53 protein-coding genes and 1 tRNA gene (2 of these 54 cut by a window edge) are annotated in these 57,671 nt (G+C 53.0%); 15 read left to right on the top strand and 39 right to left on the bottom strand.

Annotation, left to right across the window (positions count from 1 at the left end):
- The 3 genes in view from JR346_RS08145 to JR346_RS08155 are tightly spaced (at most 4 nt apart) and all read left to right on the top strand, a layout consistent with a single transcriptional unit that may run on beyond the window.
- Positions 1-1,183, top strand: partial view of an ABC-F family ATP-binding cassette domain-containing protein gene (locus JR346_RS08145; protein WP_205482199.1) — the 3' portion only. 647 nt of this gene lie to the left of the window's left edge; 1,183 of the gene's 1,830 nt are visible here — the last part of the coding sequence; its start codon lies off the left edge, out of view; it ends in the stop codon at positions 1,181-1,183.
- Between the two features lie 3 nt (positions 1,184-1,186).
- On the top strand, positions 1,187-2,233 hold the full coding sequence (locus JR346_RS08150) for a glycosyltransferase (RefSeq protein ID WP_205482200.1): 1,047 nt from the start codon (positions 1,187-1,189) through the stop codon (positions 2,231-2,233).
- A gap of 4 nt (positions 2,234-2,237) precedes the next feature.
- Complete coding sequence (locus tag JR346_RS08155; RefSeq protein WP_205482201.1) at positions 2,238-3,374, top strand: glycosyltransferase family 4 protein; 1,137 nt, start codon at positions 2,238-2,240, stop codon at positions 3,372-3,374.
- Between the two features lie 719 nt (positions 3,375-4,093).
- Here JR346_RS08155 and JR346_RS08160 read toward each other — a convergent pair.
- The 7 genes from JR346_RS08160 to rsmI all read right to left on the bottom strand — a co-directional run bounded on the left by JR346_RS08160 (position 4,094) and on the right by rsmI (position 10,029).
- The gene (locus JR346_RS08160) at positions 4,094-4,744 is read right to left on the bottom strand and encodes a hypothetical protein (protein ID WP_205482202.1); all 651 of its coding nucleotides are present in this window, start codon (positions 4,742-4,744) and stop codon (positions 4,094-4,096) included.
- 188 nt (positions 4,745-4,932) lie between these two features.
- On the bottom strand, positions 4,933-5,361 hold the full coding sequence (locus tag JR346_RS08165; RefSeq protein ID WP_205482203.1) for a hypothetical protein: 429 nt from the start codon (positions 5,359-5,361) through the stop codon (positions 4,933-4,935).
- Positions 5,362-5,367: 6 nt separating this feature from the next.
- Positions 5,368-6,348 (bottom strand): 4-diphosphocytidyl-2C-methyl-D-erythritol kinase, encoded by a 981-nt coding sequence (locus JR346_RS08170; RefSeq protein WP_205482204.1) that lies wholly within the window; start codon positions 6,346-6,348, stop codon positions 5,368-5,370.
- The gene (gene rsmA, locus JR346_RS08175) at positions 6,345-7,208 is read right to left on the bottom strand and encodes a 16S rRNA (adenine(1518)-N(6)/adenine(1519)-N(6))-dimethyltransferase RsmA (RefSeq protein WP_205482205.1); all 864 of its coding nucleotides are present in this window, start codon (positions 7,206-7,208) and stop codon (positions 6,345-6,347) included. The genes JR346_RS08170 and rsmA overlap by 4 nt, the downstream gene beginning before the upstream one ends.
- An 86-nt stretch (positions 7,209-7,294) precedes the next feature.
- Complete coding sequence (locus tag JR346_RS08180; RefSeq protein ID WP_205482206.1) at positions 7,295-7,891, bottom strand: low molecular weight phosphatase family protein; 597 nt, start codon at positions 7,889-7,891, stop codon at positions 7,295-7,297.
- Between the two features lie 104 nt (positions 7,892-7,995).
- Positions 7,996-9,066 (bottom strand): TatD family hydrolase, encoded by a 1,071-nt coding sequence (locus tag JR346_RS08185; protein WP_204877402.1) that lies wholly within the window; start codon positions 9,064-9,066, stop codon positions 7,996-7,998.
- A gap of 36 nt (positions 9,067-9,102) precedes the next feature.
- Positions 9,103-10,029 (bottom strand): 16S rRNA (cytidine(1402)-2'-O)-methyltransferase, encoded by a 927-nt coding sequence (gene rsmI, locus JR346_RS08190; protein ID WP_240333918.1) that lies wholly within the window; start codon positions 10,027-10,029, stop codon positions 9,103-9,105.
- A gap of 70 nt (positions 10,030-10,099) precedes the next feature.
- Between rsmI and JR346_RS08195 the strand changes: the two genes are divergently transcribed.
- Positions 10,100-11,722, top strand: coding sequence for a dolichyl-phosphate-mannose--protein mannosyltransferase (locus JR346_RS08195; protein WP_240333919.1), 1,623 nt, complete (start codon positions 10,100-10,102; stop codon positions 11,720-11,722).
- Between the two features lie 79 nt (positions 11,723-11,801).
- Here the strand turns inward: JR346_RS08195 and JR346_RS08200 are convergent, their stop codons facing one another.
- From JR346_RS08200 to JR346_RS10545, 4 genes are all read right to left on the bottom strand, one after another.
- Positions 11,802-12,947 carry a TIGR01906 family membrane protein gene (locus tag JR346_RS08200; RefSeq protein ID WP_205482208.1) on the bottom strand — a complete coding sequence of 382 codons (1,146 nt, stop codon included), beginning with the start codon at positions 12,945-12,947 and terminating at the stop codon, positions 11,802-11,804.
- 128 nt (positions 12,948-13,075) lie between these two features.
- On the bottom strand, positions 13,076-14,335 hold the full coding sequence (locus tag JR346_RS08205; protein ID WP_205482209.1) for an Ig-like domain-containing protein: 1,260 nt from the start codon (positions 14,333-14,335) through the stop codon (positions 13,076-13,078).
- 161 nt (positions 14,336-14,496) lie between these two features.
- A complete protein-coding gene (locus JR346_RS08210) occupies positions 14,497-14,763 on the bottom strand; it encodes a DUF3499 family protein (RefSeq protein ID WP_205482210.1) in 267 nt (88 codons plus the stop codon).
- A gap of 18 nt (positions 14,764-14,781) precedes the next feature.
- A complete protein-coding gene (locus JR346_RS10545; RefSeq protein WP_304621683.1) occupies positions 14,782-15,240 on the bottom strand; it encodes a WhiB family transcriptional regulator in 459 nt (152 codons plus the stop codon).
- Between the two features lie 370 nt (positions 15,241-15,610).
- Here JR346_RS10545 and JR346_RS08220 point away from each other — a divergent pair, with 370 nt between their 5' ends.
- The 5 genes from JR346_RS08220 (at position 15,611) to JR346_RS08240 (ending at position 21,136) form a co-directional block, all read left to right on the top strand.
- On the top strand, positions 15,611-16,363 hold the full coding sequence (locus JR346_RS08220; RefSeq protein WP_205482211.1) for a TIGR03089 family protein: 753 nt from the start codon (positions 15,611-15,613) through the stop codon (positions 16,361-16,363).
- Between the two features lie 69 nt (positions 16,364-16,432).
- Positions 16,433-17,623, top strand: a complete 1,191-nt coding sequence (locus JR346_RS08225; RefSeq protein ID WP_204877409.1) for a 5-(carboxyamino)imidazole ribonucleotide synthase — start codon at positions 16,433-16,435, stop codon at positions 17,621-17,623.
- An 82-nt stretch (positions 17,624-17,705) separates the two neighbouring features.
- On the top strand, positions 17,706-18,314 hold the full coding sequence (gene purE, locus JR346_RS08230) for a 5-(carboxyamino)imidazole ribonucleotide mutase (RefSeq protein WP_204877523.1): 609 nt from the start codon (positions 17,706-17,708) through the stop codon (positions 18,312-18,314).
- Between the two features lie 138 nt (positions 18,315-18,452).
- Positions 18,453-20,021, top strand: coding sequence for an LCP family protein (locus JR346_RS08235; protein ID WP_205482212.1), 1,569 nt, complete (start codon positions 18,453-18,455; stop codon positions 20,019-20,021).
- Between the two features lie 98 nt (positions 20,022-20,119).
- Positions 20,120-21,136 carry a peptidoglycan bridge formation glycyltransferase FemA/FemB family protein gene (locus JR346_RS08240; RefSeq protein WP_205482213.1) on the top strand — a complete coding sequence of 339 codons (1,017 nt, stop codon included), beginning with the start codon at positions 20,120-20,122 and terminating at the stop codon, positions 21,134-21,136.
- A gap of 221 nt (positions 21,137-21,357) precedes the next feature.
- Here JR346_RS08240 and glpX read toward each other — a convergent pair whose 3' ends face one another.
- Positions 21,358-22,353, bottom strand: coding sequence for a class II fructose-bisphosphatase (gene glpX, locus JR346_RS08245; protein WP_204877413.1), 996 nt, complete (start codon positions 22,351-22,353; stop codon positions 21,358-21,360).
- Between the two features lie 182 nt (positions 22,354-22,535).
- On the opposite strand from glpX, the gene JR346_RS08250 reads away from it, so the two are divergent.
- The 3 genes from JR346_RS08250 to JR346_RS08260 all read left to right on the top strand — a co-directional run bounded on the left by JR346_RS08250 (position 22,536) and on the right by JR346_RS08260 (position 25,452).
- Positions 22,536-23,252: a DUF4245 domain-containing protein gene (locus JR346_RS08250; protein ID WP_204877414.1), complete on the top strand. Its 717-nt coding sequence runs from the start codon at positions 22,536-22,538 to the stop codon at positions 23,250-23,252.
- A 58-nt stretch (positions 23,253-23,310) separates the two neighbouring features.
- Positions 23,311-23,958 carry a carbonic anhydrase gene (locus JR346_RS08255; protein ID WP_204877415.1) on the top strand — a complete coding sequence of 216 codons (648 nt, stop codon included), beginning with the start codon at positions 23,311-23,313 and terminating at the stop codon, positions 23,956-23,958.
- An 84-nt stretch (positions 23,959-24,042) separates the two neighbouring features.
- Positions 24,043-25,452 carry a class II fumarate hydratase gene (locus tag JR346_RS08260; RefSeq protein ID WP_205482214.1) on the top strand — a complete coding sequence of 470 codons (1,410 nt, stop codon included), beginning with the start codon at positions 24,043-24,045 and terminating at the stop codon, positions 25,450-25,452.
- Positions 25,453-26,083: 631 nt separating this feature from the next.
- Here JR346_RS08260 and JR346_RS08265 read toward each other — a convergent pair.
- Genes JR346_RS08265 through JR346_RS08275 form a run of 3 tightly spaced genes read right to left on the bottom strand, consistent with a single transcriptional unit; the run spans position 26,084 to position 27,898 of the window.
- The gene (locus JR346_RS08265) at positions 26,084-26,569 is read right to left on the bottom strand and encodes an NUDIX domain-containing protein (RefSeq protein ID WP_204877417.1); all 486 of its coding nucleotides are present in this window, start codon (positions 26,567-26,569) and stop codon (positions 26,084-26,086) included.
- Between the two features lie 36 nt (positions 26,570-26,605).
- Positions 26,606-27,133, bottom strand: a complete 528-nt coding sequence (locus tag JR346_RS08270; protein ID WP_205482215.1) for a prepilin peptidase — start codon at positions 27,131-27,133, stop codon at positions 26,606-26,608.
- A gap of 3 nt (positions 27,134-27,136) precedes the next feature.
- A complete protein-coding gene (locus tag JR346_RS08275) occupies positions 27,137-27,898 on the bottom strand; it encodes an isoprenyl transferase (RefSeq protein WP_204877419.1) in 762 nt (253 codons plus the stop codon).
- 174 nt (positions 27,899-28,072) lie between these two features.
- On the opposite strand from JR346_RS08275, the gene JR346_RS08280 reads away from it, so the two are divergent.
- Positions 28,073-28,762, top strand: coding sequence for a hemolysin III family protein (locus JR346_RS08280; protein ID WP_370592506.1), 690 nt, complete (start codon positions 28,073-28,075; stop codon positions 28,760-28,762).
- A 101-nt stretch (positions 28,763-28,863) separates the two neighbouring features.
- Here the strand turns inward: JR346_RS08280 and JR346_RS08285 are convergent, their stop codons facing one another.
- Complete coding sequence (locus JR346_RS08285; RefSeq protein ID WP_205482216.1) at positions 28,864-29,139, bottom strand: hypothetical protein; 276 nt, start codon at positions 29,137-29,139, stop codon at positions 28,864-28,866.
- Positions 29,140-29,148: 9 nt separating this feature from the next.
- Positions 29,149-30,117: a mycothiol conjugate amidase Mca gene (gene mca, locus JR346_RS08290; protein WP_205482217.1), complete on the bottom strand. Its 969-nt coding sequence runs from the start codon at positions 30,115-30,117 to the stop codon at positions 29,149-29,151.
- 161 nt (positions 30,118-30,278) lie between these two features.
- Here mca and JR346_RS08295 point away from each other — a divergent pair, with 161 nt between their 5' ends.
- Positions 30,279-30,683: a DUF4307 domain-containing protein gene (locus JR346_RS08295; protein ID WP_205482218.1), complete on the top strand. Its 405-nt coding sequence runs from the start codon at positions 30,279-30,281 to the stop codon at positions 30,681-30,683.
- Positions 30,684-30,863: 180 nt separating this feature from the next.
- On the top strand, positions 30,864-31,367 hold the full coding sequence (greA, locus tag JR346_RS08300) for a transcription elongation factor GreA (RefSeq protein ID WP_204877423.1): 504 nt from the start codon (positions 30,864-30,866) through the stop codon (positions 31,365-31,367).
- A 78-nt stretch (positions 31,368-31,445) separates the two neighbouring features.
- Here greA and ilvA read toward each other — a convergent pair whose 3' ends face one another.
- The 22 genes from ilvA to sdhA form a co-directional block, all read right to left on the bottom strand.
- Complete coding sequence (ilvA, locus tag JR346_RS08305; protein ID WP_370592577.1) at positions 31,446-32,696, bottom strand: threonine ammonia-lyase; 1,251 nt, start codon at positions 32,694-32,696, stop codon at positions 31,446-31,448.
- 56 nt (positions 32,697-32,752) lie between these two features.
- Positions 32,753-34,000, bottom strand: coding sequence for an AI-2E family transporter (locus JR346_RS08310; RefSeq protein WP_204877425.1), 1,248 nt, complete (start codon positions 33,998-34,000; stop codon positions 32,753-32,755).
- A 212-nt stretch (positions 34,001-34,212) separates the two neighbouring features.
- Entirely contained in the window at positions 34,213-35,100 is an 888-nt protein-coding gene (locus JR346_RS08315) for a Bax inhibitor-1/YccA family protein (RefSeq protein WP_240333920.1), read from the bottom strand.
- An 86-nt stretch (positions 35,101-35,186) separates the two neighbouring features.
- Positions 35,187-36,074, bottom strand: coding sequence for an HAD family hydrolase (locus tag JR346_RS08320; RefSeq protein ID WP_204877426.1), 888 nt, complete (start codon positions 36,072-36,074; stop codon positions 35,187-35,189).
- 347 nt (positions 36,075-36,421) lie between these two features.
- Positions 36,422-36,495, bottom strand: a tRNA-Leu gene (locus tag JR346_RS08325).
- 75 nt (positions 36,496-36,570) lie between these two features.
- Positions 36,571-37,956: an NAD(P)/FAD-dependent oxidoreductase gene (locus tag JR346_RS08330; protein WP_204877427.1), complete on the bottom strand. Its 1,386-nt coding sequence runs from the start codon at positions 37,954-37,956 to the stop codon at positions 36,571-36,573.
- A 279-nt stretch (positions 37,957-38,235) separates the two neighbouring features.
- Positions 38,236-39,186, bottom strand: coding sequence for a Ppx/GppA phosphatase family protein (locus tag JR346_RS08335; protein WP_205482220.1), 951 nt, complete (start codon positions 39,184-39,186; stop codon positions 38,236-38,238).
- A gap of 2 nt (positions 39,187-39,188) precedes the next feature.
- Positions 39,189-39,764 carry a DUF501 domain-containing protein gene (locus JR346_RS08340; RefSeq protein ID WP_205482221.1) on the bottom strand — a complete coding sequence of 192 codons (576 nt, stop codon included), beginning with the start codon at positions 39,762-39,764 and terminating at the stop codon, positions 39,189-39,191.
- A gap of 98 nt (positions 39,765-39,862) precedes the next feature.
- On the bottom strand, positions 39,863-40,582 hold the full coding sequence (locus JR346_RS08345; protein ID WP_205482222.1) for a septum formation initiator family protein: 720 nt from the start codon (positions 40,580-40,582) through the stop codon (positions 39,863-39,865).
- 221 nt (positions 40,583-40,803) lie between these two features.
- Positions 40,804-42,084, bottom strand: coding sequence for a phosphopyruvate hydratase (gene eno, locus JR346_RS08350; protein WP_204877431.1), 1,281 nt, complete (start codon positions 42,082-42,084; stop codon positions 40,804-40,806).
- Positions 42,085-42,300: 216 nt separating this feature from the next.
- Positions 42,301-43,032: a MazG family protein gene (locus JR346_RS08355; RefSeq protein WP_204877432.1), complete on the bottom strand. Its 732-nt coding sequence runs from the start codon at positions 43,030-43,032 to the stop codon at positions 42,301-42,303.
- On the bottom strand, positions 43,032-44,255 hold the full coding sequence (locus tag JR346_RS08360) for an adenosine deaminase (protein ID WP_205482223.1): 1,224 nt from the start codon (positions 44,253-44,255) through the stop codon (positions 43,032-43,034). The genes JR346_RS08355 and JR346_RS08360 overlap by 1 nt, the downstream gene beginning before the upstream one ends.
- A gap of 133 nt (positions 44,256-44,388) precedes the next feature.
- The gene (locus tag JR346_RS08365; RefSeq protein ID WP_205482224.1) at positions 44,389-46,608 is read right to left on the bottom strand and encodes a hypothetical protein; all 2,220 of its coding nucleotides are present in this window, start codon (positions 46,606-46,608) and stop codon (positions 44,389-44,391) included.
- A 102-nt stretch (positions 46,609-46,710) separates the two neighbouring features.
- A complete protein-coding gene (locus JR346_RS08370) occupies positions 46,711-48,018 on the bottom strand; it encodes a thymidine phosphorylase (protein ID WP_205483939.1) in 1,308 nt (435 codons plus the stop codon).
- 38 nt (positions 48,019-48,056) lie between these two features.
- Positions 48,057-48,464, bottom strand: a complete 408-nt coding sequence (locus JR346_RS08375; RefSeq protein WP_204877436.1) for a cytidine deaminase — start codon at positions 48,462-48,464, stop codon at positions 48,057-48,059.
- Positions 48,465-48,654: 190 nt separating this feature from the next.
- Entirely contained in the window at positions 48,655-49,938 is a 1,284-nt protein-coding gene (locus tag JR346_RS08380) for an ABC transporter permease (protein ID WP_204877437.1), read from the bottom strand.
- A complete protein-coding gene (locus JR346_RS08385; RefSeq protein ID WP_205482225.1) occupies positions 49,938-51,197 on the bottom strand; it encodes an ABC transporter permease in 1,260 nt (419 codons plus the stop codon). The genes JR346_RS08380 and JR346_RS08385 overlap by 1 nt, the downstream gene beginning before the upstream one ends.
- Positions 51,194-52,825 carry an ABC transporter ATP-binding protein gene (locus tag JR346_RS08390; RefSeq protein WP_204877439.1) on the bottom strand — a complete coding sequence of 544 codons (1,632 nt, stop codon included), beginning with the start codon at positions 52,823-52,825 and terminating at the stop codon, positions 51,194-51,196. The genes JR346_RS08385 and JR346_RS08390 overlap by 4 nt, the downstream gene beginning before the upstream one ends.
- A gap of 248 nt (positions 52,826-53,073) precedes the next feature.
- Positions 53,074-54,171: a BMP family protein gene (locus JR346_RS08395; RefSeq protein ID WP_239478819.1), complete on the bottom strand. Its 1,098-nt coding sequence runs from the start codon at positions 54,169-54,171 to the stop codon at positions 53,074-53,076.
- A gap of 177 nt (positions 54,172-54,348) precedes the next feature.
- On the bottom strand, positions 54,349-55,518 hold the full coding sequence (locus tag JR346_RS08400) for an amidohydrolase (RefSeq protein WP_240334044.1): 1,170 nt from the start codon (positions 55,516-55,518) through the stop codon (positions 54,349-54,351).
- Between the two features lie 254 nt (positions 55,519-55,772).
- Positions 55,773-56,558, bottom strand: a complete 786-nt coding sequence (locus tag JR346_RS08405; protein ID WP_204877440.1) for a succinate dehydrogenase iron-sulfur subunit — start codon at positions 56,556-56,558, stop codon at positions 55,773-55,775.
- Between the two features lies 1 nt (position 56,559).
- On the bottom strand, positions 56,560-57,671 hold the 3' portion of the coding sequence (sdhA, locus tag JR346_RS08410) for a succinate dehydrogenase flavoprotein subunit (protein WP_204877441.1). The gene runs 652 nt beyond the window's last position; only the last 1,112 of its 1,764 coding nucleotides appear in the window; the start codon falls outside the window, past its right edge; it ends in the stop codon at positions 56,560-56,562.

Below are 57,671 nucleotides of genomic sequence, written 5' to 3' on the forward strand. Positions count from 1 at the left end.
AGAACGCGACCGCCAGGCAGCAGCTTCAGAAGCAAAACGCCAGAACCTTATGCGCAAAGAACTGGCGTGGCTACGCCGCGGTGCTCCCGCCCGCACGTCCAAACCCAAGTTCCGTATTGATGCCGCTAATGAGCTCATCTCAGACGTCCCCCCGGTGCGTAATAAGGTCGAGCTGTCACAGATGGCAGTATCTCGACTGGGCAAGGATGTTGTCGATATCGAGAACGTTGATGTTTCTTTTGAGGACCCCACCCAGCCTGGCGGCACCCGTAATGTGCTGAAGAAAGTTACCTGGCGCATTGCTCCCGGTGAACGCACCGGAATTATGGGTGTCAACGGCGCGGGTAAGTCTACTCTACTAGGTCTCGTCACGAAAGCAGTTACCCCATCAAGCGGACGCGTCAAGCACGGCAAAACAGTTGTTGTTGCTACCTTAACTCAGCAGTTAGATGAGCTTAAGGAGGTAGAGAACGACCGCGTTTCAGACGTTATTGGACGAAAGAAAACCTCGTATGTAGCTGGTGGTAAGGAGATGACTCCCGTGCAGCTCCTTGAGCGTCTAGGGTTTACCTCTGCCCAGCTTTCCACCCCCGTGAAGGATCTCTCGGGCGGTCAGAAGCGCCGTTTGCAGCTTCTGCTGATTCTTCTGGATGAGCCCAACGTTTTGATTCTCGATGAGCCTTCCAACGATCTTGATACAGATATGTTGGCAGCTATGGAGGATTTACTCGACACTTGGCCCGGCACCCTGCTGGTTGTCTCCCACGACCGCTACCTCATGGAACGCGTTACTGACCAGCAGTACGCCCTGATTGACGGTACGTTCAGACATCTGCCCGGTGGTGTGGATCAATACCTTGAGCTTTCCTCCACTGGTTCAGCAGGACGCGGCGCCGGAGTTATTGGCTCAGCATCCCCCCTTGAGAAGTCAGTCAACAGCTCTGATGAGCCTAAAGCATCCGGTGCGGAGGTACGTGCCGCCCAAAAAGAAATCAACCAGATTGACCGCAAACTGACTAAGCTGGCTAATGAGAAAGAAAAGCTGCATCTGAAAATGGCTGAACATGACCAGTCGGACTACGCCGGTCTCGCTGAGCTCAGTTCTTCTATCCAAGCAATCGACAATCAGGTCGAAGAACTGGAAATACGATGGATGGAAATCTCGGAGATTATAGAGAGGTAAGCAATGAAAAAACGTGATACATACAAATGTCTCGTCCTCACGAAAGGTTCAGCACACCTTGGACCTTACGGTATCGACAAACTTAAAAATTTTGACTTTGAGATTACAGAGAAGAAACCTGCTGAACACAAATTACATGTCAAAATCCGGGATTTCTTTGAGCACCGTTATAACACACCCATCGATAAGACTATTCGCAGTCTTTTTTTAGCGTACCAATCAGATGTTGTCTTAGCGTTTTTAGAAAATGAGGCACTATTCGCGTCCTGGATGAAGTCCAAGGGAATTAAACCCTATGCAGATAAACCTTTAGCTGTTCTGGTTTGTTGGCTTGCTGATGATCTTGAAAAAATGTCTCCCTCACAGGCCCAGAAAGAAGTTAGAAAATATTCTGGAGTAGATTTATTCTTTGTTTTTAGCCAAAATCAGGTTGAAATTTTAGCAAGGCATGGAATCCCAAAAGATAAAATCAAAAGCGTAAATTTTGGTTTTGCACCAGGTTTATTCTCCACTAGAAATTTCCACTTGCGATCCGGAAATATGGTAGCTGTGGGTGTTGATAGAGGACGCGATTATAACCTTTTGGTCAATGCGTTAAAGGGAACTGATATCATTATTGATCTTTACACAAAGCCAGAAGTATATGCTAGTCTTCCCCAGTCATCGCAGATTATCTTCAAAGGGCTGGTTACTTATGATAAATATAGGGAAATTCTCGCGACTGCAAAAGCAGTAATCATACCCTCAAAGCTCATGGCCTACCCCTCAGGACAGACGGTTGCTATAGAGGCTGGCGGCACTGGGGCCCCGGTACTCATTAGCCAAACCCCTGCTCTCTCACAGTACTTTAACTCAACTAATTCCTTACAGTACACCCCTGGAGACGAAGAAGACCTGCGAGAGCAGTTGATTCGCATGGACTCGGATGATGCACTTCGAGAGTCTCTAAGCCAGGAGATAGGACGAGATATGCATTCTAACTTCACTTACGAACAGATGTGGCAGACAATATCAAGTGAAATCCTGAATCTGCTCAATAAGAAGCGATAAGTGAATGGATACAACCAATCAAAAAACCAAGCTGGCACTTTTTTCAACATGGGATTTTTCTAGCCCCTATGCTTGGTCTGGAGTCGTACATAATATAACCCGTACACTGTCACAACATGCCGACCTAATAACCGCTCAGGTTCCTCAGGCTGAAGTTGCTCTGATAGATAGGGTTTTAGCAAAAGCTTCCGGGGCAATAACGAATCGACAGTATCTGCCCTCCCACTCCCTTGCAACATCATGGAAGCAGAGCAAAATCGCAAAGAAAAAAATTGAACAGGTCAGCGGTAATGACCATGTTCTGGTGTCTTTGGCGGCTTCTACAAGCAGTCTATTCATGCCCAGCGACCAGCCACTCATTCAGATCGCTGACTCGTCCTTCGCTTCGATGGCAAGGTCGTATTTCGCTGATAATCGGCTTAGCAGGATCTCATACACCCAAGGTGTACTCATTGATAAAAGAGTTGCTACTAGAACAAACCATTACACTGTAGCAAGTGAGTGGTCTGCCAGCGTCCTGATGAAAGACCTCGGTATAGCAGCCCAAAAAATCACGGTTATACCGTTCGGTCCAGGAACTGTTCCTCCTAAAAATCCAGTGTCAGACCAGGCTCTTATTCCTACCTCTGGCACTCTCAGACTTCTTCTCGTTGCCTCAGATTGGAAACGAAAAGGTGGAGATGATGCTCTCGAAATTGTTGCCGCAGTTAGAAAATACAGAGATGTCGAACTTACGATTGTAGGTAATGCACCCAACCGCCTACCTCGCTGGGCTAATCACGTTGGAAAGGTTTCACGCAACGTACTTTCGCAGCTTTATGACACTCATGATTTGCTTTTAGAACCCACACAGGCGAGTGCAGGTGGTGTGGTTGTTACTGATGCGATTGCTCATCAATTACCAGTCATTGCAAGACAGGTAGGAGGCCTATCTACTCTAATCCAGGATCACCAAACAGGCTTCTTAATCGAAAACAGTCCTGATTTCATACGCACAGCGACCGGGGTACTTTCACATATCAACCCTGATGAAATTTTCGAGATGAAGCATCGATGCTCCATCGATTATGCGCAACGACTCAATTGGGGTAGTTGGGCACAAAGTTTCTGCTCAGTAGCGTCGCAGGTATCCTCACATTAAAAGTGGGGAAAACCAATCAATCAAGCAAGCACCGTTTTCTCCAGGGAACTCCTTACACTTTGAGGATTATTCGTATAAGGGGTCAACTTTGCAACGGACGCGCACACGCCAACGCCCCTCTTGCCGAGCCGCTGCTTTGCAACGCGGCTAGGCGGCAATTCACGCCCCGGCTCGCAGGGGATCACCAGCACAGGAAACAAAATTATTCATCTTTAAAAAATCAGCTATATTAAATATGAAATATACAGAATAATCCACTGTTATTTTTAGCGAAATTACCACTATTATAACTGATTCGATAATGAACCAACGTGAAACTTTCTAGTTAAAACGTATAATTTTTCAAAATATGTTCAGTAATTATTCCAAAGCACGGGGCATTTCAAAATAATTTTTCAATGAAACCATCACTATCGACTCACCAAGAGAACTACTTTATAATTTTTCTAAGATTCATCTAAGATTGGTGAAAAATTGCAAATAGGAGAATGCGCTATTTTCCTAGAACTAACAATTTCTTTAACCTCACCAAACCTGTAAAAAAGGTACAGCGAAAGTGCAACCTTCGCATGATTTGCCAAATTTTTATCGTATTTAATAAAGGCTGATATTTCTTCAAGAAAATCAAAGCTCTTCGGTAAATAGGATTTCTTGTCTACTTTTTCATGAATTGATTCTACAGCAATTCCAAGCAGGCAATTTCCCACTTCCCAACGACCCTACGACGGATGAATATTTTTAGTACACTCTACAATTTCTTCAAAAGTCTTAGCACTTTTATGAAGCCCAACAAGTAAATTTGTTCCATATTTATTTTCGCACCTGATCTGACCTAATCCGATGACTGCCAGATCATATATTTGAATATCAAGACCGAGTTCCTCTGAAAGTTCGCGGCTCATTGTCATATAAGGATTGGGGATCCCATTTACATCAACGTCCGCATCAATTCCGTAAGAACTTCTAAACTGCATATTTCCATTTGCGGAAGGCATAAACTGAAGTTGATTGATGTCAGTATTTTTTGACCGTTTCTTGAAAACCAATTTATTGTCGGCAATCTCGACAATCACCGCGAAAGCAAGCTGTCTAGCGTTATTCCCAGTTTTTTCATCAGAAGAGTTTTCTAATCCTTTATTCCTGAAGTATTGCCTGTTATGGTCTGCCAACCACGAGGAGTACGTAGTTTTGTTAATTTCTAGTTTAATCCTGGGCTTGCCTTTTCTACTATCTTTCTCGATAGAAAAATCCCAAAGAGCAGCGATTTCTCCGTCAAATATCCCCGGCAAAGCCATTCTTGTTTTCGTAAGCTCTCGTATTTCGGGGTCAACTGCAAATGTAAAGACGTCGGTTCTTTCAGCTGAATTCAAGTCTCTCTCACTCGAATTGACCTTTAAATCCACACGTTTCATATAATCATAATAAACGGTGGCAACATTATACGAAGCAATTCCTATCTCTGGTCGACAGTAGGATTTCAGCAGAATCTTACCATTGTAGACTTCTATACTTTTTTCAGGAATTAAATCCTCTATAGAAATCGAGGAAGCGTAGGCTACTAGAATATCACCAACGCTTTCTGCAAGATTTCTTTCATCAAGAATAACCAGTGCGAAGCTAACGCCAACTGATGACGAAGATGAAATTTTTTAGACATCTTTGTATAAGCCTCTGAAACAGTGTTCATTTTTTCATTATCAAGCGCTCTAGAATTTTCGCTTTTCGGATAGTTCCTCAAAATATTTTTGTAAACCCATTGCAGCTCTTTATTTACGGTGTGGGACTCAGATGTAAGAATTTCTTTCACGCGATTTTTTATATTGACACGGTAAACTTTTTTATTTATAAATAAATCTTTAAGAAATTTTTTGCGATTTCTTATGAGTACGGTTTTTGGGCGTTGCTTAAGAATCTCCACAAGCGCCCAAGTTCCCAGAATACTCGGTATTATTCCCAGCGCATCAGCTAGAGAAATAAAAAAAATCACTCATCTTCAAACAAGATTTCGGTCGAGAATTTTTAGCTCGGCAATGTATTTTTTGCTCTGAGGAGTTTGAGAATTGTACCGTCCTTCTGCCCTAAGCACTGCAACCGTCGGTCCCGACCCCGAAACGAAGGCATGTGCGTCCGCTCCCTGCTGTTGGTTCAGAACGTCCGCTAAGGCAGGTTGTAAGGTAATCGCCGGTGCCTGCAAATCGTTGCGAATGTGCCGGGTGATAGCCGCTAAATCTTTGCTGGGTGAGGAGTCAATGAGCGCTTCGATAAGAGCCTGAGGAACTTCCAACTCACCCGGCGCTGGGTACCTGCCCTCAGCGCGTCCTGCGTCCAATTCAGCGAAAACCGCTGGTGTAGATAATCCTTGAGTGCTCAGAATCATCGTCAGGTGCAGGGGCTGCGTATCTGCTGGAACATCAAGAGGCGTCAGCTCCGTTCCTGTGCCATAGCCGATAGCGAGCCCACCCATCAGACAAAACGGCACGTCAGCACCCAGCTCAGCGCCCAAGTCACGTAGCTCATCGTCAGTAAGAGCCTTAGACGCCCAGCCCGCCTCAACAACACAACGATTAGTAGCTTTCAGGGCAGCGGCGGCATCCGCAGACCCACCAGCCATGCCACCAGCTACCGGCACGTTCTTGACGATATGGATGCTAAGCCCTTTCTCCCCGAGTTCAATGCCCTGAGCATCGAGAACAGCTTGCACAGCTTTCACCGCAAGGTTTCTAGCATCAAGGGGAATAGACGAGCGGTCAAAATCCCCTGCACGTTCCATCTGGGCTAGAACAGATTCCTCGGGAATCTCCACGCTCACACTAAAACCTGGCTCATCGCTGACAGCAACCGTTACCTCTTCATAGAGGGAGACAGCTGCATACAACGAAGCGACAGGATGATAACCGTTAGGCTGAACATCCCCCACCGCGAAGTAGAGATTTACCTTGCCAGGGGCACACGCCGTTGCTGAGGCAGCACTCATGCCTGCTCCATAAAGTGATCCCGGTATGCTTCAGCGATTTTTATAAATCCGAAAATATCGAGCTTCTCACCGCGAAGCGACGAGTCAATACCGGCAGCATCTAAAACCTCACCAGCGCGAGCAGGGCTACCTGCCCACGGACCAAGGGCAGCGCGAAGGGTTTTGCGACGCTGAGCAAAAGCTGCATCGATAATATCGAAGACCAGCTGGCGCGAAACATCAGACAGAAGTTCAGGACGGCGTTTGAAAGCCACAAGACCCGACTTGATCTTGGGTGCGGGCCAAAAAACGTTAGTGCCGATAACACCGGCCTTAGAAACCTCGCAGAACCAGTTAGCTTTCACGCTAGGAACACCGTAAATCTTTGAACCCGGCTGAGCAGCAAGACGGTCAGCAACCTCGTCCTGAACCATCACCAGGGCGTGCTCAATGCTGGGGAACTGCCCCAGTAAGTGAATCAACACCGGTACCGCGACGTTATAGGGCAGATTAGCAACCAAAGCGGTGGGGATCTTGGGTAGCTCCATCACCTTCATAGCGTCGTTAAGCACCACATCAATCCGCTCCTCAGCACCGGGGCGGAACTTAGCAACCGTTAGCGGCAGTTGCTCAGCCAGCGGAGGATCGATCTCAACCGCAACCATGTCTTTTGCAGCGTCCAAAATACCCAGGGTGAGAGAGCCAAGGCCAGGGCCTACCTCTAACACCGTCTCATCCGGGTCAATGTGCGCCGCTGCAATAATGCGGCGAATAGTATTGGGGTCAATAACGAAGTTCTGCCCCAGGGTTTTAGTCGGTCGAATGCCCAGCACAGCGGCGAGTTCGCGAATTTCTTGCGGGCCGAGAAGTTGATTTTCCATTGCCTTCTATTCTAGACAGGTTTTTAAACTCGCACCGCCGCATTCGTCTACCTCAAGCTATATGTGCGCCATATACGTAGACTAAGCTACCTCTCAAAGAAGCCCAACCACGGCAATAGTACGTCCAAGCCGTCCTCGACTTCTTCCACAGCAGTGCGAGCCGCTTGCACACCCAACCGATAGGGATCAGCAATATCATCGCTACTACGCACCGGAATATCCATCTGTTGCAGGTAAGAGATAGCCTCAACTCTGCGTCCTGCTTCTGCCCTGACGCGCTGAATTTGTTTCAGCAAAACTACCCGGTGATGCAGGTGCGGCCACTCACGAATAATCCACTTACGGTGGCTATGATCCATAGCAACAATAAGAGCGGCGCTCTCGGCAATCTCACGGGTGAGCTGCTTAGCCTTATATCCTGAAATATCAATACCACGATCAAGCAACTCATGGTCAATGTCAGGTGCAACACCCGAGCCGACCACAGCACCAATACCTGCGCTATCGAAAACCCAGCCCTCGTTCCAGCTACGGTGCTGAGAAATAAGCTGAGCAGAGGCACTCCGCGCGATATTGCCGGTACACACATACAAGATAGTGTTCAGCTCATCTGCAGGAGGCGAACCCGCCGCAGCCGGTGATTCCCTGCGCTTTAACAGGGCAGAAACGTTAAATCTAGACACAGGTTCATGTACTTTCTCTTCGTGTGGGAACTCCCAACTTACTTACGTTAGCAAATAAACCCACGAGGAACCTGCCCTGTGCCACCCCAACGTTCAGTGACATTTTACTGCCAGGTGCCGTATACAGCCTGCGTATTCTCATGAATCTTCGCGCACAGTGCAGCAAGGTCATCACCGCGATGCTGCGCCATAAACCGCACGGTGTAGTTCACCATGTACGACGCGTTAGGACGCCCACGGTAAGGATGCGGCGTCAAGAAAGGAGCGTCGGTCTCAGCCAAAATCAAATCTTCGCGGGCAATCTTTAAAGATTCCTGAATGCCGTGGGAGTTCTTAAAGGTGACGGTGCCCGCGAAACTCATGTACCAGCCGTTATCGTTACACCTCTCAGCTAACGAGGCATCCCCTGAATAGCAGTGGAAAACGACCTTCTCAGGTGCGCCTTCGTCCAGCAAAATACGAACCACATCGTCGTGGGCATCGCGGTCGTGGATTTGTAAGGCTTTGCCGTACTTTTTAGCGATGCGAATATGCTCACGGAAGCTGCGTTCTTGGGCATCAATGCCGTCAGCGCGTGTTCTAAAGAAGTCTAGACCTGTCTCCCCCACCGCGCGGACGCGAGGGTGGGCAGCGAGCGCATCGATTGCGGCAAGGGCTTTTTCGAGCTGCCCGGTGGCTTCTAGTTTCGGGGCTTCATTAGGGTGCAGAGCAACAGCTGCTAGGACGCGTGGTTCTGAGGAGGCGACCTTGACGGCATATATGCTAGAAGGCACATCGCACCCCACCTGCACTACCGATTCGATTCCGAGCGCGGCGCCTGTGTCGAGGGCGTCTTTAACGGAGATCGCCACCTCGCCGTCGAGTAGGTCCATGTGCGTGTGGTTATCGATGATGGGGTGAGGTAGAGGTTCCGGTGCAGGTGGAAAGACCAGGTTACGCTTTCGCCCACCGTCGCCGTCAGTGGAACGGCGGCGGGTGCCCTCACCGCTTTCTTCGTCGGTCACGTTGTAGTGTTCAGCCTCATAAGCCGGTGGTGTAGCCCCTTCTTCGGGAGTTACTGGTTCTGTAAAAATGCTACTGTGGATTTCCCGGTCGCTGGGCAGAGCAAGGTCAAAGGTTGCAGCCAGTTGTTCTAACTGTTCTTCGGTGTAGCATGGGTTTTCGGGGGTACACATCTGTTTGTTCCTCAGTTTTCGTGGGGTGTTTTGCTGTTACCGTGCAGCCAGGGTCGCTTCGTATAAATCACGTTTGCTCGCACCGGTTTCTGCGGCAATTTGAGCGGTGGCAGCTTTTAACCGCATTCCTTCGTTGACGAGGGCGAGGACGCGCTCGGTCAGATCCGCGGCGTCCTGCACCTTGGGTTCTGGTGCGCCTTCTATGACCAGGGCAATCTCGCCGCGGATGCGTTCGCTGTCATCTGCCCAGGCTACGAGTTCAGCGAGGGTGCCTCGGATGATTTCTTCGTGCAGTTTTGTGAGCTCCCGGCAAATGACCGCACGGCGCTGTAGCCCGAAAGTGTCAGCGAAGTCTTTGAGGGTCGCGGAGAGGCGGTGCGGGGATTCGTAAAAGACCATGGTTCGCTCTTCCCTCGCTAGAGACGCCAAACGGCGGGTACGGTCTGATCCCTTGCGCGCGAGAAAGCCTTCGAAGGTAAAGCGTCCGGTCGGCAAACCTGAGACCGCGAGCGCGCTGAGTACCGCAGATGGGCCAGGTGCTACGGTTACCGGCAAACCGGCGTCGGCTACAGCTTGTGCGGCGGCGTACCCTGGGTCTGAGACTGTGGGCATGCCGGCATCTGAGAGGAGCAGCACGGTTTGACCGTCTTGGATCGCTTCAACGATTTGAGTGCTACGACCGGCTTCGTTGTGGTCGTGGTTGACGATGGTACGTCCGGTGATTTTTACACCCAGACCGCTGGCGAGTTTACGCAGAGTTCGGGTATCTTCGACGGCGATAATATCGGCTGAGGCAAGGTATTCTTTGAGGCGGGTAGTGGCATCGCCGAGGTTTCCGATGGGGGTTCCGCCCAGTATAAGCACGCCGTCAGTGCGTACAGGGGGGCTCGCGAGTTCCTCGTCTACCAGGGGGGCAGCAGAATCAAGAGGGGTGCGGGGGTCATTGATATCGTCGGTGTGCATGGCTGCTCTCATACGGGGTAGATTTGCGCTGTTCTTCTCATCGATTCTAACGGCTTGATACCATGAGCAGGTGATAGATACTGCCCGTACTGCGCCCCTACCGCGCGTTTTGACCGTCAAACATGCTTTTACTGAGCTCACGTTGCGCGCCCGTTTAGGCGTTGCAGAGGTAACGATGCCGCGTTATGGGTGGTTAGCCCCGACGCTGGTGGTTGTGTTGGCTGCGGTGCTGCGGTTGTGGAATTTGGGGCTTCCTCACGCGATTGTTTTTGATGAGACCTATTACGCTAAAGATGCCTATTCGCTGTTGCATTTTGGCAACGAGCGGTCATGGGCTGATGAGCCCAATGATGCCTTTTTAGCAGGGGATGCCGCCAGTGTGGTGGGCACTGATCCGGCGTATGTGGTACACCCACCGGTGGGCAAGTGGATGATTGCCGCGGGCATGGCTGTCTTTGGTGATGATAACCCTGTGGGGTGGCGTGTGGCAGCAGCGCTGGTGGGCATTCTTTCAGTGGCTCTTGTTGCAGTGGCTGGGTGGATGCTTTTTCGTTCGCTGACTGTTGCCACAATTGCGGCTTTTTTGTTGGCGATTGACGGTCACCATCTGGTGCAGTCTCGCTTTGCGCTACTTGATATTTTCTTGATGTTTTGGCTGTTGGCTACCTTCGTGTGTTTATTGGCTGATAGGACGCGGTCGCGGCGGTTATTAGCCCGTAGGGTAGCTGAGCATGCTGCAGCTCATGGAGGTCTGCCGCATGATTCGTTCATGCGCTACGGACCGATGGTAGGGGTACGCTGGTGGCGTCTAGCTGCCGGTTTCACTGCGGGTATGGCAGTGGGCGTGAAGTGGAATGCCCTGTTTTTTATTGCTGTTTTTGGCGTCATGACGGTGCTCTGGGATCTCAATGCCCGCCGTATTGTGGGTGTTCGCCGCTGGTTAGTTGCCGGTGTGTTCAAAGATGGCGTTCTGGCTTTTACCTACATGATCGTACTGGGTGCTGGCTGGTATTTACTAACCTGGGGCGGCTGGTTCACGTCAGATGATGGTTACAACAGACGTTGGGCGGCGGAGCACCCCGGCGAAGGTGTGCAGTGGCTACCGGCGGCATTGCGTTCTTTGTGGGAATACCACCGGAGTGCCTACGAATTTCATCAAGGTTTGGATTCCGATCACACCTACGAATCTCCTGCGTGGAAATGGCTGATTCTTGCACGCCCCACCTCTTACTATTATGAATCTCTTACTCAGGGTGTTGATGGCTGTGCCGTTGAGAAGTGTTCTGCCGCAGTGCTGAATATAGGTAACCCGCTGATTTGGTGGTCGTTTATTGCAGCCATCCTTGTTGCTTTAGTAGTGGTTTTGATTCGTAGAGACTGGCGTTTTATTGCCCTCTTAGCAGTATTTTTGGTGGGTTATCTTCCCTGGTTTATGTACCCGGAACGCACCATGTTCTTCTTCTATGCTCTTTCTTTTGAGCCGTATCTGGTGCTACTTCTGGCAGGGGTGCTGGGGCTTGTGCTAGGACGCAGCACCTCTAGCGTGCGTAGACGCCGCATCGGCGTGGTGCTCGTCGGTGCTTACCTGGTCTTTGCTACCCTCTTGACCCTCTACTTCCTGCCCATTTGGAGTGCCCAGGTTATTCCCTACGAGCACTGGCGCTGGCGCATGTGGTTTGATTCGTGGATCTAATTTAAGCTTTCTTCCTCCTACTAAAAATGCTCCCGCTTGTGTCATAGCTGACCAAGCAGGAGCATTTTTTAGAAAGCACTTACAGCACTGAGGACGAAAGTTTACGACGCAGCTCTAGACGGTCCGCAGCAACTTTTTCTTCGCGAGCTTTGCGTAGTTTGGTGGGCCAGGTGAGCATCATAATTAGCAGCGTAATAGCCAGGGTAATCAGCGCAACTGCGATACCCGCGTCCACCCAAAACTGCGGCGGGTAGAGACGAATCAGAGTATCGGATGCGTGAAACTGCCAGTTGCCCTGCGGAAAGAAAACGTGGTGAAAGTTTTCAAAGAAACGTTCCCAACCCACAAAAGCTAAAGTACCCAGCGCCGCCATGAGTGCAAGGGTTGCCCAGCTGCCAGCAAAGAGACTGCGACGCACAGCTCCAGCGGCACGCTCTTTGAGGGTGCGGGAGCTCATCCACGCCACAAGCCCAAGAATCATTGCAAGCGTCATTGCTATAAGCATGACGACCTTTACATCTGTCATATGCTCAACTTCAGAGGGCAAGAACCAGGTGACGTTTTTTTCGTTGCGTAGAGCGCCCAGGTAGCTCGCCGGGGCGAAGTTCAAGATGTAGTCCAGTCCGTAGGAACCCAACCGCATACGTTCTTCAGTGTTCATACCGTAGGTATCGGCAGGAAATCCCGGTCGATGGTATGCAAACCACAAGAAGGCGCTGCTGGCGACCACGCGCACCGCAAGAGCTAGGGTCAGCACGGGTACTGCCATCCCCATCAGAAACTGGCGCAACTTCAACCATCGGGGGCGGTCTTCAACAGCCAGTTCTCGGGCGGACGCGCGTTCTTCAGCTTCCGTTGCAGCCACAGCGGCAACCGGCGCAGACTGCTCGGTCTCATCAGCCGCAGAGTTCAGGGTGGGCGCAGAACCCTCACCGGCTACAGCTACCGACTCGTCGAGGAGTTCTCGTACCTCAGGTAGAGGCATAGAATCTACCGGCGTCTTAGATACCCCGGTAACAGGCGCGTCCCGCGTCGCGGGGGATCCCATAGAAATAGCAGTAGGCTCCGAGCTGTCAAGCCCAGATTCCACTCTGCGGGCACGAAGCAGACGGTCTGCTGTTGCTCGCTGGGCAACAGCCTCGTCGTTATCATCAATCGCCGGTGTTAGATCATCCCAGTCACGCTCGGCACCCGCTAAGGGTTCCAGCGGTTCTTTCTCAGCCATGAAAGCCTTTCTGTGGTCTCTATACAAAGAAAAAATCCTCTCACACTCTACCGCACCGCCTTCTGAGTCAGCGGTGAGGGAGTAGGTGAGAGGATTATCTTAAAGTTGTCGCGCGAAGGCTTCGGATGTTACCAGTTACCCCTGTAGTTCTCATCAGCGTATGAATCAAAGGGAATGTTCCAGTCGCCGTAGCCGTTATCAGGATCAGCCATGAGGTAACCGGTATTCACGGTTTCAACAACATCGCCCACATCAAAAGTATCGAAGAAGAACTTAGCATCGGCAAGCAGCATACCAATGCAACCGTGTGAGACATTGTAGTAACCCACGGAGCCCCATGCGCTCGGTAGCGCCTGGTGTACAAAAACACCCGAGTCTGTCAGACGTGAAGTCCAGGACGCAGTAAAGGGCTCATACCAGTGCGCATTGCTACGATCCAAGCCTAAGGTGGTGGGATCAAACTTGTAGGTGGGTGCCTGTTCCTGAATAACAAGCTGACCAACAACAGAGGGCCACTCTGCGTTGCCCAAAGTAATAGGAGCGGTATGCACTAACTCATCGTTCACGTACATCTTCATGGTCTTAGTGTTGTTATCAGCCAGCGCATAACGCTTCTCGCTGGTTTTAAAGTTCACCGCCGTATTGGAATTACCAATCATGCCGTTGCCCAAGTCAACGCCCAAAATATTAACCTTTACGGCAACATCGGTGTTAGCAGGCAGGTAGTCCTTAGTGCGAACGCGAGCCATGTAATCCGAGTACCAGCGCACACGAGGCTCAGTAACACCGTTGCCGGTGACCTCAATGAGCTTCTCCACCGCGTCCTTATTAATCACAGGTTCAGAGAAGTTAATCTGAATAATCTGACCAACACCGTAGACGGCTCCCTCTTTGAGGTTCGTCATAGCATTAGCCTCGTTAACAGCTGAGACCGTAGTGAAGACGCTAGAACCCTTACCTTTGCCGCCCTCAGCATCTTCTGCCTCCCACTTCAAGGTGTACTCGGTATCAAAAGCCAAGTCCTCAGTAGAAGTCCAGGTGGTCTTATCTTCGCTTAACTCACCGGCAATATTTGCTTTACCAGCCATCAACTTAACCGAGGTAAAAGTAGCATCAGTGGCAGTAGCGACCACCGGGTTAACCGCTAGCACCGGGTTGAACTCCACCGCGTCTTTTTCGGGAGTAACAGCAACACTACCGACGAACTTCTGAGTGGGCGAAGCTGAGGGAGTAGACGAAGCGGCCGCAGAGGCTGAGGCGCTAGAACCGGTACTCTCGGATTCAGCAGTGGAACAAGCAGCAAGCCCAAAAACAGAAGCTGCACCAACAGCGGTAAAGCTCAGAGCTTGGCGTCGTGAAGTTACGCTATCGCGAGGGGAAAAAGCCACGTAGATGAGTCCTTTACGATTTGGCTAAAAATAACATTCTTTCAAGACTATCAGCAAACGGAGCAATAAAAAATGCGTATCCGTGTGAGATACGCATTTCATCTTCAAGGATAATTTTGATATTTCAAAAGTTTATGAACGAAGCTTAAGATACCTACCCTTTAGACGCTGCGAAGCGGTGGGTAGTTACCATCGTTCTGCGCAACGGGTGCGGAAGCGTCCGAGCCTGACATCGGCAATCGAACAACCTGCCAGCCTTGGGGCGCGGTCAAACGGTCAGCATGAAACTCGCACAGATCGTAGGCGTGGGGTTCGCGATGGGTAGAAAGTACACCGATCACCGCAGTTGAGTCTGCGTAGGCGTAGGTGAGGGTGAAAATAGCTTCGCGAGTACAGGTCTGACGCGAGCAGAGACGTTGCTGAGCCATAAAAACGGTCTTCTTTCTTTAGATATTCTGCTTGCGAAGGCGACGACGTTCACGCTCTGACAAACCGCCCCAAATACCGAAACGCTCATCATTTTCCATGGCGTAATCCAAGCATGCCTGACGTACAGGGCATTCGCTACATACGCGCTTAGCATCGCGAGTTGAGCCACCCTTTTCAGGGAAAAAAGCCTCGGGATCGGTCTGAGCACAGAGAGCATCTGCCTGCCATGCCAGCTCACCATCATCACCGTCGGTACTGTACAGACCGGCAGCCGCCTCCCACAAAGACAGCGCATCGGGATCGTTGGAGAAGAGATCTACGTTTTTAGCAACGGGTACTTTTTGCTGTTTCTGGGCAGCTTCACGTGCCTCAGCCGCAGCAAGAAAATCATTAGCCTGCAAATCAAGGTACTGAGTGTAACGCTGGCTTGCACCAGAATACCCTGGGTCACTCCCGTAGTGAGTCAACGAACCCATAGTTCTTAATAGTCCCTTCGTATTCTCGTGACATTTGCTTCCGGCTCCACTCGTTGTGGAGCAGACAAAGTGATGCCACTGATGACGACGCGTGTGGGTGTCCTAGCCTGCCAACCACTGTTTAACAGTCAGCGGGGCAGATTAGCCACATCATCATTACACGTGTGTAATACGCGATTCGTCAAACTGAGTCAGTAAATTAACGGGTGTTGAAACAACCATATTCACATTGTCATGAGTTTTTATGATATAAGGCAAAGCGCTCATTTGCATAATAAAGGTGACCTACCCCTCCTTTATGTGGTGTGTTGGGAGGTCATGAGCTTCAATGCTTTTGCTCACCCTCCTTTTAGTTTTGTAAGTTGGTTTCATGTCTCAGCTATCTTTCGCACATTTTATGGACTCCCTTAAAATCCGCCAGACGCCAGCCCTCATCTGGTACGGCGCCCCCGGTGAGCGCATTGAGCTTTCCGGCAGGGTGCTCGATAACTGGGTATCCAAGTCTGCTAATTTTTTGTACGAAGAGTGCGATATTGAAGTCGGCGATACTATCAGTCTGCCTGCGGCTGCCCATTGGCGCAGTGTTGCCCTTTCCTTAGCCGCTTTGCGGGTGGGCGCTGTGGCGAGCGTCCGCACAGGCACTGATGAGGCGCAAGATGAACCCTACCAAGTGGCGGCAGGTTTCTCGCCCGAAGATTTCAGCTCGGTAGATGCGAACGTCTATGCCTTGGTTGAAGTAGCAGCCTTGGGCATGCGCTATATGGGCGAGATTCCCACCGACCGCGAGTACGTGGACTACACCAGTGAAGTGCGCGCCTATGCTGATCTTTACATGGGGTTCAACCAGCCAACCCCCGATACTCCCGCCTTGAGCGACAGTACCCACCGCCAACTGATAACGCGCGTCATTGACCTTAGTCAACAGATTAAAGAGCAGGTGCCAGAGGGGGTTCAAGCGCTAGAGGTCACTGGGTCACCGGCGCTAGCGGTCGCTGAAATTCTAGCCGTGATGCACGCTGGTTACGCGGTTATTATCCTCGATGACCGGTTTGATTTCACAGCAGGCGACCGCCACCTAAAAATTTACGCAGACGAACGCGCCCAGATACTGCAGCATTCATAAAACGCTCAGCACCCCTACCCACTGAACAACGGCTTTTAGAAAGACCGATAAGCAGGTAGCCTAGAGACTGTGACTTACCCTGTAACTGGACCTAAAATTGGCGTCGTTGGTGGCGGACAGCTTGCCCGCATGATGGCACCCGCCGCCACCGAGCTCGGCTTCAATCTACGCGTACTCGCTGAGACCCCCGACGTGTGTGCTGTGCCCGCAGTGAAAAATACTCCCGTAGGCGACTACAAAGATTTCGAGGCTCTGCGCGAGTTCGCCCGCGATGTTGATGTATTGACCTTTGATCACGAACATGTACCCGGTGACTTTCTGCGCGCTCTCATCGCAGAAGGCGTCAACGTGCAACCCCGCCCCGATGCTCTGATCTATGCGCAGGACAAAATCGAGATGCGCAAGGCAATTGATAAGCTGGGGCTTCCCAACCCCGTGTGGGCTGAGGTCACCACCCTTGATGCGCTTCTTGAATTTGGTGATACCACCGGCTGGCCCGTAGTGCTCAAAACTCCGCGCGGTGGCTACGACGGCAAAGGCGTCATGGTTCTCGATACCCGTGATGAAGCGCTGAACGCTGAAGTTGAAGCGTGGTTCAATGCGCTTGCAGATCGCGCTGATTTTTCTTCTCTGCTGGTTGAGCAAAAAGTACCTTTCACCCGTGAGCTTTCCGCCCTCGTTGCCCGCAGAGACTCAGGTGAAGTGCGCGCATGGCCCCTTGCTGAGTCTATTCAGGTGAACTCAGTCTGCGATGAAGTCATCGCCCCTGCACCCGACCTCTCCCAGAGCGTCGCTCAGGCAGCTGCCGACGCCGTTACCCTCATTGCCTCAGAACTTGGCGTCACCGGTGTGATGGCTGCTGAGCTTTTTGAAGTACCCGGTACCGAGCACGGCTTCTTAGTTAATGAACTTGCTATGCGCCCGCACAACTCCGGTCACTGGACCCAAGACGGCTCCGTCACCAGCCAGTTCGAGCAGCATCTACGCGCAGTTCTTAACCTGCCACTAGGTGACACCTCGGTCAAGGGCGAGGTTGCGCTTATGAAGAACTTCCTCGGCGGTAATAATAAAGACCTCTTTGGAGTTTTGGGCAAGGTTCTCTCCACAGACGCGCGCGCCAAAGTTCACCTCTACGGCAAGGGAGTACGCGCCGGCCGCAAAATCGGGCACATCAACATGACCGGCGCCGCAGCCGAACTCAACCAGATGCGCTCATCAGCCGCGTCCTGCGCCGTACTTTTCACTGACGGCGCTGCCTAAATTTTCTACCAAGATTACTAGCAAGAAGGAGAACACCGTGAGCTCCCCCTTTGAATCAACCCAACCCATCGTTGGAATCGTCATGGGCTCAGACTCAGACTGGCACGTCATGGAAGCCGCCGCCCAGGTTCTTGAAGAATTCGGCATCGCTTACGAAGCAGACGTTATCTCAGCCCACCGCATGCCCGAAGATATGGTCGCCTACGGTCGTAAAGCACACGAGCGCGGCATTCGCGTCATTATTGCTGGTGCCGGTGGTGCAGCCCACCTGCCAGGCATGCTCGCCTCGCTCACTCCCCTGCCTGTCATTGGTGTGCCCGTCAAGCTCAAGAGCCTAGACGGCATGGATTCTTTGCTCTCCATCGTGCAGATGCCCGCCGGTGTTCCCGTTGCCACTGTTTCTATTGATGGGGCACGTAACGCTGGTTTGCTCGCACTACGCATACTGGGAGCAGGAGCTGATGACTTCGCCCAGCAGGTACGCAGCGACCTCATTGACTTCGCGGCATCGCTACGTCAAACCGCGATGGACAAAGGCGCAGCACTGCGTTCCAAAGTCGGCGAGCGCCGCGAAGACCTCGAAGAAGATAATTCGCACATCACCACTATCGCTGATGCGGCGCACTCAGCTCGTCAGCCCCACACTGATATTCCCTCCGATGATGACTACCGAGAGCCCTACGCACCCTAAGCCCAGCACAGGGTAACAACGGAGAGTTTTCAGTTTTCTTCGCTACGGTGGTATCACTGCTTGTTCTATGGGTAGGCACAGATGCTGCCGTAGGAATTTTAAAGACTTTGGGTAGAAGGTAAGGTAAAGGATTAGGTGATGGCAGCTAGAGAGAGAAACTCCGCAGGTCGTCAGCAACCGCGACGGGGCTCTATTAGCGCAGTCCGGGTGAAGGGAGATAAGCTTTCGCGTCCGCAGTACACCGACCCTCTCCACCACCCTGAGTATGCCTCTGATCAGTTGCGGGTACGTCGTGCGTGGATTTTCGTTCTCCTCACACTCCTCGTACCGGGTTCTGTACAGCTCATTGCAGGTAACAAGCGTTTAGGTCGCAGGGCATTGACCGTGACCCTTACGGTATGGGTGCTCATAGCTCTAGGAATTTTCTTAGGGGTTACTGCTCGAACCGCTATCTTTTCAGCTCTTACCAGCCAGAGTTTCTTGTTTATTTTGGTGGGTATTTTATCTCTTTTGGCAGCAGGCTGGATTTATCTCTTTTTTGATGCGTTGCGCGTTATTCGCCTCAAGACTTTACCTGCCCGCGCTCGCGTTCCGGTGGTGTTAGGTCTGGTTGCTCTGACAGCTATTACCGGTGGTGGGCTTGCCTACAGCGCCTATATTGCTTCGGTAGGACGCAACGCCCTGGGAAATATTTTTGCCGGTTCTGGAACGCTCACCCAACATGAGGGTAGGTATAACATCCTTCTCATGGGCGGGGACGCCGGTGCGGACCGCGTCGGGCGCCGCCCCGATTCTATGACGGTGGTGAGCATTGACGGCGCTACCGGTCAAGCTGTGACGATTTCGGTTCCACGCAACTTACAAAATGCTCCTTTCTCGCAGGATTCTCCCCTGTGGCAGGTATACCCTGAGGGCTTCAACTGCGGTGATAAGTGCATCTTGAACGCCCTCTATACCGATGTGAGCGCTAATCACCCGAGTCTTTATCCTGAGGCAAAAGATCCGGGGGCAGAAGCTATGATGGATGCGGTCTCTGGGATTTTGGGCATTGAGGTTGAGAACTACGTGCTAGTTGATATGCAGGGTTTCTCAACCATGATTGATGCCCTCGGTGGTATTACCATCGATGTGGGTGGCTATGTTCCTATCGGGGGCGGTACCCACGCTGTGACCGGTGAGCCTAACCCCATTGAGGGTTACATTGAGCCGGGTATTCAGCATCTCGATGGGTTTCATGCCCTGTGGTATGCTCGCTCCCGTGAGGGTGCCTCTGACTATGATCGTGAAGCGCGCCAGCGCTGTGTGCAGGCTGCCATGCTCAAGCAGTTAGAACCGGCAAATGTGCTCACTAAGTTTGCCGATATCGCTGCAGCGGGTGAGCAGATTATTGAGACTAATCTTCCCGAATCAGGTCTGAGCGAGCTGGGTGATATCGCCCTGAAATCTCGTCAGTACGATCTTATTCAGTTCGCTATCGCCCCGCCCTATTTTGACCCGATGTTCCCGACCTACCCTGATTTTGATGAGGTACACAGCCGGGTGGATCAGGTGCTAGTGGACTCAGCTGAGGGTAAAAGCCCTCAGCCGATGGCGCAGGGAGTTGGGTCTGTGGCGCATCAGGTGGTTTTTGAGCAGGCAGATGGCACGGTAGTTCCTCTCATGACAGCGTCAGAACTTACCCCCAACGGAACCTGTTCGGTGCCCTAACCATCGTTATAAGAACTCAGTCGCTGTGCCCAACACCGCGTCTGCACACCCTGCCCCTACCTTAGACCTGGTACGGGGCAACCGGTACACTGGAGCGCATGAGTAATATTCTGCAGACAGATGTATGGGCACGTTTCCAAGAGTCTAACGGTTACAAGGTTTTCAAAAAGTCGGGTTACGGCTGGTGCTATATTGCCACTCTTGAGGGCGGAACCATCGGACGCTACCTGTACGTACCCTACGGGCCTGTTGCAGATACTCCCGCAGCGTTCGATGCCGCCATGGCTGATTTGATGCAGGTAGCTCGCGATAATAAGTGCCTTTTTGTGCGCGTAGAGCCCATTGAAGAGGGCATTTTTGCCGGTGGTGACCACCAGGATTTCCTGGTTCAGCGTGGCTTCAAGAAGTCACCGCGTCAGGTGCAGCCAGCTCACACTCAGATTATTGATCTCACTCAAGATGAAGATGCCATCTTGAAAGATATGAAGTCAACCAACCGTAATCTGCACCGCAATATCCATAAAAAAGGTGTTACTTTTGAGACTTCACAGAACCCATCTGATCTCGATATTCTGTTGAAGTTCTTGGACGAAACCGCCGGACGCACCGGTTTCAATCGCCAGCGCGATGAGTACCTGCGCCAGGTAGCGCGCGTCCTCATGCCGGCAGATGCAGCGACTCTTTATATTGCCAAGGTCGAAGGCCAACCAATTGGCGCTGCTTTTGTATATGACTCGGACGATACCCGCACCTACGCACACGCGGCAGCGTCCTTCGAGCACCGTAAGTTATCGGCGGGTATTCCCCTGGTCACCAACTTGATTATGGACGCGAAAGCTAAAGGCCTGACCAAGGTTGATCTCTTCGGCATTGCCCCCAACGATGACCCCAACCACGAATGGGCGGGCTTCACCAAGTTCAAAAAGTCATTCGGCGGCGAGTCTGTGGAGTACGCCGGCACCTGGGACAAGCCTGTCAGCGCTCCGGGTTACACCGCCTACAGCGCTATCTATGCAACCAAGGCAAAAGCCCCCGCAATCAAAGAAAAAGCGCTCCAGCTCAAAGGCAAAGCGCTTGATGGCATCAGCAAAGTAAAAGCGAAACTGAACAAGTAAGATTTTTATAGAAGAGAGGTCGGTGCCATTCTTTGAGTGGCTCCGACCTCTCGCTATTGGAACTTCCTTTTAGGAATAAAAAGCGTTCTAAGAATCTAAGAGAAAACCTAATACTCCGCTCATGAGCACTATGACAACTAGAACGATGACTGCGCCCAGTATTACTACCAAGCGGAATGTTTTAGTGCGGTCAGCGGTGTTCATGAGCTACTGCCAGATTCCTACTTTTTGGGCATATGCTTTTCGAGGATTTTTTCCCAGCGTGCCAGGTTGTGCTCTGCTTCGATGGTACGAATAGTGCCTGATTTGGAGCGCATAATCATCGACTGGGTGGTAACCGTGTTGCGACCGTAGCGCACACCGCGCAGCAACTTACCACCGGTAATACCAGTAGCAGCAAAGTAGCAATCATCTGAAGTCACCAGTTCATCGGTGGTGAGCACAGCATCAAGATCATGACCGGCAGCCAATGCCTTTTCGCGTTCGGTATCGTCGGTGGGTGCCAGGCGTCCTTGAATAATGCCACCGGTTGCCTTAATCGCGCAGGCAGCAACAATACCCTCGGGGGTGCCACCGGTACCCATCATTACATCAATACCTGAACCTTCACGGCAGGTAGCAATCGCACCAGCAACATCACCGTCAAGGATCATGCGGGTACGGGCACCAGTTGCTCGAATCTGCTCAATAATGTCAGTGTGGCGGGGGCGGTCAAGAATACAGACGGTAAGCTGGTTGATTTTCTTACCCTTGGCTTTGGCAACCAGATGCAGGTTCTGTTTGACCGGCAAACGCAAGTCAACCAGGTCAGCCGCTTCAGGACCGGTCACGAGCTTTTCCATGTAGAACACGGCCGAAGGATCGAACATGGAGCCGCCCTCAGCCACAGCAATCACAGACAGGGCATTATCCATGCCCAACGCGGTCAAGCGGGTACCGTCAATGGGATCAACCGCCACATCCATCTTCGGTCCGGTGCCATCGCCCACAGTTTCGCCGTTGTAGAGCATGGGCGCTTCGTCTTTTTCGCCCTCACCAATCACAACAGTTCCGTTAAAATTAACGTTTGAGAGACGGTAACGCATCGCGTCCACCGCTGCCCCGTCGGCGAGGTTCTTCTCACCGGCACCCACCCAGGGCGCTGAGGCAATCGCGGCAGCTTCAGTAGCTCGTACCAGTTCAAGAGCGAGGTTGCGGCCATGGTTGGTTTCTGACATGTTCTCCCCTTTGAGTTGTTCAGCGTGCGGACGCGCCGGTGCGCCCTGCTCTTCTCAGAATAGCTAGTTTGCCGGTGGGTGGCTAACAGTTTTCGCGTATATAACCTACGCAATAGTGTGTTATCTTTCACCTTTAAGCGGTCAATGAGGGGTTTGGGGTAAAAGTGCGTGAGAATAATAGGGTGAAATCATCTGAGTTTGAGAAATCTTCAGCCGCTCCCTCCACCGCAGGCGCGCCGGAAAGCGCCGAGTCGGCGCGTCCTGCCACCGTTGCTGACGGTGTGAAGCCGCAGATTACCCCCAAGCAGGCTGAACGCATTAACCAGCCGGTGCGCAACATGATTATCTCGATGGTTGTGCTACTTGCCTGTGTGCTACCGGTGATTTGGTTGATGCCCAAACCAGATAAAGACCCCTACCAGGCGTCAGTTGATTTACCGAAGGTTGCTTTTGAGGCGGGCGAAGTAGCTAGATTCACTCCGACCGCGCCGCAGCTTGAGAACTGGCACTACAACTACGCACGTTGGTACTCCCATCAGGCTGATGGTATTAGTTATTGGGAGACAGGGCAGATTACTGCTGCCGCCGAGTTTCTCACGGTCAAGCAGGCTGATGCAGGCGAAACGAACGTTTCGTGGATTGCTCAACAAACCGGAAACTCACGCCCCATAGGCGCAGAGTCAATTGCTGGAGTCGAATGGGAGGTGCGCGAGGGCACCACTGACAAAGACGAAACCCTTACCTACTATGTGGGCGAGGTCGATGGGACCACCGTTATTATCTACGGTGATGCACCCGGCACTGAATTTGCCCAGCTTGCCGAAGCCATCGTGAACTATCAAAAAGCCCCCACGGCAACAGCTTCGCCCACTGCAACCTCAGGCACCGGAATCGAATAAATCCAACGGAATGTAGATAAGCTCTCACCAGTATCAGTTTCTAAGAAGGCAGGTTACCGTGGCGCAGACCGTTTCTACTCCCGCCCAAGCGTGGGCGTATCTGGCTGAGGGCAACGCTAGGTTTGTGGCAGGTGAATCCTTACACCCCAACCAGGACGCTTTACACCGCGAGTCCCTCACCGCTGGGCAGTACCCTTTTGCCGCCATTTTTGGATGCGGCGATTCCCGTCTTGCCGCTGAAATTATTTTTGATTTGGGTTTGGGCGATGCTTTTGTGGTGCGTACTGCCGGTCAGGTAATCGACAATTCGGTGCTCGGGTCACTGGAATACGCCGTGGGCGAGCTTGACGTGCCGCTGATTATGGTTCTCGGTCACGACTCCTGCGGTGCTGTCAGCGCCGCCAAGAAAGCCCTAGAAACAGGCGATATGCCCCATGGTTTCGTGCGTAACCTGGTAGAACGCATCCTGCCCTCAGTTATCTCCCCCAAACTGCCCAAAAACGCGACCGTCAACGATATGGTGCGGGAGCACACTTACCAAACGGCAGCGCGGATTGCCGAGCAGTCCCACGTGGTGGCCGAAAGCATTAAGGACGAGAAAGTCGCGGTGGTGGGCGTCTATTACCACCTGGTTGATGGACGCGCAGAGCTGGTCTACTCATCTTCCCCTACCATCGCGGTGGACGCCGGACCTCACGCGTCCTAAAAATCACCCAGCTTTTTACGCAATAAACGAACACATCAGGTCATTGCTGAGGTTCAGCTCACGCGAACCGGTTATGCTGTAGGTATGACTGATAACACTGAATACCGCATTGAACACGACACTATGGGCGAAGTTCGCGTGCCCGTCAACGCGCTCTACCGTGCGCAGACTCAGCGCGCTGTAGAGAACTTTCCTATCTCAGGTCAGACTCTGGAGCCCGCGCATATTCGCGCCCTGGCTCTGGTAAAAAAAGCTGCTGCTACCGCTAACGAAGAACTGAAGGTGCTCGACGCTGAACGCGCACAGGCTATTCGTGATGCGGCAGACACAGTGGCAGCTGGTAAGCACAACGCTGACTTCCCCATCGATGTATTCCAGACCGGTTCTGGTACTTCATCAAATATGAACACCAACGAGGTGCTTGCAACCCTGGCAAGCCGTTTGCTGGAAGATAAAGGCATTGATGTTCACCCTAACGACCATGTGAACGCCTCCCAGTCTTCAAACGATGTTTTCCCCACCTCAGTACACGTTGCAGCTACCGAAGCACTCATCAACGATTTAAAGCCCGCCTTGGATTATCTGGCAACATCATTGGAGAAGAAAGCAACTGAGTTCAAGGACGTCGTCAAGTCGGGTCGAACCCACCTCATGGACGCAACTCCGGTAACCTTGGGTCAGGAATTTGGCGGTTATGCAGCTCAGATTCGCTACGGCATCGAGCGTATTGATTCAGCTCTGCCCCGCGTTGCCGAGGTTCCTTTGGGCGGTACCGCTGTTGGCACCGGTATCAACACCCCCGACGGCTTCTCAGCACGCGTCATTGAGCTGCTCGCTGAAGAAACAGGTCTTCCGCTGACCGAAGCACGCAACCACTTCGAGGCGCAGGCTAACCGCGACGGTCTCATTGAAGCATCAGGGCAGCTACGCACCATTGCCTACTCACTCATGAAGATCAATAACGATATTCGTTGGATGGGTTCAGGTCCCAACACTGGCTTGGGCGAGCTGCATATTCCCGACCTTCAGCCCGGTTCATCTATCATGCCCGGCAAGGTTAACCCCGTGATTTGCGAGGCTGTTGTTCAGGTAGCGGCTCAGGTGATTGGTAACGACACCACCATCGCGCTGTCTTCCACTAACGGAGCCTTCGAGCTCAACGTCGGTATTCCCGTGATGGCAGCTAATCTGCTACAGTCCATCCGTCTGCTCACCAACGCATCACGCGTCATGGCAGATAAGATGATTGACGGCCTTGAGGCAAACGTAGAACGCGCCCGTTTCTTGGCTGAGGCTTCACCCTCAACTGTGACCCCCATGAACAAGCTGATTGGTTACGAGGCAGCTGCAAAGATCGCTAAGTACTCAGTGGCTAATAAGACTACTGTTCGCGAGGCTGTTGTTGCTCTGGGCTACGTTGAGCGCGGTGAAGTCACCGAGGAGCAGCTGGATTCAGCACTCGATGTCACCAAGATGCTCGGTAACTACTCCTAAGCAGAATTCTTTAACTCAAGTTACTGAGCTCTAGGGCTCAGATTTTGAGAATACGGGTTGCACCTTCGTAGGTGCAACCCGCATAAGTTTTAAGCGATTGCGCCTTGTACGACGAGGCGAAAACAAGAATTATCGCACACCCAGGATAGAAAGCTCACTGTTATTTCCTAGTTCCCCCCCCCCTGAGGAGCACAAGTAACAGATCACGAATAAAAAGGTAAGAATTACTTGAACCTAAAAGTTTAGGAGCAACAATGAAGCTCGCGGAGCAAAATTGTTAGCCAACTGCTTGAAACCGGCGTTAATCGCCTCTACGGTGTTTCGGTCATCACCATTCCCGGTGACACTGCCGATGCTAACGCATTGTCAATACCCCCTGAGGTCGAAGCTAACCAATTTGTTGGTTGTGCAACTTCTATGAGCAAGATTGCTCTTAACCGCGATGTGGGTGAGGCAGTTGCTATGGTGAAATCTAACCTCCGCAAGGCTCGTGCATGGCATCAGTTCTCCTAGAGAATCCGCCCACGGAGGCAATGTCTATCAGGTAAAAGATCCGGCACCGCTAAGACAGCGGTGCCGCACCTTTATCTTCTCGTAGCACAGAGATAAATGCCTGCCGGGTAAACACCCATCACACGCTTTCAAACCCAAAGCGGGCGTAACCGCTGTAGTTCAGCGCCGAGTCTATACGGTCATACATGCGCTCGTTGACCAAACTCTTGAGCTCATCAACAGTCACCCAGCGCACTTCAGAAGATTCCTCATCATTGACACGAGCTTGCCCGCTGACCCAGTGGCACAGAAAGGTGTGGTCAAGAAACTGGCATTGATCTCCGTTAGAAAAGGTCTGGGATGGGTCTGCTTTAATCTGGGTAAGTGCTACTACTTCAATTTTTACCCCGGCTTCTTCTTCAGCTTCCCGCAGGCAGGTAAGGGCGGGATTCTCACCCGGATCCACGATGCCGGTAACAGGCGTCCATAGACCGTTGTCAGAGCGTCGTACCAGCAAGATGCGACCGTCTTCGGGTCTAACAATCACAGCGGTAGCACCCGAGAGCCACAGTTTCTCATGACCGATTTTTTCTCGAAGCTGGGTAATGAACTCTGGTGTGGGCATGGTGAGCAACCTCCTTTTCTATAGCCGTTAGGCTATCTATGCGGGGAAAATCGTAGCAATGAGCGTTCCCAGTAGCATAAATGGCCCAAAAGGAATATGAGTTTTGGGGCTCGCTTGATGCCTCAACAGGAGCCACAGGCTGTACACCCCACCAAGTACAAAGGTCAGCAAAGTGCCCCACAGGAGGTTGAGGAGTGAAAAATACCCTAAGAGTAGCCCTAAAGCACCGGCGAGCTTCACATCGCCTAACCCCAGTGCCCTGCGCGATACAGCGCGTAGAAGATAATAGGAACCCAATAGCATGACGCCGCTGTAGGCAATACGCCGCGGCCCATCAGCATCCTCCGTCAAGAGAACCACAGCAAAGAGCGGCAAGCCCACCCCAAGGTACAGGGGCAAAACAATACGATCGGGTAGACGGTGGCTCGCCACGTCGATACGCCACAATCTCACCGCACTGACCGAGTAAAAAGCTAGGGCAAAAACTAAAAGAAAAGCTACAAGAGCCGAACGAGCATCACCAGCCAAAGCGCTTTCTACAGAGCGCCCGATATGAACCAGCATGTTCTATGACCCAAACCGGCGCTGACGGTTGGCATAATCGCGCAAGGCACGCAGAAAATCTGTACGCCTAAAATCTGGCCAGAGAGCCTCACAAAAATGGAACTCGGAGTAGGCAGACTGCCAGGTAAGAAAACCCGAAAGCCGTTGCTCACCGGAGGTTCTGATGAGAAGATCCGGGTCAGGAAGACCTTTGGTATAGAGGTGGGCTGAAATATCATCAATCTCCAGTGAACGAGCCAGCTCCTCCAGGTCTTTACCCTCAGCCACAGCGCTGAGAATCAAATCGCGAACAGCGTCCACAATCTCCTGGCGACCACCGTAGCCCACCGCAATATTGACGTGCAGCTGCTCGATATCGGCGGTTGCCTCCATCGCAGTCTGCAAAGTACCCCGTAGGCTCGGTGGCAACGCCTCAAGTTTACCCACCCCACGAATACGTGCGATGCGAGCGCTCTCTAGCTCTTGGATAAAGCCCTCAATGACATCCAGTAGATCAACCAGCTCAGCTTCAGATCGTTTGAGGTTCTCGGTGGAGAGCATGTAAAGGGTAACCATTGGGATTTTCAGCTCTGTACACCAGTTCAAGAACTCTGTGATACGACTAGCACCGGCGAGATGACCGTGTTTGGTGCTCTGCCCCAGTTGGGCTGCCCAGCGTCGGTTGCCATCCACCAGCACACCAATATGTGCAGGTAGGCGGTCTTCTGGAATCGATGAACTAAGAGCGCGGTCGTAGACCTTGTACACCGGCTGCGGTATTTTCATGATTCCCCTCGACGCTAACTAAGTGGTAGGTCTATATTCTAACGCTACATCGGTGAAGTGAACTTTTGCGGTGCCTCATTCTTGTCTACATATTGAGTAACTTTTCGCGGGCATCACGCTGTATCGGTCATACTGATATTTAGGTTCCACACATCATCAAAAAAAGGAAAGATTGTGAATACTTCACGCAAACCAGCGGCGAGTTCGCTGAGCGCTGATCACCCTTATTTTGAGAAGAAACCGCTGATGCGCGGCTGGTTGCACGCTGGTTTCGCGCCGCTGGTTTTTGTGGCTGGCATTGTGCTGGTTGCGCTCTCGGGCGGTAGCTTGATGGGCTTAGCGTGCGCTATTTTCGCGCTCACAGGCGTCCTACTCTTTGGTGTTTCGGGTATGTATCACCGGGCGTATTGGTCTGATAAGTGGCGGTTGGTGTTCAAGCGCCTCGACCACGCCAATATTGCCCTGGTCATTGCGGGTACTTATACGCCACTGGCGGTGGGTCTTTTGCAGCAGCCTCAGCGAGGCATTTTGCTATGGATTATCTGGGGTTGTGCCATTGCTGTGGTACTGTTCAGGGTTCTTTGGACGCACGCCCCTCGGTGGCTCTATACCCCCATCTATGCGGTGATGGGCTTAATCGCAGTTTTCTACCTACCTGATTTCTGGCAGGTCTCCCCCGCCGCATCAGTGCTCATTGCGGTGGGCGGGGCTATCTATATTCTGGGTGCTATTTTCTACGGCACTAAATACCCTAAGCTCTCGCCCAAGAACTTTGGTTTCCACGAGCTTTTTCATGCTTGTACCCTCGTCGGTTTCATTCTGCACTACATAGCGGTGATGATGGCGGTTATGAGCAATCGGTAAACCCCTAAATTGCCCCATGGTTATTCAGCAAACGTAAAACGCCGGTTACCTCGTCTCAGAGGTAACCGGCGTTTGTGCGCCAAAAGGCGGTGTCTTAGACCCTAGTGAGACCGGGGCGATTCCTTGGGGTGAGCGCCCTGTTTTTCTTGTTCTTCACGCGCCAGTGCGTAGTCCATACGGTAGCGCAGACGGCGGGTACGGCAGGTCAGATCGAGACCCAGCAAGATAATCAGAACACCCAAAATCATAGTAACCAGCGCACCTGTAATGCCCGGAGAACCCAGGGGCGAGCCGTCAGCATTGTACTGCTGTATGCTAGGGGTCACGGTGGATAGGTCAGCAGCAAGAATCAGCGCTTCACTCAGCAAAACATTCATAGTGACACCTTATCGTTCTTTGTAGTCAATGCCCGCAGCAAAGTCGGTTTCGGGCAGAGACGTTTCAACCCGTGACTCGATAAGAACGTAGTCATCGGTGGGCCATACTTCAGCAGTTTCCTCCGGGGTGAGGGCAAAGAATAGATCCTTTGGTCCTACCTGTGTGGCGTGAGAAAGTAGAGCCTGATCTCGCTGGGCAAAGTAGTCCTTTGAAAGAATTCGAGTGGTGGTCTGGTGACGCGAAACCGGGGCAGTGTGCCCCTCTGCATCTTGTTCTTGACGGCGCGCAATCCACTCAGCAAAAGGATTCTCGGTGCCCTTTGCTACCAGGTAGTCGTTAATAGCATTGAGGCGGTCAAGGTTGAACGCTCGGTCATAGTAGAGCTTCAGCGGTGCCCACGGCTCGCCCTCGTTCAGGTAGGCAGAGGCGTCCCCCGCTGCGTGAAAAGCCTCCACCGCCACACGGTGCGACATAATGTGATCGGGGTGGGGGTAACCGCCAATTTCATCGTAGGAAAGAATAACGTGCGGTTTGAATCTACGTACCAAGCGCACCAACGGCGCGGACGCACGATCCAAGGGTTGGCTGGCAAAGCAACCAAAAGGCAACGGTGGCAGAGGATCACCTTCGGGTAAACCTGAATCCATGAAACCAATCCACCGGTGTTCAATACCCAAAATATCTCGTGCCTGCGCCATCTCTGCACGGCGTACTGAGGGCAGGTAGCGATGGGCAGCGGGATTGGTGTCAGAAACCGCGGTGAGCACGTCCCCACGTTCGCCACCCGTCATGGAGGCAACCATGACGCGCGCACCTCGCGCAGCGTAGGCAGCCATCATCGCAGCGCCCTTTGACGACTCATCATCGGGATGAGCGTGTACAGCAAGAATGCGAAAACCGGTGTAATCATCGGCTAATTCTTGCAGCGCAGACTGCGGGTTTTCCGCATTGTTTGAGATTTTCCCAGCGTCACTCACGTTTGCTCTCCGCAGTTTTTCGATACAGTAGGTATTACCCGCTACGAGAAGTAACGGGGTAAACCGCACTCAATGGCAGTTATTGTGGTCTTTCTATTTTAGCGAATCAAGAGACCCGTTATTTTCTGGCGAAATATTTTACGTCTTATTTTGAGGTTTGTGTGAGCAACCAGATACTTTCAGATCGTTACGGGCAGAAATCGGCGCGTAAGCCCCTGCCCACCCGTTTTTGGGCCATTCTTAGCGCTGTTCTCATCGCTGGTGCAGTGGTATGGGGCATTTGGGTTCAAACAGCACAAAGCGCAGCCGCCCCGGAGTTTAAAAATACCGGTTATGAACTCACCAGCGGGGACGAAGTGAGTGTCTCTTTTGAGATTGTCAAAGACCCTTCCACCACAGCAGTATGCACCCTGCAGGCACTTAATACAGCCAGCGCACCGGTGGGGTGGGATGAGGTAACTATAGGACCGTCCGAGAACGGTGAACGCGTCACCGCCCACACCGCTCACCTGTTCATCACTTCCCCCGCCCACACCGCTGTCGTTGAGGCGTGCTGGAGCCTATAGATTTCACACGACGTTCATGTCTCTGTAGTTCGCAAACCTAGAGCATACGCTGCGTACACTGATGATTTGTTCACGTCATGCTGCCGTATAGTTTCGTGTATCGTCTGGACACGCCGTAGAATAAAACACAGATTTCACCGGTATATACCGGTCTTAATTGAGTGAAAGGAATTGTTCTCCATGTCTGAAGAACAGCACGAAGGCGCCTGGCTAACCCAGGAAGCATACGACCGTCTCACCGAGGAGCTTGAGCGTATCTCTGGGCCCTACCGCCAGGAAATTATTGACCGTATTGCAGCGGCTCGCGACGAAGGCGACCTCAAAGAAAACGGTGGCTACCACGCTGCCCGCGAAGAACAGGGCAAGAACGAAGCCCGCATCAACCAGCTCAAGAAACTGCTCGAAAACGCTCAGGTGGGCGAATCAGTCAAGGACGACGGCATCGTTGAACCCGGCATGGTTGTTGAGGCAGAACTTGCCGGAAAAACCATGAAGTTCCTTCTCGGCTCACGCGAAGTAGCTGAGACCTTGGTTGGCGGCAGTGACCTCCAGGTCTTCTCAGAGAAATCCCCTATGGGCGCGGCTATCAACGGTCACAAGGCTGGCGACTCAGTCACCTATGAGGCACCCAATGGCAAAGAGATCACCGTCAAGATTATTGATGCCAAGCCTTTCCAGGGCTAATTTCCAACCAGCACCTTTAAACTAAAAGTGAGGGTACGCGTCCTGCGTCCCCTCACTTTTTACATATGGGCTTTTATTTTAATAGACCACGATCGGTTCATAGCCATCTGCGCGCAGAGCTTCAAGCACCTCTTCGCAGTGTTCATGCCCCTTGGTTTCCATGTCGATAGTAATGAACACTTCGCCCATAGAGAGAGCACCGGACGCACCAGTGTAATTAACACCGGTAACGTTAGCTGAGTTCTGGGAGATAATTGATGAGATAGTGGTTAGCTCACCTGGGCGGTCAGTGAGCATCAGACGCACCGTGAGGTAGCGTCCAGCCGCTGATAGACCGCGCTGAATCACCTTAAGCATCAGCATGGGATCAATGTTTCCGCCCGAAAGCACACAAACAGTCGTGCCCAAATCACCGTACTTCTCACTGGTTGCAGGGCTCATCACCGCTGCTACCGGCACAGAACCGGCAGGCTCTACCACCAGTTTGTTGCGCTCTAGTAAGAAGATGAGAGCGCGGGCTATGTCATCTTCAGAAACCGTGTGTACGTCATCGACCAGCTCTTTGATAATGTCAAAGGGCAGCTGACCGGGACGCCCCACGGCGATACCGTCTGCAATGGTAGATACCTTTTTCAGTGGCACCAGCGCGTCCGCCGCCAAGGAGGGTGGGTACGCCGCAGCGTGCTCAGCCTGAACACCGATAATGCGGATCTTTTTGCCCAGCTCTTTTTCTTTAGCGCGCACGGCGACAGCCAAACCGGCTAGCAGTCCACCGCCACCAACACCCGCAAAAATGGTATCGACATCGGGTACCTGCTCTAAAATTTCAATCCCCAGTGTGCCCTGACCAGCAATGATGTCAGCGTTATCAAAGGGGTGTACAAACACCGCGCCGGTTTCATCGGCAAAACGCTTTGCCTCTGCTAAAGCCTCATCAACCGTCTTGCCAAAGAGAACAACCTCTGCACCGTGGTCACGGGTTGCTGCAATCTTAGGTAGTGCCGCGCCCTGAGGCATATAGATACGAGCCTTAATACCGAGCTTCGACGCCGCCAAAGCAACCCCCTGAGCGTGATTACCTGCCGAAGCAGCCACCACGCCCCGCGCCTTTTCAGCATCGGAGAGCTTCGCCATGCGAACATAAGCGCCGCGCACCTTAAAAGAACCCGAACGCTGCAAGTTCTCAGCCTTGAAGAAAACCGGTGAACCAACCTTGTTTTCTAAAGCACGTGAATGAGCAACCGGAGTGCGCTCAATAACGCCCTCCAACAGCTCATGTGCGCTTTCAATATCAGCCAGAGTCACCGGCAAATCTTCACGTGTGCTCACAGACATTAGCTCCTCAGCATAAAAATCGTCAACCTATCTTTAGTGTAATGCTGCGCTTAAGCCTCAGTAGCCGTCATCTCAGCATCTGATTCACGCTTACGGTTCATACGTTCTTTAACCTTCTCAGCAATTGCTTTCTTTTTCTTACGTTCAATCTCGTGAGGGTACAAGAACTCGCTCCTGCGGATCTCCTCATCAATTTCCCACTCGCGGTTAGCAAGGTAGCGCACCACGGTGTTGATCATTGCGAGTAGCGGCACCGCAAAGAGAGCGCCGGTGATGCCGAAGAGGATGCTGCCGCCAGCCACAGCAATAATGACTGCCAGCGGATGCAAAGAAACAGCTTTACCCATCACCAGGGGCTGCAGAATGTTAGATTCAACCTGCTGAACCAACAGCACCATACCGAACATGATAATCGCGTTAACCGGGCCGTTAGCCACCAGCGCAAGCAGAACTGCGACAGCTCCACTGGCAAGAGCACCTACCACAGGAATAAAGGAGCTCAAGAATACGAGAACGCCCAGGGGGAAGGAGAGGGGCACACCCAAGAAGAAAGCTGCAAGACCAATGCCCACCGCATCCACGAAGGCAACGAATACCTGAACACGAACGTAGGAAACCATGGACTTCCAGCCACGGCGGCCAGCACCGTTCACCGCGCGTCGTGCGGCACGGGGGAACAAACCTACCAGGAACAGCCAAATCTTCTCGCCTTCCATCAAGAAAAAGATAAGGGTGAACAGGCAGATCGCCATGCCTGTAGCGAAGTTTGAGGCGGTGGAACCCACGTTGGCTACACCGGTGAAGATAGTGTCAGCGTTATCTTTGAGGGTGTTAAGCCCGTCAGATGCCATTTTGTCGAATTGGGCGGCACCCACGTTAATGGGCAAATCCTGCAGCAGTACGATTAGCTGCTGGTAGCCCTTCATTGCTTGGTCAGCCAGATTGCTGAAACCTGAAATCATCTGCTGCCCTACCAAAGTCAGCAAACCGACAATAGTTGCAATAAAACCAATTTCGGTGATAGCAGTTGCCAGACCGGGGATAACACCGTATTTACGGAGGATAAACACTACGGGCGACAACAAACCGGCAAGCAGAGCCGCCACCATCACTGAAACAACAATGAGGCTCACGCTCCCCAGCATCTTTGACAGACCCCACGCAACCACTGCAACAACAATAAGGCGCCACGACCACGATGCCGCAATTTGTAAGGCAAAAGGTACCTCGCGGCTGGTTGAGTCACTGTCTTGCACCGAGGCTGCCAGCGGCTGGTTCTCTACGCTTTTTTCAATCATTGTTCAATAATCGCACACCTTGGCTAACTCATAACCACTCCGCAGGAGCTAATTCTCTTCGTTCTTCACCACATTTACCAGCCCCGGCACTCCGGTTGCTCTTGGCGTCCTTCTGCTGAGTAAGCAGTGGGAGCAGCAATATACAAAAAGCGTCGGTCTCTTTCACACGTGAAAGAGACCGACGCTTTTATGCACCGAAGAATACAGTCTATTTAATTATCTGCAATCTGACGCAGGAAGCTCAGTACACGAAGAATCTCAATGTACAACCAGACCAAAGACGCGGTCAGTGCAAACGCCAAGCGCCAGGACTCGCTCTTGGGCGCACCTGCATTAACCATCTCAGTCACGTTGGTGTAATCCTGCAAAAGTGAGTAGGACGCCAGCAATACCGCAAAGAGGGCAATAGCCAAACCAACGTAAGGATTAGCGCCGTAAAGGCTGACTTGGAAGACAAAGGTGCTCACCAGGTTGATGAGCAAGAAAACCAGGTAGGCAGAAGCCGCAATCATGAAGAACTTGTTGAGCTTGGGGGTAGTGCGCAGCTTCTTGTTAGCAAAAAGTACCAAGATGGTACCGGCTACCACAACAGTTCCGCCCACAGCCTGAACCACAATACCGGGGTAGGCATAGTCAAAAAGACGAGAAACACCGCCCAGGAAGAGACCCTGCATCAGCGAATAGGTCACGATGAGAGCCGGTGAGACCTTTTTCTTAAAGGCGTTCACCAGACCCAGAACGATGCCGCCCACCAAACCGAGGTACATCAATATAGGAATGAACCAGGCAACTGCACCAGCGGCAACCACTACAGCAAGGTTAATGCCGGTCTTGCGCACAACGTCGTCCATAGTGACGCGTCCTGCTTCAAGATTGCTTGCAGCGGGAGCCTTGTACATCTGGTTCAACTGCTCAGCATTAGGCTGCTGGTAAGTGTTCTGAGCATACGGATTCTGGCCGTACTGGGGGGCGCCGTAAGCGTTGCCGTATGACTGCTGACCGTACTGAGCGGTTGAAGTACCGCCCGCACCGAACTGGCCAAAACGGGGATCGCCTTTATGCTGGTTGCCCATTGAAGTAATGAGGGGGTTACCTGCCACAGGTGCCTCCTAGGTCGTGTTCTTGAATTGCTCTTACCTACCCTACCGAATTTTTACGGTCAAAGAGTGTGATTTTGCTGAAGGCGTTATGAGAGATGCTTAGCTGAAATGCCAAGAATTTCCTCGAGATAATCAAGCACACCGCCATCATTATTATTACCAATCACTAGGTCAGCTGAGGCTTTGAGTGCAGGGGATGCGTTGTCCATAGCGATGCCAGTACCCACATAGCTCAGCATCTCAGCATCATTAGCAGCATCACCGAAAGCAATCATTTCCTCAGGTTTGATGTTCTGCTGCTCCCCCAGCCACTTCAGAGCACTGCCCTTATTAACCCCGCGGGAAATCAAATCGATCGCCCCAAACCCAGAGGTCACCGGAACAACATTTGATGGCAACCGATTAATCAGCTCGGCGAGAATCTGGTCAGTTTCACGGCGCCGGGTTTGCAAGGCAAACTTAACCACGGTCTCATCGCGAAGGTCAGCGTAATCGTCAATAGGGCGGACGGTGGGGTACCAGCGGCTAATAAAGGTCAGAGGATCAACCTGCTTATCGTAGTCAGCCCCCAAGAAATCCATGTGGTCCCTTATTAACCGAGCAATCGGTTCGGCGCGGTGGGTTGGCATATAAGCGTGCTGGTGACCAGAGATAATAACGCCGATCGCTGGGAACTCATCGAGCACAGCCAATGTCTGCTGGATGGTTTTATCCGAAAATCCTGAGATAAGAATATCTTTTTCTTGGTCAGCGATATATGCCCCATTTTCAGCAATGTATGTCAGAGGACGCGCGCGGTACCCTTCCAGGTAATGATGCAGTTTAGGTAGCTGGTTGCCCGATGCAACCACAAAATGAATGCCCTGTTCTTCCATCGCGTCCATGATGCGATTGAAACGTTCAGTATCAAATGCTTTATCAGTGTCTCGCAGTAGTGTGCCGTCCATATCGGTGGCAATAAGTTTCAGGCTCATGGAGGCTTCTTTCTGTATACGGGTTCTTGTACAACTCTAGCCTTCCTATTGTAAGTAGGCTCTGTATGACGAATCAGCTCGTACTGAAACTTTGCACTGACTATTACCCCCAATGTTTACGCAGATGCTGGGGTATTGTGCCTCTCCCCGTCCCAGTGACCACCTTCTACTCACAGTGACCGTACTCTGCCCAAGTGACCACGTTTATCGCGGTCACCTGAACATAGCTTGGTCACCCAAGCCACCGAGTATGGATTGAATCCTCGCTCAGAGGAGCGAGCCCACGATCGCACCCACTGCGGGATACGAAAAAACCACCAACGCGTAAGCATTGGTGGTTTTTGAAGTGCCCCCAGTGGGACTCGAACCCACACTTGGCAGATTTTAAGTCTGCTGCCTCTGCCAATTGGGCTATAGGGGCTTAGCTGGTATCTGCTGATAAAAACAGACACTAGCTATTTATACCAGAGCTTGGGGTTAGACCCCAAAACCGTGGTTAGAGGCGTGCTTTTGTCTTCTCGGACGCGGTTCCGGTTGCTTCCTGGAAAGCACGTCGCGGTGAGCGCTGGTGACGGATTGATGAGGTGTCACGACCGAAGACCTGGTTGAGACCCCATACTGCCATGACGCGGACGGTGCGTTCGACGGTGGGGATTGCGTAGCCGTGGTAACCGCGGTGCATAATCCATGCCAGCGGGCCAGCGATGGTCTTGCCCTTGACGTTTGCGACGCCCTTCCAGAGACCCAGACCTGCGACAACGCCGATGGTTGCGTGGTAGTAGTCCTTGAGGGGTTCGCCCTTGCGAGCTGCCAGCAGGTTCTTTGACAAGCGCAGTGCCTGACGTGAGGCGTGCTGGGCGTTGGGTACGCAGTAGCCGCCTACGCCGCCACCTGAGAGGTCGGGTACAGCTGCGTTGTCGCCTGCTGCCCATGCGCCCTCTACTACACCGTCGTCGCCGGTGACGCGCAGGTCTGCGCCCACGCGGATGCGTCCACGCTCGTCGATGGGGAAATCGGTCTCTTTGAGCATGGGGGATGCTGCTACACCGGCAGTCCAGATGAGGGTGTCGGTGCTTGCTTCGCCCGCGGGTGACTTGTCGCCCATGTTGATCAGCTGCAGGTTGCCGTCGGTTGCATCGGCAAGTGAGGTGTTGAGCAGTACCTCGATGCCGCGGGCGCGCAGTTCAGCAACGACCTTCTCAGCGCGGTCTGCGGGGACCTCGGGCATGATGCGCGGTGCTGCTTCGATGAGCATGAAGTGCAGGTCTGAGACGCGCAGGCGCTCGTTGCGCTTGACTGCAACGCGTGCCATGTCTTCAAGTTCTGAGATGGTTTCGACACCCGCAAAGCCGCCACCGACAACGACAAAGGTCAGGGCGCGACGGCGCTCTTCTTCGTTAGCGGTGAGGGATGCGGTTTCGATGCGCTCTAGAACCCAGTTGCGTACGCTAACTGCTTCTTCGACGGTCTTCATGCCGATAGCAACATCTGCCAGACCGGGGATCGGGAATGCACGGGTTACAGCGCCTGCGCCCAGAACGATCTCGTCATAGGTGATGTCGAAGGACTCGCCTGCGTTGATGGGTTCAACGGTTGCGGTGCGCTCTGCGTGGTTAATGGAGGTGACGCGACCGGAAACGATTTCTGTGTCGGTCAGGTGCTGGCGCAGCGGAACGGTTGCGTTGCGACCTTCCATGGAGCCTGCAGCTACTTCGGGGAGGAAGGGCTGGTAGGTCATGTAGGGGTTGGGTTCTACGATGGTGACGATGCCACCGGAATCCTTGATTTCCTTCTGAATTTTCTGTGCAACGGTGAACCCTACGTAGCCACCGCCGACAATCAGAATACGTGGGCGATCCTGCGCCAACTTGGTGAATGCCATAATCTTTTTGCTTCTTCCCTTTGTACTGTGTACGACCCGCAGCGTGAGCTAATCTCCGTGAGAACTCACTACTACCGTCGTAAGTGCCGGGTAGGCTTGTTCAGCGCTACCTCGTTGCCCATCGCGCGGAATGCGAGGACAAAAAGCTTCATTAAACATTGTGCCATTGATGCAGGCTTTAATGCTTATTTGTTTGTGCGTGTAGACAGTAATCTTTACAGCGTAACTAATTTTTGTACGGTACGCATTCTCATGGTGTGCGCCCCCCAAGCAAGCTCTCTATCGTGCTGTGCCGCTCTCAAGAAGAGACAGCGCTATACCGTCGAGAATATCGTGTTCGCTGATTATAACGTTTGAGATGCCGGGTATCTGTTCTTGCAGGTAGCTCAGTGCTTGGCTCCAGATGATCGCTCCAGTACCGATAACGTCCGCGCGTCCGGGGTGCATAAAGCCGGTGGCAAGGCGCTCTTCGCGGTTCATCGCCGCCAGCTCGTTGGCAGCTTTCTGCACGACATCGATGGAAAGCTCTGAGCCGTTGATGGCATCGGGGTCATAGGTGGTGAGCCCCAGCACCTGGGCGGTGACGGTTGTGACGGTGCCAGCAACACCCACGATGCGTGTGACTGATGAGAAATCCAGTTCACGAGTAAGCGTTTCTAAGGACGCACGCACATCAGCTTCGACAAGCTCTCGCTGTTGGGCGGTAACCGGTGCTTGCACCTTGTGGCGTTCGGTCAGTCGAACACAGCCAATGTTGAGCGAGAGGGCTCCGCTGACGCCCTCATTATTGCCCACTACGAACTCGGTAGAGCCACCGCCTAGGTCCATGACAACAGTTGATTTTTCGCTCTGCCCCACGGCTGAGACAGCTCCGGCAAAGGAAAGATTTGCCTCTTCCACACCGGTAATAACCTCGGGTGTTACACCAAGAATTTCTTGAATACCGCTCACAAATGCGTCCCGGTTTGAAACATCCCGGCTAGCGCTGGTTGCAGCAAAACGGACGTTTTCTACCCCCTGTAGGCGCAAAAGCTCAGCATACTCGCGGGTCGCTGCGAAGGTACGCTCCAGGGCGGCTTCGCTGAATGCACCGGTTGCATCGACGCCTTCGCCCAGCCGCACCACCCGCATTTCACGTTCAAGATCGTGCAACTTACCCTGCTCGTCCGCTCGGGTAATCAGCAGACGAATAGAGTTTGTACCGCAGTCAATAGCACCGACAACAGTCATTTTTACGCCTCTTTCCATGCGGGGTCACAGGTACACTGATCGACAGTCCACCAAGGGGCAATAGCATCTAGCGCCTCATCGCCCATAGGGTTAATGCCACGACCCACCGAAAGGGTGTGTCCGATGACAGCGTGCAAGCATTTGACGCGGGTGGGCATGCCACCTGCAGAAACATTTGTAATTTCAGGAACCCCGTCGATGCCGCCTGCTAGGCGAATACGCTCGCGTTCTGCGATGTAATTTTCGTGGGCAGCTTCGTAGGCTTGTGCCAGCTCATCGTCTTCTGAGAGGCGGTCGGTCATGTCATACATGAGACCTTCAGCTTCAAGACGCGACGCCGCAGCGGTGATAGTTGGGTGGGCTAAGTAAAAGACGGTGGGGAAAGGGCTACCGTTCGAAAGGCGCGGAGCGGTCGCTGCCACCAGCGGGTTCCCGCACACACAGCGGGCAGGAATTTCTGCAACGTCGCGCACGGTGCGCCCCAGCTGTGCCGAAAGAACGCGAAGATCCTGTTCGGTCGGGGTGAGGGTTTGCGCGGTCACGTTGAAGCCGCCGGGGGTTCGTTGGGTTGCTGTCATGAGTTTTCCTTATAACCGGTCAAAAAATTCTTACTCTGCAAGTGCCGCTCTTCGCACGCGCTCTTTCATTACAGTATGGCGAAGGCAGACACGCGGTATTAGCGGGTGCTAGAACCTGCGGATTCTGGGCTCGCACTGGAGTTGTGCATTGAGCTTTCAGCAGTCTCTGAACTGCTGCCCTGGGTGGGTGAACCCTCGGTTTCTGCGCTGCTGCTAGGAAGATCCGTCGAGAGAGCCGATCCGGCATCTGATGATGGGTGTGATTCACGATAGGCTGCCGGATCCCCGTTAACAGCCGAAAGTTGGAAGGAGTCCCAGAGTTTAGTGGTCCAGTTATCTTCGGGAGCAGTGAGGGCATTGGCACTCGTTTCATCCGCCAACTCTGTGGTGTAGTCAGTACCAACGACTAAATAGGGGGTCTCTCCCGGGTTCACATAGAAGAGACGCCCCTTCGCCTGTTGCTGAACATAATTATCGTCTTGCCACCACGACTGTTGCACCGCGAGCTCCCGGTTTTCAGTCTCTAATCGGGAGATATTCGATTGCACCTGAGCTATTTCTGCAGATTGAGTAATATAGCGGCTCAGGGTTCCATAGACTGCTAGCGCAACCAGGGCAAAGACCACCAGAGCCGCCACCCATTTACCCGAAAAAGCACGCGCTGCGACGGGGACGTTGGCGCCCTGACCAACCTGACGAGTTGGCTTATCATCTCGCCGGGCAGAAACGCCAGCAGGTGCGCGTCGTGAACCGAAAAAACCCTGTAAGCGGGCACCCGAGATGTTGCGGGCACCCGAGATGTTGCCGAGTTTCTTCATGGGCGTATACCTTTCGGTCGCTAGCGGTGAGCAGAGAGTTCCATTCTACCGGTCTTACGTCTTCAACAGGTGAGAGCGTGAGCGTATCCACTCAAAATGCCCCTGCCTCGCGTGCGAACCTTACTTCTTGAAATCAAGAAAATGCGCGCACACAAAACAGGGGCAAATTCAAGCACTTTTAGCCTACCGTTTAGCGGTGAGCCAAGCGCTGTGAGAAGAATTTACTTCTTGAAGCGGGGGAAAGCTGATGCGCCAGCGTATGCTGCTGCCTCGCCCAGCTCTTCCTCGATGCGCAGAAGCTGGTTGTACTTAGCAACGCGCTCGCTACGTGCGGGAGCACCGGTCTTAATCTGACCGGCATTGGTTGCAACAGCCAAATCTGCAATGGTGACGTCTTCGGTTTCGCCTGAACGGTGTGAAACCATGCAACGGTAGTCGTTGCGCTGAGCCAGCTGCATAGCGTCGAAGGTCTCGGTCAGTGAACCGATCTGGTTCACCTTCACGAGCAGAGCGTTAGCTGCGCCCTCTGAGATACCCTTGCCCAGACGCTCGGGGTTGGTGACGAAGAGGTCATCACCCACGATCTGAACCTTGTCGCCGATTTCAGCGGTGAGGGTCTTGTAGCCGTCCCAGTCATTCTCGTCCAGGGGATCCTCGATGGAAACCAAGGGGTACTTAGCTACCAGATCAGCGTAGTAAGCTGACATTTCTTCAGCTGACTTCTGCTGACCTTCGAAGGTGTATGAGCCGTTTTCAAAGAATTCTGATGATGCAACGTCAAGTGCCAGTGCGATTTCTTCACCGGGCTTGTAGCCAGCCTTCTCGATTGCTTCGATGATCAAATCGAGTGCTGCTGCATTGGAGTCAAGGTTAGGAGCAAAGCCACCCTCGTCGCCCAGACCGGTTGCAAGACCGCGGTCGTGCAGAACACTCTTGAGCGCGTGGTAAACTTCAACGCCAGCCTGCAGAGCGCGTGAGTAGGTGTCGAAACCGATGGGAGCAATCATGAACTCCTGGATATCAACGTTTGAGTCAGCGTGTGAGCCACCGTTGAGGATATTCATCATGGGTACGGGCAGAACATGAGCGTTAGGGCCACCCAGGTACTTGTAGAGGGGCAAATCAGCTGATTCAGCAGCTGCCTTAGCTACCGCCATTGAAACGCCGAGAATAGCGTTTGCGCCGAGCTTGCCCTTGTTGTCGGTACCGTCGAGCTTAATCATAGCTGCGTCAACTGCACGCTGGTCGGTTGCGTCGATGCCGATAATGTCTTCAGCGATTTCTTCGATAACAGCAGCAACTGCACCCTCAACACCCTTGCCGAGGTAAACAGCCTTTTCGCCATCACGGCGCTCTACGGCTTCCCATTCACCGGTTGATGCGCCTGAGGGAACAGCGGCGCGACCGAAAGCACCGTCTTCAAGCAGAACCTCAACCTCAACGGTGGGGTTGCCGCGTGAATCGAGAATCTGACGTGCGTGTACAGCAGTAATAACAGCCATGAATATGCTCCTTGATTGAAATAGAGTAAGGAATTGAAGTGGCTTCGTATCTAACCCTAACGAGCTGCGGCTGTAACCGACAAGCCCTCTAGAGCTAAATTCTTAGTTAACATCTTAGCAAGATACCCACATGAACACAGGTAGAAAAAACATAAACCCACCACCTCGTTTCTGTGATAATAATAAATGCACTTTTATCCTGTGGTTTTAGTTGGGTTATGCCCCTGCTTTTTCCGTTTTTCCACCGCAAGCTGATTCGTTATTCTCAGCGAATACCATGGACGCGCGAGTAAAGACGCGCAGGGCTTGTTCGGGGTCGATTCCCAGCTCGCGGGCTTCTATCACCAGTTCAAAAGCCCGCGCAGCCCACTGCGTTTGAGCTGTCGTCAAGGCGTCCGTTTCAGGAGTCTGTTGGGTGTGCCGCTGTGCAAAACCGGGCAGATCAATCGATGCCTTACTCGATTTTGAGAGAGCTTTCTCAGTGTAGGCAAGTGCCGGTAAGTGCGGCGGAATACCGTCGAAAACCCCGGTACGCTCTGGTTTCTCTGCTTTTTTGAGTTCGTCCCACCGGGCATTGACATCTCTAATATCGCTGCTGACGGATTCATCAAAGACATGGGGATGGCGACGCTCCAGCTTGTCGCACAGGTGGTTAATGACGGCGATAATATCGAATCCGCCCAGTTCCGCTGAACGCTCAGCAGCTACACGGGAGTGAAAGACCACCTGCAGAAGCACATCACCCAGCTCCTCACGCAGTAAATCAGTGTTCACGCCCTCGGGAGCTTCGATAGCTTCAACAACCTCATAGGCCTCTTCAATCAAATAGCGCACCAAAGACTCGTGGGTTTGTTCTGCGTCCCAGGGGCAACCACCGGGCGAACGCAGAGTATCCATGATGTCCACGAGACGTTCGAAGGCAGCGCCGGCGCTGTGAGAATCTGACATTAGGCGCTTTCCTCCGGCAGGTCTTCCTGTGCCTGGGCAAATGTGCTGTAGTAATCCTGCAAGATACCGCGCAGTGAGTGCTTCTGATCAACGGGCATAAACGAGCCATCAACAGCGTTCAGCGTCAGCTGGAAGAAATCGGGCCAATCGAACCCAAAGTTCTCGTGCAACTTGATGAACTCGGTAGTCACCGAGGTGCTACTCATCAGGCGGTTATCAGGGCTAATAGTAACCGCGAACCCGCTACGGTAAAGCATCGCTACCGGGTGAGAAGCATAATCGCGAGCGCGCTTTTGCTGCTCAAGCGGCAACCTGCCGATGTCGGTGAGTAAGGCGGCAGCGTCCGTCTGTAAGTTAGAGCAGGGGCATATTTCGAGGGTAATTTGGCGGTCTTTGATCCAGGCTGCAAGGTTGCCAAGTTTCATCACTTCCTGGTCAGCATCTACATCCTCGGTGACGGCTTCTGGGTTGGCTTCGCCCAAGGTGGTGATGGTGATGTCATCGGTAATCTGAACACCGTGCCCCAGCCGCAGGGCGCGTCCGTCGATTACGGCTTCTTGAATGGAATCTAAGGATGCCGCTTCACCAGCGTGTAGAGTGACGGGAAGAAAATGCTGGGTTGCGTAGTCTAGAGCTTCGCGGTGATTCTGTAGTGAAAATTCTTTCTCGGGCCCTGCAATATCGAACCCAACAACACCCAAGGCGCGGTTGGCGACAGCCAGCTGGGCGACGGCGAGGGAATTATTGTTCTGACGCATAGCGCAGAGGATTTGGCGAACCATAACGGGTTTACGCAGGCGCTGGCTCGCCATCGCAGCGCCCTGGGCGAACCCTTCGGCGACAGCTTCTACGGCTTCTTCCATGCTCAGCCCACCGGCGGTGTGCAGTTCGGGTGCCCAGCGAACTTCACCGTACAGTACCCCGTCAAAAGCAAGCTCGAGGGCATGTTCACCTGCAATACGCACTAAATCCTCGCGGCGTTGCATCACCGCCAGCGTGTGCTTAAACGTTTCAAGGTAGCTGGCAAGAGACCGAGAATTAGCGTTATCTTCAAACCAGGCTTTGAGGTCATCGGCGTTTTGGGCAGGGAGTGCGTGACCGATTTCCGCTGCAATATCAACGATGGTCTGCGGGTGGACTCCCCCATCTAGGTGGTCATGCAGGCTCACTTTGGGGAGCTGTTCAATCCAAGCGTAATCGGGTGCCGGTGCTGAAGCTGTCATAAATATGCCTCTAGTTCAAAAGTCGATGGTGAGTAAATTCTAGTACACGCAACCCGCCCGCACCTTCCTCACCTCGGGTGGGCGAGAAGGTACGGGCGGGTGGGCTACTGATAGCGAAAGTTATTCAAGTGTTTTAGAGGGTCCAGGACGCCAGCGCCTCGCTCATGTGCTCCGGAATATTGGCGCCGGTGCGCGGGAACATCCGCAACTCTTCTACGTACTGCTGGGCAGGAAGGTGGTCGGGGTACTGCACGAAGGCTTCTTCGTTGCTGTAATCAAAAGATGCCTCTACTGGCACGCCGGGAGTGAAGCGTAGCATCATCGCCAGCGGAGCACCGTAACCCTCCTTGTAAGAATCTGACTTGAGCTGCAAAAGATCCAGGACTTCCTCAGGCACCAGTTCAAAGGTTTTCTGCTGATCCCAGAAACCATCGCGTCGTACGTGAGTCAGCGCGTCGTAGTAAGAGCCCAAAGAGCGGATGCGAATAAGTACGGTAGAAACATCGCGGGCAGTGCCGTTCTCGCCAAAGAGGGCAAGCTGCGCCGGACGCAGTCGTTCAACAACATCTGCCTCAGTGAGTACCAGGTTGCCCGCTGCCAGCTGGGTTTTCGAGGGTAACACCACGTTATTGTGGGCATCCAGAGTGTATGAGGGAGCTACATCCAAGAAACTCGCTGCACCCGGTGCAGCTGCCTCGTCCGCACTCTGGGCGTTCGGTGAACCCGTCGCAACGAAAGCGTCCTGTTCCCACTCTGATTCATCAATCACCTCGGGTACTGACTCATCGGCCGCCATCGAAAACTCGGCGTCGGTGGGGTAATATTCAGTCTCCACCGACTCTGTTGTATCAAGGTCAGCTTCAAGGTTCTGCTGGCTTTCCTCTTCAATTTCTTCTGCAAGAGGCGCAACAGTGACAATCTCAGCTTCGCTGGGATCGTGTTCTTGTGCATCCGGGCTCTGGACTGTCTCGTCAAGAATCAGCAGTTCATCGGCAGGGGTCTCCGCGTCATCTCCCGTAGCACATTCTTCGTTTTCTGCGGAGCTCGCGAGATCCAAGGACGCGCTACTTGCCCCCGTCTGGGATCCGAAGTCGTCCCCGAGGTATGCTTCGGTTGCCGTATCCACAGCACTCACATTGTGGATATCAGGGGCAGAGTCATGGGATGATTCTTCAATTGTTTCTTCTTCCAGTCCACCAACAAAACCTGCCGAGCTAGCAGTGCCCACAGCGGGTTCATTCACCAGCGCAGCATTAGAATCCTCAAACGCCACAGGAGCAGCGATGAGCTCGTCGGTATCGCTCTTTGCACTAGAATCGTTTTCCTCGAAACTCAGAAGGTGCTCTGATTCAACGTCGGTCTCAGACTCAGCAGGCTCTGCATCGGTCTCTGCGCTCGCAAAGATTACCTCGCGCTGAGGTGCATCGTCGGTGGGCGCATCGGGGGTTTCATGAACCTCATCTGCCCCGCTCACCTCCACCTGATCTTCGGGGGTCTTACGAGGTTCCCCTGTTTCAAAAGCAGTCTCAGTCTGCTCGCCCATGAAAGCTGAGTCTTCGCCGATCTCATGAGTCTTAGCGTCCAAAGTATCAAAGGCGATTTCTTCGAAGCTCGGCAGGGTCTCAGGCTCAGAGCTTTCCTCTTCGATACGCTGCATGATGCGCTCGAAACGGCTCTGGGCATCGTGTTCATCACTAGCCTCAGTATCATTGAGTTGGATAGCCAAAACTGCGGGTGAGGCGGGGGCTTCATCGTTCTGCTCGCTGTGTACAGCGGTATGCATCACCAAGTTTTCGTCACCGGTTTTCGCGTTTTCTTGCACCGACTCTGCCCCGTCAGCTTTGAACCCATCGGTATTCAACACATGGTGAGGTTCAGCGTCAATCTCAGCCAGATGCTGCGGAACTTCATAGTGTTCACTCGCGACATCGCCTTTTTCATTCGTAAAGCGAACCTCGACGCGCACCGGAGCACTCGTCACCGGGTAGCTAATGTGAGCACGAGAAAAAGCGCCGTGCTCAGATCTTTCAGACTCGGTGTAAAGAGCCGCTACGCCTTTAAACCAGTCATCGCCGGGGGCAACGACACCGCGCTCCTGTTCACCGTTGTCATCAGAGAAGACATAGTTCATCTCACTACCCTGCAAAGAAAGATCCATCTCCAGGCGACCCTGACCGCGTCCCTGCATGGTCGAGACAATCCAATACAAGCCACCGGTGGCATCCAGCGAAGCCAACTGCGGCTCGGAGTGCTCAACCAGCGGATCCTCTGACGTCTGCCCTGATGCTACAAGGTTCGATGCCTCAACAGGTGCAGGTTCGTTTTTCTTCTTCAAACGGTCGAATAAACCCATGTGCTTCACTTTCTTAAAAAATCTACGGAGCACTGACGGCGCAGTAGCGCCCTCACCTTTTTCTTTACACCAGAATACGCCAGGTGAGGGAGCAGTCACCCCCTATTCCGAACGCTCAGACACAATTCGGTCAATAATCAGCGGTCGTTCTCGCAGGTCTCCACCAATAGTGAAAGATCCCTCGAGAGACTGCTGGGCTCGCTCGAAACGCTCCGGGGTATCAGTCATCAGCGTCATCAGCGGCTGCCCCTCGCGTACCTCATCACCCGGCTTGGCGTGCAGCTTAATGCCGGCGGCAAGCTGAACCGGGTCTTCCTTACGAGCGCGCCCTGCGCCCAAACGCCAAGAAGCTACACCCACCTTGTAAGCATCAAGCTCAGTCAAAGTACCAGACTCCGGCGCCGTAATAGTCACAGTTTCTTTCGGCTGAGGAAGAGCCGCATCGGGGTCACCACCCTGATCACGAACCATCGCGCGCCACACATCCATCGCACGTCCGTCCTTCAGCGCCTCTGCCGGGTCAGCGTCAATACCCGAAGATGTCAGCATTTCGCGCGCCAAAGCAACGGTCAGTTCCACAACATCAGAAGGCCCTCCCCCGGCTAGAACCCCTACCGATTCTTCAACCTCACACGCGTTACCCACAGCCAGACCCAACGGGGTGTTCATATCGGTCAGCAAAGCAGTAGTCTTCACCCCGGCATCAGTACCCAAATCAACCATGACGCGGGCAAGCTCGCGCGCCATCGACGCATCCTTCATAAAAGCACCGGAGCCCACTTTCACATCAAGCACCAGCGAACCGGTACCCTCTGCAATTTTCTTAGACATGATGGAGGAAGCAATCAGCGGAATCGCCTCAACAGTGCTGGTGACATCACGCAGGGCATAGAGCTTCTTATCGGCAGGAGCAAGACCATCACCAGCAGCGCAAATAACCGCACCGGTAGTCCCCAAAATTTCAACGACACGCTCGTTGCTGAGCTTCGCCTGCCACCCCGGTATAGCTTCCAGCTTATCCAGGGTGCCACCGGTATGACCCAGTCCGCGCCCTGAGAGCTGAGGTACGGCAACCCCAAAAGCTGCCACCAGAGGAGCCAAAGGCAGGGTAATCTTATCGCCTACACCACCGGTGGAGTGCTTATCAGAGGTCGCGATCTTCTTACCCTCACCGACAATTGATTCAAAGTTGAGACGTTCGCCCGAATCAATCATCGCCTGAGTCCAACGAACAATTTCACGGCGTTCCATACCGTTCAGGAAAATCGCCATCGCCAGGGCACTCATCTGTTCGTCCGCGACAGCCCCACGGGTATATGCGTCAATGACCCAGTCGATCTGGGCGTCGCTGAGGGCTCCCCGGTCACGTTTGGTACGAATAACATCAACAGCATCAAAAAGTTCGCTCATCATTTCTTCCTTGAATTGATTGGTCAATCTACAGATTCTTACAAACGCTCCGGACCAAAAGCGTCCGGCAGCATTTGTTCAATAGTCATCACGCCGCCGGCAGATTTCAGGAGCATCCCCGGAGCTGCATGCTCATAGAGCAACTGGCGGCAGCGACCACACGGCATCAGCGCCTTACCCTCTTTATCGACGCAGGCGAAAGCCACCAGTTTGCCGCCACCGGTGCGGAAAAGATCAGAAACCAGAGAACACTCGGCGCACAGGGTAATACCAAAAGAGGCATTCTCAATATTGCAGCCAGTAACTACACGCCCATCATCAGTCAGTGCAGCAACCCCCACCGGATAGTGGGAGTAGGGCGAATAAGAAGTTCTCATTGCCTCAGTAGCTTTTTCGGTCAGCATCGACCAGTCAATATCTGTGCTCTGGGCGCTTGTATGCTTCATGAGATCTCCTTCGCTCTGGAACATCCAGTTTACTCTTTTGAAGCACAGCGCGCAGGTTAGTGCATCAAAACCACCAGCGAACGCATAAAGCTCTCACGCATTCCTCTCGATAGCAAAAACTCCCCGTCTAGTAATGTTCACAGAACACCGCTGAACGGGGAGTCCGAAACCCTCCACAAGGTTTATAGGCTTATCCCTTGATGTAGGGCTTGCCCGCAGCCGCCGGACCGCGTGAGGCACCCACCAAACCTGCAACCGCGAAGATTGTCACCAGGTAGGGCAGCATTGCCAGCAACTCGGTCGGCACTGAGGTTCCCAGCAGAGATAGCACAAAGTTAAGCTGCAAAGTAAAGCCAAAGAGCAAGGAGGCAAAGAGAGCGCCAAAGGGCTTCCAACGTCCGAAAATAAGCGCCGCAAGAGCGATATAACCCTGACCCGCGGTCATGTTCGCATTGAAGGACGAAACCGACACCAAAGTGAAGAAAGCACCACCCATACCTGCAACAACGCCAGCAAGCAGGACGTTCGTAAAACGCAGACGATTCACATTCACACCCAAGGTATCAGCTGCTTTGGGGTGTTCACCCACTGCACGGGTACGCAGACCCCACTTGGTTTTGTTCAGCGCAAACCAAATCAGACCCACCGTCAGATACATGAGATACACCAGCACAGACTGGTTGAACAGCACCGGTCCCACCACGGGAATCTGTGAAAGCACGGGAATCTCAAAAGTGGGTAGCTTCGGTGCTGAGTTGAGGTTCGCCTGATCAGCTTGTAGGACGCGCGAGTAGAGAAAACCGGTAAGACCCGATACCAGCACGTTTACCACGACGCCCACAATGGTCTGATCTACCAGATACTTGATAGAGAACACCGCAAGAATCAAAGAAACCAGCACACCGCCAACCATCGCAGCAACCAGACCAACCCAGGGGTTACCAGTGATCGAAGCTGCTAGCACAGCGGTGAAAGCACCCAGCAGCAGCTGAGCTTCAATCGCGATGTTAATAATGCCGGAGCGCTCGCACAAAAGACCGCCGAGCGAACCGAAAATCATGGGGATTGACAGGGTGAGCGCACCGGTCAGCAAGGTAACGAGCGAAAGATCTGAGGAACGTGCCGAACCGATAATCCACACCAGCATTCCGGTAATGAAGAAGAACCAGAAAGCAATTTGCAAGGCACGGTGAATTTCGTGACCTTTATTCATCTGCACGAACGCGAAAGCAGCAATAGCTGCCATCGTGATGGAGGCGATCCAGCCGTAAACGGTGGGGTCAATCGCTAGGTCGGGAACAGTATAGCTTTTAAGCCCGTCGGAGAGACGGAAATTAACTGTATTGCTCGGTGCCTTGAGACCCACCAGTAGAAGCGAGGTCAGGGCAAGCACCGCGTAAATGATGGGGTTGCGCCAGTGCCGGACGATATTTTTTTCTTCTCGTGCTAAGGCGGGGGTAGCTGCTATAGACATTACTTAGCCTCCTGAAGTGAGATCTTCGATAAAGCCTTCTTAGGGTTTTCGGGGTCAGGAAGGCGGAAGATGGTGCGTACCAGCGGAGGTGCCGCAATAAAGAGAACAATCAGCGCCTGAACGACCAGCACGATATCAATGTTGGTGCCGGTTTCAACCTGCATTGTAACGCCACCGGCACGGAATGCACCGTAGAGCAGGGCTGCGAAGAAGGTTCCCCAGGGCTTGGCACGTCCGAGCAGTGCCACGGTGATAGCGTCAAAACCAAAGGTCGCTGCGATGCCCGTGGTCAAGACCTTTTCTGTACCTGCAACCTGGGCAGCGCCAGCGAGACCAGCCAGGGCACCAGCAATAGCCATGACCACGATGTAGCCGTTTGAAACATTGATACCGGCGGTGCGGGCGGCATGGGGGTTAGCACCCACTGCGCGCAGACGGAAGCCCACGGTGGAGCGGTTAATCAACCAGGCAGCAAAGATAACTGCGACAATAGCCAGTATAAAGCCCCAGTGCAGGCGGAACCCCTTGCCCAGAAGAAGAGGGAAGAGCGCCCCCTCGGGCAGAATCGGCGAAATAGGGTTCGAGCTGCCTTCGCGCTGAAAGCCGGGGGTTTTGAGAAGCAAGAGAATAAGGTTTGCCGCAATGTAGTTGAGCATGATCGAAAGAATCACCTCGTGGGCACCGGTCTTAGCCTTGAGCAGACCGACCAGACCACCCCAGAGCGCACCACCGACCATACCACCAAGAACAACCATCAGAATCAGGACGGGGGCGGGCAGGTCATAGGTGAAACCCACGTAACCTGACACCAGAGCGCCCAAAATAATCTGCCCCTGTGCACCAATGTTGAACATACCCGCGCGGAAGGGCAGAGCTACAGCAAGACCTGCAAAGATCAGGGGTGTTGCCACGGTGAGGGTTTCCGTCAGCGGACGAATGCTGGCGGTGAAGCTCTTCGCGTTGGGGTTGTAAATTGAGCCGTGGAACATGGCGATGTAAGCATTGGTCGCTGATTTCCAAGCGGCGGCAAGGGTGTCGAGCGGACGCGCGAAGAAGTAGCTTGATGCCTTTTGAGTTGCCGGGTCAGTGAGGGCAATAAGCACACCGCCCAGGAACAGGGCGGCAATAAGCGCGCCGAGTGAGAGACCGAAGCTGCCGCCGAGCAAGCGAGTTGCCAGTGAGGGCTTTTCGCTGGTGCTCATCTGCGGGTTAGCAGCCGCAGGTGCGGCTACTGCCGCGGGCTTATTTTCTGCGCTCATGCGCGCTCTCCTTCACTGGTCGATGGGGTGTTTTCTGCCCAGGGCACTTGCGTGGTTTGCTGTGCTACCGGAGGAACAGAATCAGTCTCGGGAAGGCTCCCGGTAGCCTCCTGCTGGCTAGCCTTTGCTTCTTCGTAGGAAGCTCCCGCCATCATTTGACCGAGCACAGAACGAGGGGTGTCTTTGGGTGCAATACCCATGAGTTCGCCGTGGAAGAAAACAGCGATGCGATCAGCAAGTGCGTAGACTTCATCGAGTTCAGTGGAAACAATCATGACGGGTACGCCCTTGTCGCGCTCAGCAACAATGCGTTTGTGGATGAATTCGATGGAGCCAACGTCCACACCGCGGGTAGGTTGTGAAGCAACGAAGAGTTCAAGGTCGCGCGAGAGTTCACGCGCCACCACGATTTTCTGCTGGTTACCGCCTGAGAGAGTGGACGCCGCGTCCGCAGTTGAACCCATACGGATATCGAACTCGCTACCGGCGCGAGCTGCGTTCGATGAGACCGCTGAGCGTTTGAGGGTGCCCGCCGATGAGTAATCTGAGGTGTCAAAGAGATCGAGAATGAGGTTCTCAGCAATGGAGAATGAACCGACAAGCCCGTCTTTGCTACGGTCCTCGGGTACAAAGCCAACACCGGAGTGCAGTACCTGCTTGGTGGTTTTGCCCAGCAGTTCTTGACCGTTGAGCTTCAGAGAGCCGGTAGCTTTGGAGTGTAGACCGATGATGGATTCAGCAAGCTCAGTCTGCCCGTTACCCTGCACGCCGGCAACTGCCAGAATCTCGCCGCCGCGCACCTCAAAGCTGACATTCTTAAGCAGGGGAACGCCGTTATCAGCGATTAAGGTCAGGTTGGAGACCTCAAAAATATTATTGTTGAGCTTCGGCTCATCTTTATCAACGGTGAGCTGAACGGCTTTACCCACCATCAAGGACGCCAGTTCATTGGTTGACGCGCTGGGATCAGCAGTGCCGACGACCTTGCCGCGTCGAATCACCGTGATATCGTCAGAAACCTGACGGACTTCACGCAGTTTATGGGAGATAAAGAGTAGAGATTTGCCGTCACGACGCAACTGGTCCATGATTTCCAGCAACTGGTCAGTCTCAGCGGGGGTAAGGACCGCGGTCGGCTCATCCAGAATCAGAATCTCAGCATCGCGTACCAATGCCTTAATGATTTCAACGCGCTGCTGAACGCCCACCGGCAGGTTCTCAACGATGGCATCGGGGTCAACGTTGAACCCGTAACGGTCTGAAATCTCACGAATCTTCACCCGTGTTTCTTCGAGGTTGAGAGTAACGCCGTTGGTGCTCTCAGCACCCAGAGCGATGTTCTCAGCAACGGTAAAGACCGGAACCAGCATAAAGTGCTGGTGAACCATGCCAATACCTGCCGCCATCGCGTCCCCGGGCCCCTTAAAAGTAACCGGCTGGTCGTCAATGAGAATCTGACCTGACGTTGGTCTGTACAGACCGTAAATCACGTTCATGAGGGTTGACTTACCCGCACCGTTTTCGCCCAAAAGGCAGTGAACAGTGCCTGGGCGAACCACCAGGTCAATGCTGTCATTAGCGGTAAAATCACCAAATTTTTTGGTCACTTCTCGCAGTTCGAGTTTCATCGATGCGCTTTCTGTGAACGATGTTCGAGTAGTCGTTGGTACTCGCCGCGATTCTTATACCCAGAAGAATAAAAATCAGCGGCAAATAAAGTTATATTGCGCGTGCTATTTTACCGGTAGCGCAACACTTTTGGGTACTGCCAGCAGCCCCAAGAGCTAGCAGAACGATTAATACAGCATAAAACCCGCAGCTAAGGTGAGATTTCTTAGCTGCGGGCTCAAAAAGCTACCTGTTGGCAGCAACTACCTTAGGCAGAGGGTGAACCTGCGGTCTCAACCTTGATGTCACCGCTAATGATCTTAGCCTTGATGTCATCGAGAGCTGCCTTGGTCTCAGCGCTGACTTCGTCTTCGAAGTTGTGGAAGGGAGCTAGTGCTACGCCACCGTTCTCCAGGGTACCGACGTAGGCTTCGCTGGTGAAGTTGCCTTCAACGTCCTGTTTAAAGGTCTCCAGCACAGCTTCCTTCATCAGCTTCTGCACTGAGGTCAGAATGATATCTCGGTATTCGGGGTTGGTTTCGAAACCGTCTGAGTCAACCCAAATCACGGACGCGGGTGAGTCAGCGTTGCTAGCGTTGTGCTCCTTGACAGCTTCGAGGGTGCCGCCACCTACGGGGCCTGCTACGGGCATGATTACGTCAGCGCCTTCTGAGAGGAAGTTCTGGGTGTTGGTTTTGCCCTTGCCCTGGTCGGTGAAGTCACCGGTGAAGGTACCGTTCTGCGCCTCGGTATCCCAGCCCAGAACCTCAACGTTCTTGTCGTTCTGCTCATTGTAGTACTTCACGCCCTGCGCAAAGCCGTCCATGAAGATGGTAACGGTCGGGAAGTTCAAGCCGCCGTAGGTTGCTACCTTGCCGGTCTTGGACTGAGCCGCTGCCAAGTAACCTGCCTGGAACGCTGCCTGAGCGGTGTCATAGACGAGAGGGCGAACGTTGTCGAGTTCGATAGAACCATCATCAACAATTGCAAAGTGCAGGTCAGGGTTAGCTTCTGCAACTTCCTTGGTCGCATCTGCCAAACCGAAACCAACGGTGACGGTCATGTTACAGCCTGACTGAACCATCTGGTTGAGGTTGGGACCGTACTCGGTTTCGCTGGTTGACTGAGCTTCGCCCTTTTCAATGCCCAACTCTTCAACAGCGGCGGTTAGACCCGCGTAAGTGTTTTCGTTGAAGGACTTATCATCGAAACCACCGAAGTCTGATACCATGCAGCCCCTGTAATCGGCGTTATCGCCTGATGCGGTTGATGATTCTTCGGGTGCTGCACCACAAGCTGAAAGCAAAAGTGCTGAAATGCCCAGGAGTGAACCTGCGCCTGCCATGTTCTTACGTGAGAGTGCCATGGGGATCCCTTCAATCAGGATCTGATGAGGTCAGAAAAAGTGTGGGTTTCTGGTCATCAGTTTTTGAGCAATACAGAACACATTCTAATGCTTTTAAAGCCCACAGCTAAATTATTTTTCACTTTAAATTCATCTTGTTATCAATCAGCAGCAAGACAAAGGCTATTACACCAGGATTCAGGCGGTCTCTAGGGCAATGCTACGTAAAGCAGCAGCAACCATAACGCGCACGCCGTTACCAATTGCTTCTTCCTGCGGGTTGTAATCTCCCTGGTGCAGGTCAAAGGTTTCTCCTCCCTGCGCTCGAGTTCCCAGACGAACCATCGTGCCAGGAACCTCCTGCAACATCCACGAGAAATCTTCACCGCCCATGGACTGCTCAACAAGAATCACGCTATCCTCGCCCAGCTCCGCGCGTGCGGCATTTTCAATGAGAGTGGTCTCCGCCTCAGTATTGACCACCGGTGGAACTCCGCGTTCGTGCTCAAGACTCACACTCAAACCGTAGGGGGCAGCAACCTGCTCTACGACCTCGTCCAGCATCTGCCCCGCCTTGTACCAGGCATCCGCGTCCAAGCAGCGCATAGTGCCCGCCATGAAGCCTGTCGCCGGAATAGCGTTGGGGGCAACACCCGCCTCAATCTGCCCCCACACCACCAACACACCGGAGCGTACATCAGTGCGGCGCGAAAGAACAGCGGGAACATTCACAGCAATCTGGCTCATCGCAAAAATCAAATCTTCGGTCAGGTGCGGACGCGATGTGTGCCCGCCGTGCCCATCAAGGCGAATGCGCACAGTGTCAGAGGCTGAAGTGATAGCGCCAATACGCGTACCAATCTTTCCTACATCCACCTTGGGATCACAGTGCAGGGCAAAAGCACGCGGAACATCTTTAAGCCAGCCCGCCCTAATTACCTCTAGTGCGCCCCCAGGCTGTTGCTCTTCCGAAGGCTGGAAGATCACGCGAATAGTGGCGCCCAGTGGCTTTGTTTTATTCATCGCGTCCAAAAGAAGCGTAACGCCCAGCATAACGGTCAGGTGAATATCGTGACCGCACGCATGCATAACCCCCGGGGTCTGCGATGAGTAAGCAAGGCCGGTTTGCTCCTGCACCGGTAGGGCATCAATATCAGCCCTGAAAGCCGCCGCGATTGGACCTTCACCAATATCAACGCGCACACCGGTATAACCGGGCAAATAAACAGGTCTCAGCCCCGCATCGCGCAGACGGTGAGCAATTTTCTCTGTGGTCTGAAACTCCTGAAAAGAGAGCTCCGGGTTACGGTGAATATCCCGGCGAAACTCAATGAGCTCCTCCAAAAAATCATGCAGATACCCCCCCATCAGTGTGGAGGTCAAAGACGCCGAAGATTTCTGAGATGCAACCATAGTTTTTAGGATAGTAGCCACAAGCCCTACGGGGTAATTTTTACGGACGCGGTAACCCATCAGGCTTTTATGACGTTTTATGACGCACCCTAGCAGCCGGATTCACTCGCTACCTCTGACACAGCAAACGGCGCCCGTCTGTGCTGTACAAGACGGGCGCCGTTTGCTGCTATACCGGTGATTCTTTCACAAGAATCTTTACGCGGAGTTTAGAGGGAGCGGGCGATAATAGCCTGCTTGACCTCAGCAATAGCCTTAGTGATCTGAATGCCACGGGGGCATGCTTCGGTGCAGTTGAAGGTGGTACGGCAACGCCATACGCCCTCTTTGTCGTTGAGAATCTCCAAACGCATATCGCCAGCATCATCACGAGAATCGAAGATGAAACGGTGAGCATTGACAATTGCTGCCGGACCAAAGTACTGACCATCTGTCCAGAAAACGGGACATGACGAGGTACACGCAGCACACAGGATGCACTTGGTGGTGTCATCAAAACGCGCACGATCAGCCTGAGACTGAATGCGCTCACGCTCGGGCTCATGCTCGTCATTCATCAAGAAGGGCATAATCTCACGGTATGCCTGGAAGAAAGGCTCCATATCAACGATAAGATCTTTCTCGCAGGGCAGACCTTTGATAGCCTCAACAGTAATCGGCTTGGAAAGGTCAAGATCCTTCAGCAGAGTCTTGCACGCCAGACGGTTGCGACCGTTGATACGCATCGCGTCCGAACCGCAAATACCGTGAGCGCAGGAGCGGCGGAAAGACAGCGAACCATCGATTTCCCACTTCGCCTTGTGCAAAGCATCCAGCACACGGTCAGTGCCATACATGGTCAGCTTAAACTCGTCCCAGTGTGATTCCTCTGAAATCTCAGGGTTGTAGCGACGCACCTGCAGGGTGATGTCGTAGGTAGGAATAGCGCCAGCGCCACCGGTCTCCGACTTCAGTTCTACCCGTGACTCGGGTTCTTTTGCTTCAAAATCAGCCATTTTAGTACTTACGCTCCATCGGCTCGTAACGGGTGAAGACTACGGGCTTGGTATCGAAACGCAAACCTGCAATGCCCTCAAACTCAGCGTTTTCATCTTTGTAAACCATTGAGTGCTTCATGAACTTCTCATCATTACGATTGGGGAAGTCCTCGCGGAAGTGACCGCCACGTGATTCCTCACGGTTCAGCGCAGCAACGGACATTACCTTTGCCAGTTCCAGCAAGAAGCCCAGCTCAACTGCCTCCAGCAAATCAAGGTTGAAGCGCTTGCCCTTATCCTGAACAGAAATGTTCTTGTAGCGCTCTTCAAGCTCATTGATCTTGTTGATGGCGTTGTGGATGGTGTCAGCAGTACGGAATACCTGCATGTCGGCGTCCATAACGTCCTGCAGTTCCTTGCGCAACACGCCCACCTTTTCGGTGCCGTTACCCTCGCGCAGGGTGTTCAGCAGCTCCAGGGTGTCGTTGGCTGCGTCCTCGGGAATCGGCAGGAAGTCAGCGGTAGCAGCGTACTCAGCAGCAGAGATGCCGGCGCGCTTACCAAAGACGTTGATATCCAGCAGTGAGTTAGTGCCCAAACGGTTTGAGCCGTGCACCGAAACGCAAGCAACCTCACCAGCTGCATAGAGACCGGGAATAGTCTCTTCTGAGTTTGCGTACACCTCAGCCTCAATGTTGGTGGGAATACCCCCCATTGCGTAGTGTGCGGTGGGGAACACTGGGACGGGCTCAGTGTAGGGCTCAACGCCCAGGTAGGTACGAGCGAACTCGGTAATATCGGGTAGCTTCTCATCAATGTGAGCGGGCTCAAGGTGGGTGAGATCCAGCAGAACGTAGTCCTTGTTGGGACCGCAACCGCGTCCTTCACGAACCTCATTCGCCATCGAGCGAGCAACAATATCGCGAGGAGCTAGATCCTTAATGGTCGGTGCGTAGCGCTCCATGAAACGCTCACCGTCAGAATTACGCAGGATACCGCCCTCACCGCGAGCAGCTTCAGACACCAGAATGCCCAACCCTGCAAGACCGGTCGGGTGGAACTGCACGAACTCCATGTCTTCCAAAGGAATGCCGTTGCGCAGGGCAATAGCCATACCGTCACCGGTAAGGG

The organism is Rothia sp. ZJ932, from assembly GCF_016924835.1.
In the GTDB taxonomy this organism is placed as follows: domain Bacteria; phylum Actinomycetota; class Actinomycetes; order Actinomycetales; family Micrococcaceae; genus Rothia.

What these genes read in the sequence shown, in the direction of transcription:
- JR346_RS08185 (WP_204877402.1), bottom strand. Translation starts at nt 9,066, where the DNA reads ATGTGTACCCCCGAAAACCCATGCTACACCGAAGAACAGTTAGAACAA.
- JR346_RS10545 (WP_304621683.1), bottom strand. Translation starts at nt 15,240, where the DNA reads ATGGGTTCGTTGACTCACTACGGGAGTGACCCAGGGTATTCTGGTGCA.
- JR346_RS08270 (WP_205482215.1), bottom strand. Translation starts at nt 27,133, where the DNA reads ATGCTGGTTCATATCGGGCGCTCTGTAGAAAGCGCTTTGGCTGGTGAT.
- JR346_RS08360 (WP_205482223.1), bottom strand. Translation starts at nt 44,255, where the DNA reads ATGACAGCTTCAGCACCGGCACCCGATTACGCTTGGATTGAACAGCTC.
- JR346_RS08345 (WP_205482222.1), bottom strand. Translation starts at nt 40,582, where the DNA reads ATGAAGAAACTCGGCAACATCTCGGGTGCCCGCAACATCTCGGGTGCC.
- JR346_RS08155 (WP_205482201.1), top strand. Translation starts at nt 2,238, where the DNA reads ATGGATACAACCAATCAAAAAACCAAGCTGGCACTTTTTTCAACATGG.
- eno (WP_204877431.1), bottom strand. Translation starts at nt 42,084, where the DNA reads ATGGCTGTTATTACTGCTGTACACGCACGTCAGATTCTCGATTCACGC.
- JR346_RS08400 (WP_240334044.1), bottom strand. Translation starts at nt 55,518, where the DNA reads ATGGGGGGGTATCTGCATGATTTTTTGGAGGAGCTCATTGAGTTTCGC.
- JR346_RS08170 (WP_205482204.1), bottom strand. Translation starts at nt 6,348, where the DNA reads ATGAGTGCTGCCTCAGCAACGGCGTGTGCCCCTGGCAAGGTAAATCTC.
- JR346_RS08365 (WP_205482224.1), bottom strand. Translation starts at nt 46,608, where the DNA reads ATGGGTTTATTCGACCGTTTGAAGAAGAAAAACGAACCTGCACCTGTT.
- JR346_RS08210 (WP_205482210.1), bottom strand. Translation starts at nt 14,763, where the DNA reads ATGGCTCAGCAACGTCTCTGCTCGCGTCAGACCTGTACTCGCGAAGCT.
- JR346_RS08260 (WP_205482214.1), top strand. Translation starts at nt 24,043, where the DNA reads ATGACTGATAACACTGAATACCGCATTGAACACGACACTATGGGCGAA.
- JR346_RS08150 (WP_205482200.1), top strand. Translation starts at nt 1,187, where the DNA reads ATGAAAAAACGTGATACATACAAATGTCTCGTCCTCACGAAAGGTTCA.
- JR346_RS08385 (WP_205482225.1), bottom strand. Translation starts at nt 51,197, where the DNA reads ATGAGCGCAGAAAATAAGCCCGCGGCAGTAGCCGCACCTGCGGCTGCT.
- JR346_RS08395 (WP_239478819.1), bottom strand. Translation starts at nt 54,171, where the DNA reads ATGGCACTCTCACGTAAGAACATGGCAGGCGCAGGTTCACTCCTGGGC.
- glpX (WP_204877413.1), bottom strand. Translation starts at nt 22,353, where the DNA reads ATGTCAGAAACCAACCATGGCCGCAACCTCGCTCTTGAACTGGTACGA.
- JR346_RS08370 (WP_205483939.1), bottom strand. Translation starts at nt 48,018, where the DNA reads ATGAGCGAACTTTTTGATGCTGTTGATGTTATTCGTACCAAACGTGAC.
- JR346_RS08285 (WP_205482216.1), bottom strand. Translation starts at nt 29,139, where the DNA reads ATGAATGTTTTGCTGAGTGAAGCGCTGATTCTTGCTGCTGACCTATCC.
- JR346_RS08265 (WP_204877417.1), bottom strand. Translation starts at nt 26,569, where the DNA reads ATGCCCACACCAGAGTTCATTACCCAGCTTCGAGAAAAAATCGGTCAT.
- JR346_RS08200 (WP_205482208.1), bottom strand. Translation starts at nt 12,947, where the DNA reads ATGGCTGAGAAAGAACCGCTGGAACCCTTAGCGGGTGCCGAGCGTGAC.
- JR346_RS08320 (WP_204877426.1), bottom strand. Translation starts at nt 36,074, where the DNA reads ATGAGCCTGAAACTTATTGCCACCGATATGGACGGCACACTACTGCGA.
- purE (WP_204877523.1), top strand. Translation starts at nt 17,706, where the DNA reads ATGGGCTCAGACTCAGACTGGCACGTCATGGAAGCCGCCGCCCAGGTT.
- rsmI (WP_240333918.1), bottom strand. Translation starts at nt 10,029, where the DNA reads ATGCACACCGACGATATCAATGACCCCCGCACCCCTCTTGATTCTGCT.
- JR346_RS08405 (WP_204877440.1), bottom strand. Translation starts at nt 56,558, where the DNA reads ATGGCTGATTTTGAAGCAAAAGAACCCGAGTCACGGGTAGAACTGAAG.
- JR346_RS08235 (WP_205482212.1), top strand. Translation starts at nt 18,453, where the DNA reads ATGGCAGCTAGAGAGAGAAACTCCGCAGGTCGTCAGCAACCGCGACGG.
- JR346_RS08220 (WP_205482211.1), top strand. Translation starts at nt 15,611, where the DNA reads ATGTCTCAGCTATCTTTCGCACATTTTATGGACTCCCTTAAAATCCGC.
- JR346_RS08330 (WP_204877427.1), bottom strand. Translation starts at nt 37,956, where the DNA reads ATGGCATTCACCAAGTTGGCGCAGGATCGCCCACGTATTCTGATTGTC.
- JR346_RS08380 (WP_204877437.1), bottom strand. Translation starts at nt 49,938, where the DNA reads ATGTCTATAGCAGCTACCCCCGCCTTAGCACGAGAAGAAAAAAATATC.
- JR346_RS08375 (WP_204877436.1), bottom strand. Translation starts at nt 48,464, where the DNA reads ATGAAGCATACAAGCGCCCAGAGCACAGATATTGACTGGTCGATGCTG.
- JR346_RS08355 (WP_204877432.1), bottom strand. Translation starts at nt 43,032, where the DNA reads ATGTCAGATTCTCACAGCGCCGGCGCTGCCTTCGAACGTCTCGTGGAC.
- JR346_RS08310 (WP_204877425.1), bottom strand. Translation starts at nt 34,000, where the DNA reads ATGATTGAAAAAAGCGTAGAGAACCAGCCGCTGGCAGCCTCGGTGCAA.
- JR346_RS08275 (WP_204877419.1), bottom strand. Translation starts at nt 27,898, where the DNA reads ATGAAAATACCGCAGCCGGTGTACAAGGTCTACGACCGCGCTCTTAGT.
- rsmA (WP_205482205.1), bottom strand. Translation starts at nt 7,208, where the DNA reads ATGGAAAATCAACTTCTCGGCCCGCAAGAAATTCGCGAACTCGCCGCT.
- greA (WP_204877423.1), top strand. Translation starts at nt 30,864, where the DNA reads ATGTCTGAAGAACAGCACGAAGGCGCCTGGCTAACCCAGGAAGCATAC.
- JR346_RS08390 (WP_204877439.1), bottom strand. Translation starts at nt 52,825, where the DNA reads ATGAAACTCGAACTGCGAGAAGTGACCAAAAAATTTGGTGATTTTACC.
- JR346_RS08240 (WP_205482213.1), top strand. Translation starts at nt 20,120, where the DNA reads ATGAGTAATATTCTGCAGACAGATGTATGGGCACGTTTCCAAGAGTCT.
- JR346_RS08340 (WP_205482221.1), bottom strand. Translation starts at nt 39,764, where the DNA reads ATGACAGCAACCCAACGAACCCCCGGCGGCTTCAACGTGACCGCGCAA.
- JR346_RS08335 (WP_205482220.1), bottom strand. Translation starts at nt 39,186, where the DNA reads ATGACTGTTGTCGGTGCTATTGACTGCGGTACAAACTCTATTCGTCTG.